54 protein-coding genes and 1 other RNA gene (2 of these 55 running past the window's edge) are annotated in these 57,671 nt (G+C 50.9%); 6 read left to right on the forward strand and 49 right to left on the reverse strand.

The features are described 5' to 3' along the window. The 8 genes from QU597_RS21265 to QU597_RS21300 form a co-directional block, all read right to left on the reverse strand. Positions 1–646, reverse strand: partial view of an ABC transporter ATP-binding protein gene (locus QU597_RS21265; RefSeq protein WP_206101484.1) — the 5' portion only. 275 nt of this gene lie to the left of the window's left edge; 646 of the gene's 921 nt are visible here — the first part of the coding sequence; its start codon is at positions 644–646; the stop codon falls past the left edge of the window. Beyond that, positions 643–1,638, reverse strand: coding sequence for an ABC transporter ATP-binding protein (locus tag QU597_RS21270; protein ID WP_206101485.1), 996 nt, complete (start codon positions 1,636–1,638; stop codon positions 643–645). Before QU597_RS21270 ends, QU597_RS21265 begins: the two co-directional genes overlap by 4 nt. Before the next feature lie 13 nt (positions 1,639–1,651). After that, a complete protein-coding gene (locus QU597_RS21275) occupies positions 1,652–2,599 on the reverse strand; it encodes an ABC transporter permease (RefSeq protein WP_310829726.1) in 948 nt (315 codons plus the stop codon). Positions 2,600–2,602: 3 nt separating this feature from the next. After that, on the reverse strand, positions 2,603–3,535 hold the full coding sequence (locus QU597_RS21280; protein ID WP_310833377.1) for an ABC transporter permease: 933 nt from the start codon (positions 3,533–3,535) through the stop codon (positions 2,603–2,605). 231 nt (positions 3,536–3,766) lie between these two features. After that, a complete protein-coding gene (locus QU597_RS21285; protein WP_310829727.1) occupies positions 3,767–5,491 on the reverse strand; it encodes a peptide ABC transporter substrate-binding protein in 1,725 nt (574 codons plus the stop codon). A gap of 150 nt (positions 5,492–5,641) precedes the next feature. Further along, the gene (locus QU597_RS21290) at positions 5,642–6,028 is read right to left on the reverse strand and encodes a DUF3397 domain-containing protein (RefSeq protein ID WP_310829728.1); all 387 of its coding nucleotides are present in this window, start codon (positions 6,026–6,028) and stop codon (positions 5,642–5,644) included. 6 nt (positions 6,029–6,034) lie between these two features. After that, a complete protein-coding gene (locus tag QU597_RS21295) occupies positions 6,035–7,012 on the reverse strand; it encodes a ketopantoate reductase family protein (protein WP_310829729.1) in 978 nt (325 codons plus the stop codon). A 135-nt stretch (positions 7,013–7,147) separates the two neighbouring features. Next, positions 7,148–7,798 carry an RsfA family transcriptional regulator gene (locus tag QU597_RS21300; protein ID WP_236332672.1) on the reverse strand — a complete coding sequence of 217 codons (651 nt, stop codon included), beginning with the start codon at positions 7,796–7,798 and terminating at the stop codon, positions 7,148–7,150. Positions 7,799–8,145: 347 nt separating this feature from the next. Here QU597_RS21300 and QU597_RS21305 point away from each other — a divergent pair, with 347 nt between their 5' ends. After that, positions 8,146–8,382: a DUF2626 domain-containing protein gene (locus QU597_RS21305; RefSeq protein WP_206101490.1), complete on the forward strand. Its 237-nt coding sequence runs from the start codon at positions 8,146–8,148 to the stop codon at positions 8,380–8,382. Positions 8,383–8,539: 157 nt separating this feature from the next. After that, positions 8,540–9,670 carry a coiled-coil domain-containing protein gene (locus QU597_RS21310; RefSeq protein ID WP_310829730.1) on the forward strand — a complete coding sequence of 377 codons (1,131 nt, stop codon included), beginning with the start codon at positions 8,540–8,542 and terminating at the stop codon, positions 9,668–9,670. On the opposite strand, the gene QU597_RS21315 is transcribed toward QU597_RS21310, so the two are convergent. Beyond that, positions 9,662–10,903, reverse strand: a complete 1,242-nt coding sequence (locus QU597_RS21315; protein WP_310829731.1) for an ABC transporter substrate-binding protein — start codon at positions 10,901–10,903, stop codon at positions 9,662–9,664. The genes QU597_RS21310 and QU597_RS21315 overlap by 9 nt on opposite strands. Before the next feature lie 639 nt (positions 10,904–11,542). Then, positions 11,543–12,874, reverse strand: coding sequence for a PhoH family protein (locus tag QU597_RS21320; protein ID WP_054941766.1), 1,332 nt, complete (start codon positions 12,872–12,874; stop codon positions 11,543–11,545). A gap of 105 nt (positions 12,875–12,979) precedes the next feature. Here QU597_RS21320 and QU597_RS21325 point away from each other — a divergent pair, with 105 nt between their 5' ends. Then, positions 12,980–13,555: a YhcN/YlaJ family sporulation lipoprotein gene (locus QU597_RS21325; RefSeq protein WP_206101494.1), complete on the forward strand. Its 576-nt coding sequence runs from the start codon at positions 12,980–12,982 to the stop codon at positions 13,553–13,555. 64 nt (positions 13,556–13,619) lie between these two features. Here the strand turns inward: QU597_RS21325 and QU597_RS21330 are convergent, their stop codons facing one another. The 6 genes from QU597_RS21330 to QU597_RS21355 all read right to left on the reverse strand — a co-directional run bounded on the left by QU597_RS21330 (position 13,620) and on the right by QU597_RS21355 (position 19,169). Further along, positions 13,620–14,075 (reverse strand): PNPOx family protein, encoded by a 456-nt coding sequence (locus QU597_RS21330; protein WP_054941768.1) that lies wholly within the window; start codon positions 14,073–14,075, stop codon positions 13,620–13,622. 98 nt (positions 14,076–14,173) lie between these two features. Continuing rightward, positions 14,174–15,262, reverse strand: a complete 1,089-nt coding sequence (locus QU597_RS21335; RefSeq protein WP_310829732.1) for an LCP family protein — start codon at positions 15,260–15,262, stop codon at positions 14,174–14,176. An 83-nt stretch (positions 15,263–15,345) separates the two neighbouring features. Beyond that, entirely contained in the window at positions 15,346–15,642 is a 297-nt protein-coding gene (locus QU597_RS21340; protein WP_310829733.1) for a YlaH-like family protein, read from the reverse strand. 113 nt (positions 15,643–15,755) lie between these two features. Continuing rightward, positions 15,756–17,600: a translational GTPase TypA gene (typA, locus tag QU597_RS21345; protein ID WP_054941770.1), complete on the reverse strand. Its 1,845-nt coding sequence runs from the start codon at positions 17,598–17,600 to the stop codon at positions 15,756–15,758. A 206-nt stretch (positions 17,601–17,806) separates the two neighbouring features. Then, entirely contained in the window at positions 17,807–18,319 is a 513-nt protein-coding gene (locus tag QU597_RS21350; RefSeq protein ID WP_310829734.1) for a hypothetical protein, read from the reverse strand. Positions 18,320–18,506: 187 nt separating this feature from the next. Then, positions 18,507–19,169: a TerC family protein gene (locus tag QU597_RS21355; protein ID WP_310829735.1), complete on the reverse strand. Its 663-nt coding sequence runs from the start codon at positions 19,167–19,169 to the stop codon at positions 18,507–18,509. A 202-nt stretch (positions 19,170–19,371) separates the two neighbouring features. On the opposite strand from QU597_RS21355, the gene QU597_RS21360 reads away from it, so the two are divergent. Further along, a complete protein-coding gene (locus QU597_RS21360; RefSeq protein ID WP_310829736.1) occupies positions 19,372–20,073 on the forward strand; it encodes a TerC family protein in 702 nt (233 codons plus the stop codon). An 8-nt stretch (positions 20,074–20,081) separates the two neighbouring features. On the opposite strand, the gene thiI is transcribed toward QU597_RS21360, so the two are convergent. The 6 genes from thiI to QU597_RS21390 form a co-directional block, all read right to left on the reverse strand. Next, complete coding sequence (gene thiI / locus QU597_RS21365; protein ID WP_370656205.1) at positions 20,082–21,371, reverse strand: tRNA uracil 4-sulfurtransferase ThiI; 1,290 nt, start codon at positions 21,369–21,371, stop codon at positions 20,082–20,084. Next, positions 21,368–22,519: a cysteine desulfurase family protein gene (locus QU597_RS21370; protein ID WP_310829737.1), complete on the reverse strand. Its 1,152-nt coding sequence runs from the start codon at positions 22,517–22,519 to the stop codon at positions 21,368–21,370. The genes thiI and QU597_RS21370 overlap by 4 nt, the downstream gene beginning before the upstream one ends. Positions 22,520–22,678: 159 nt before the next feature. After that, positions 22,679–23,389 carry a lytic transglycosylase domain-containing protein gene (locus tag QU597_RS21375; protein WP_310829738.1) on the reverse strand — a complete coding sequence of 237 codons (711 nt, stop codon included), beginning with the start codon at positions 23,387–23,389 and terminating at the stop codon, positions 22,679–22,681. A 200-nt stretch (positions 23,390–23,589) separates the two neighbouring features. Then, on the reverse strand, positions 23,590–23,991 hold the full coding sequence (locus QU597_RS21380) for a hypothetical protein (protein ID WP_310829739.1): 402 nt from the start codon (positions 23,989–23,991) through the stop codon (positions 23,590–23,592). Positions 23,992–24,002: 11 nt separating this feature from the next. After that, the gene (locus QU597_RS21385; RefSeq protein ID WP_310829740.1) at positions 24,003–24,224 is read right to left on the reverse strand and encodes a DUF1540 domain-containing protein; all 222 of its coding nucleotides are present in this window, start codon (positions 24,222–24,224) and stop codon (positions 24,003–24,005) included. 171 nt (positions 24,225–24,395) lie between these two features. Further along, a complete protein-coding gene (locus QU597_RS21390; RefSeq protein WP_054941776.1) occupies positions 24,396–24,893 on the reverse strand; it encodes a YpuI family protein in 498 nt (165 codons plus the stop codon). 222 nt (positions 24,894–25,115) lie between these two features. On the opposite strand from QU597_RS21390, the gene QU597_RS21395 reads away from it, so the two are divergent. After that, on the forward strand, positions 25,116–27,014 hold the full coding sequence (locus QU597_RS21395) for a S8 family peptidase (protein WP_310829741.1): 1,899 nt from the start codon (positions 25,116–25,118) through the stop codon (positions 27,012–27,014). A 4-nt stretch (positions 27,015–27,018) separates the two neighbouring features. On the opposite strand, the gene pdxR is transcribed toward QU597_RS21395, so the two are convergent. Next, on the reverse strand, positions 27,019–28,449 hold the full coding sequence (pdxR, locus tag QU597_RS21400) for a MocR-like pyridoxine biosynthesis transcription factor PdxR (RefSeq protein WP_310829742.1): 1,431 nt from the start codon (positions 28,447–28,449) through the stop codon (positions 27,019–27,021). A gap of 93 nt (positions 28,450–28,542) precedes the next feature. Between pdxR and QU597_RS21405 the strand changes: the two genes are divergently transcribed. After that, positions 28,543–29,772 (forward strand): aminotransferase-like domain-containing protein, encoded by a 1,230-nt coding sequence (locus QU597_RS21405; protein ID WP_310829743.1) that lies wholly within the window; start codon positions 28,543–28,545, stop codon positions 29,770–29,772. A gap of 303 nt (positions 29,773–30,075) precedes the next feature. Here QU597_RS21405 and rnpB read toward each other — a convergent pair. From rnpB to QU597_RS21535, 26 genes are all read right to left on the reverse strand, one after another. Then, positions 30,076–30,484, reverse strand: an RNA gene (gene rnpB, locus QU597_RS21410) — RNase P RNA component class A. A 63-nt stretch (positions 30,485–30,547) separates the two neighbouring features. After that, the gene (locus QU597_RS21415; protein WP_310829744.1) at positions 30,548–31,663 is read right to left on the reverse strand and encodes a Nif3-like dinuclear metal center hexameric protein; all 1,116 of its coding nucleotides are present in this window, start codon (positions 31,661–31,663) and stop codon (positions 30,548–30,550) included. Further along, complete coding sequence (locus QU597_RS21420) at positions 31,639–32,415, reverse strand: tRNA (adenine(22)-N(1))-methyltransferase (RefSeq protein WP_310829745.1); 777 nt, start codon at positions 32,413–32,415, stop codon at positions 31,639–31,641. Before QU597_RS21420 ends, QU597_RS21415 begins: the two co-directional genes overlap by 25 nt. Continuing rightward, positions 32,412–33,236 (reverse strand): hypothetical protein, encoded by an 825-nt coding sequence (locus tag QU597_RS21425; protein ID WP_310829746.1) that lies wholly within the window; start codon positions 33,234–33,236, stop codon positions 32,412–32,414. The genes QU597_RS21420 and QU597_RS21425 overlap by 4 nt, the downstream gene beginning before the upstream one ends. Positions 33,237–33,328: 92 nt before the next feature. Next, entirely contained in the window at positions 33,329–34,465 is a 1,137-nt protein-coding gene (gene rpoD / locus QU597_RS21430; RefSeq protein WP_054941783.1) for an RNA polymerase sigma factor RpoD, read from the reverse strand. A 40-nt stretch (positions 34,466–34,505) separates the two neighbouring features. Further along, complete coding sequence (dnaG, locus tag QU597_RS21435) at positions 34,506–36,326, reverse strand: DNA primase (protein ID WP_054941784.1); 1,821 nt, start codon at positions 36,324–36,326, stop codon at positions 34,506–34,508. 40 nt (positions 36,327–36,366) lie between these two features. Next, positions 36,367–36,846 (reverse strand): YaiI/YqxD family protein, encoded by a 480-nt coding sequence (locus tag QU597_RS21440; protein WP_370656206.1) that lies wholly within the window; start codon positions 36,844–36,846, stop codon positions 36,367–36,369. 196 nt (positions 36,847–37,042) lie between these two features. Beyond that, a complete protein-coding gene (glyS, locus tag QU597_RS21445) occupies positions 37,043–39,124 on the reverse strand; it encodes a glycine--tRNA ligase subunit beta (RefSeq protein ID WP_310829747.1) in 2,082 nt (693 codons plus the stop codon). Continuing rightward, a complete protein-coding gene (gene glyQ, locus QU597_RS21450) occupies positions 39,117–40,004 on the reverse strand; it encodes a glycine--tRNA ligase subunit alpha (protein WP_054941785.1) in 888 nt (295 codons plus the stop codon). The genes glyS and glyQ overlap by 8 nt, the downstream gene beginning before the upstream one ends. Before the next feature lie 465 nt (positions 40,005–40,469). Beyond that, a complete protein-coding gene (gene recO, locus QU597_RS21455; RefSeq protein ID WP_310829748.1) occupies positions 40,470–41,225 on the reverse strand; it encodes a DNA repair protein RecO in 756 nt (251 codons plus the stop codon). 36 nt (positions 41,226–41,261) lie between these two features. Then, complete coding sequence (locus QU597_RS21460) at positions 41,262–41,405, reverse strand: YqzL family protein (protein ID WP_082451906.1); 144 nt, start codon at positions 41,403–41,405, stop codon at positions 41,262–41,264. Positions 41,406–41,558: 153 nt separating this feature from the next. Beyond that, positions 41,559–42,452, reverse strand: coding sequence for a GTPase Era (era, locus tag QU597_RS21465; RefSeq protein ID WP_054941788.1), 894 nt, complete (start codon positions 42,450–42,452; stop codon positions 41,559–41,561). Between the two features lie 597 nt (positions 42,453–43,049). Beyond that, the gene (locus tag QU597_RS21470; protein ID WP_310829749.1) at positions 43,050–43,469 is read right to left on the reverse strand and encodes a cytidine deaminase; all 420 of its coding nucleotides are present in this window, start codon (positions 43,467–43,469) and stop codon (positions 43,050–43,052) included. Between the two features lie 342 nt (positions 43,470–43,811). Then, positions 43,812–44,207, reverse strand: coding sequence for a diacylglycerol kinase family protein (locus QU597_RS21475; RefSeq protein ID WP_310829750.1), 396 nt, complete (start codon positions 44,205–44,207; stop codon positions 43,812–43,814). Beyond that, positions 44,207–44,704 (reverse strand): rRNA maturation RNase YbeY, encoded by a 498-nt coding sequence (ybeY, locus tag QU597_RS21480; protein ID WP_310829751.1) that lies wholly within the window; start codon positions 44,702–44,704, stop codon positions 44,207–44,209. The genes QU597_RS21475 and ybeY overlap by 1 nt, the downstream gene beginning before the upstream one ends. Next, positions 44,701–46,956 carry an HD family phosphohydrolase gene (locus tag QU597_RS21485; protein WP_310829752.1) on the reverse strand — a complete coding sequence of 752 codons (2,256 nt, stop codon included), beginning with the start codon at positions 46,954–46,956 and terminating at the stop codon, positions 44,701–44,703. Before QU597_RS21485 ends, ybeY begins: the two co-directional genes overlap by 4 nt. Before the next feature lie 17 nt (positions 46,957–46,973). After that, positions 46,974–47,945, reverse strand: a complete 972-nt coding sequence (locus tag QU597_RS21490; protein ID WP_236332726.1) for a PhoH family protein — start codon at positions 47,943–47,945, stop codon at positions 46,974–46,976. A 15-nt stretch (positions 47,946–47,960) separates the two neighbouring features. Next, positions 47,961–49,142 carry a sporulation protein YqfD gene (gene yqfD / locus QU597_RS21495; protein ID WP_310829753.1) on the reverse strand — a complete coding sequence of 394 codons (1,182 nt, stop codon included), beginning with the start codon at positions 49,140–49,142 and terminating at the stop codon, positions 47,961–47,963. Then, positions 49,139–49,432 carry a sporulation protein YqfC gene (yqfC, locus tag QU597_RS21500; protein WP_206101523.1) on the reverse strand — a complete coding sequence of 98 codons (294 nt, stop codon included), beginning with the start codon at positions 49,430–49,432 and terminating at the stop codon, positions 49,139–49,141. The genes yqfD and yqfC overlap by 4 nt, the downstream gene beginning before the upstream one ends. Positions 49,433–49,650: 218 nt before the next feature. Then, the gene (locus QU597_RS21505; RefSeq protein WP_310829754.1) at positions 49,651–50,271 is read right to left on the reverse strand and encodes a YqfB family membrane protein; all 621 of its coding nucleotides are present in this window, start codon (positions 50,269–50,271) and stop codon (positions 49,651–49,653) included. A 16-nt stretch (positions 50,272–50,287) separates the two neighbouring features. Next, positions 50,288–51,289: a flotillin-like protein FloA gene (gene floA / locus QU597_RS21510; protein ID WP_310829755.1), complete on the reverse strand. Its 1,002-nt coding sequence runs from the start codon at positions 51,287–51,289 to the stop codon at positions 50,288–50,290. A 59-nt stretch (positions 51,290–51,348) separates the two neighbouring features. Continuing rightward, the gene (locus tag QU597_RS21515; RefSeq protein ID WP_310829756.1) at positions 51,349–52,731 is read right to left on the reverse strand and encodes an NfeD family protein; all 1,383 of its coding nucleotides are present in this window, start codon (positions 52,729–52,731) and stop codon (positions 51,349–51,351) included. A 192-nt stretch (positions 52,732–52,923) separates the two neighbouring features. Continuing rightward, positions 52,924–53,367, reverse strand: a complete 444-nt coding sequence (locus tag QU597_RS21520; protein WP_054941798.1) for a GatB/YqeY domain-containing protein — start codon at positions 53,365–53,367, stop codon at positions 52,924–52,926. Positions 53,368–53,382: 15 nt separating this feature from the next. Continuing rightward, on the reverse strand, positions 53,383–53,556 hold the full coding sequence (gene rpsU / locus QU597_RS21525) for a 30S ribosomal protein S21 (RefSeq protein ID WP_005547957.1): 174 nt from the start codon (positions 53,554–53,556) through the stop codon (positions 53,383–53,385). 138 nt (positions 53,557–53,694) lie between these two features. After that, a complete protein-coding gene (locus tag QU597_RS21530) occupies positions 53,695–54,054 on the reverse strand; it encodes a histidine triad nucleotide-binding protein (RefSeq protein WP_054941799.1) in 360 nt (119 codons plus the stop codon). An 811-nt stretch (positions 54,055–54,865) separates the two neighbouring features. Then, on the reverse strand, positions 54,866–57,671 hold the 3' portion of the coding sequence (locus tag QU597_RS21535; RefSeq protein WP_310829757.1) for an AAA family ATPase. 623 nt of this gene lie beyond the right edge of the window; 2,806 of the gene's 3,429 nt are visible here — the last part of the coding sequence; its start codon lies beyond the right edge, outside the window; its stop codon occupies positions 54,866–54,868.

Below are 57,671 nucleotides of genomic sequence, written 5' to 3' on the forward strand. Positions count from 1 at the left end.
GCTTAACCATGGACAGGTCATGCGCGATAAAGAGATAAGTCAGGCCAAGACGGTCCTGCAATTCCTTCAGCAGGTTGACAACCTGTGCCTGAATCGACACGTCAAGCGCAGAAATCGGCTCATCGCAGACGATGAATTTAGGATTAACTGCAAGCGAACGGGCAATTCCGATACGCTGGCGTTGTCCGCCGGAGAACTCATGCGGATAGCGGGTAGCATGATCATGGTTAAGACCAACCATATCCAGCAGCTCTTCAATCCGTTTCTTGCGTTCAGCGCGGCTTCCGGCCATACCGTGAATATCCAGCGCTTCGCCGATGATATCAGAAACCGTGAACCGCGGGTTAAGCGATGCGTACGGATCCTGGAAAATCATTTGCATATCGCGGCGCATAGCTTTCATTTTACCGGATGACAATTTGTAAATATCAGTACCATTATATTTCACGCTTCCGGCAGTCGGTTCGTATAGACGAAGAACCGTACGGCCAGCAGTAGTTTTACCGCAACCGGATTCGCCTACCATCCCGAGGGTTTCGCCTTCACGGATTGTGAAATTAATATTATCCACAGCCTTAAGAACTTTACCTTTGCCTACATTGAAATATTTCTTAAGCCCTTCAACTTCAATCAGGTTCTTACTCAAACGTACTGCACCTCCTTGGCCATCGAATGCAGATTCCAGCAGCGCGCCATATGGGTTTCGCTGAATTCTGTGGCGCCGGGATCGATTTGTTCGCACACATGCATTGCTTCGCCGCAACGCGCAGAGAACGGACAGCCGATCGGCGGCTTAATCAGATCCGGGGGAGTACCGATGATCGGAATCAGCGGCTCGCCCTTCTTTTGGTCCAGACGCGGCATTGACCGCAGAAGACCTTTAGTGTAAGGATGCTGCGGATTTTTGAAGATTTCCCACCGCGTACCAGTTTCCACTACTTCACCGGCATACATAACGATGACCCGGTCACACATGCCGGCAACCACTCCGAGATCATGTGTGATCAGGATAATGGAGGTCCCAAGCTTTTGCTGCATCTCTTTCATAACATCCATGATTTGCGCCTGAATGGTTACATCAAGCGCCGTTGTCGGCTCGTCCGCAATGAGCAGAGCCGGGCGGCAGGCTAGTGCAATAGCGATCATCACACGCTGACGCATACCGCCGGAGAATTCGTGGGGATATTGGTAAAAGCGAGCCTCCGCATTTTTGATACCTACTAATTTAAGCATCTCAATACCTTGCTTGGTCGCTTCGGCCGCTGACATTTTCTGATGTTTGATCAAAACTTCGGTTATCTGTTTGCCCACTTTGATAGTTGGGTTTAAAGAAGTCATCGGGTCTTGAAATATCATGCCAATATCTTTGCCGCGAATATGTTCCATTTGTTTCATGCTTTTGTCCAGCAGATTCTGTCCTTGAAAAATAATTTCACCCTTTTTCACTTTCGAGGGCGGGGTAGGGATCAGGCGCATAATCGATTGTGCGGTAACACTCTTGCCACTGCCGGATTCACCGACAATAGCAACCGTTTCGCCTTTGCCTACTTCAAAATTCATACCGCGGACAGCCTGTACTTCTCCGCCTTTCACAAAAAAGGAGACATGCAAATCCTTGACTTGCAGAATGGGTTCCATCAACGTTCATCCCCTATTTTTTCAATTTAGGATCCAGCGCATCACGAAGGCCGTCACCAAAAATGTTAAAGGAAAGCATGATCAAACTTACCAGGATAGCCGGGAACAGGAAGCGCCACGGATAGTACAGCCAGCCGGTCAGTGAGTCATTGATCATCGATCCCAGGGAAGCGACAGGAGCCTGTACACCAAGTCCAAGGAAGCTTAGGAATGCTTCAGCAAAAATTGCATTTGGTACGGATAAAGTAATCGTTACGATAATAGGTCCGACCGCATTAGGCAGCAGGTGACGGAACAACAGTCTTTTGGAGCCTGCACCCATTGAGCGTGAAGCAAGAACGAACTCGCGGTTCTTGAGCTGCATAATCTCACCGCGTACAATCCAGGACATATTGATCCAGCCCGTAATGGTCAAGGCCAGGATAATGGTACCAAGACTTGGCTCCATTACAACCAGCAGCAGGATAACAACCAAAAGGTAAGGAATGGCGTATAAAATTTCCGAGAACTTATTCATGATGTTGTCGACACGGCCACCGAAGTAACCCATAATACCGCCGTAAATAACACCGATCAAAAGGTCGATTGCCGCAGCAGCCAAACCTACGATAAGCGAGATACGCGCTCCATACCAGGTACGTACGAAGATGTCACGGCCAAGATCATCAGTACCGAAGAAATGATCACCTGAAGGAGGCTTGTTGGTATTGAGCAAATCATTTGAATAATAATTATATTTTGAGAAAAGCGGTGCGAAAATCGCAGCCAGTACGATCAAGCCCAGAATACCTAGAGCAGTCATTGCCATTTTATTCTGGCGTAGCCGCTGCCAGGAATCCTGCCAAGCGGAAAGACTTTCACGCTGAATAACCTCTGCCTGCTTCTCGTCAATCCCGATTTTACGGAAATCTTCCGGTTTCAGGTTCGCCTCAAGCGATACCAGGTTTTTGTCAGATGCCAATCTTTAGCCCTCCTTTCCTCCAGTTAGTTTGATCCGCGGATCTACGAATACGTAGGCAATATCTGTGATAAAACGGGCGAGCATGAGCAATACGCCGTAGAAAATCGTAATCCCCATAATAACCGTATAGTCGCGGACACCAATGGCTTCCACAAACTGCTTACCGATACCGCCAATCCCGAAGATTTGCTCGATAACTACCGAACCGGTTACAACGTTAGCAGTCATTGGTCCGAGGTAAGTTACAACCGGCAGAATCCCGTTGCGCAATACGTGACGGCTCAAAATTGCAGCCCAGCTGAGTCCCTTAGCTTTTGCCGTCTTAATATAATCGGCATGGAGCACCTCCAGCATGCTGGAACGGGTCAAACGGGCTATAAAGGCTATCGGCTGCGCCGAGAGCGCTGCTACAGGAAGAATATAATAGAGCGGACCCTTGAAACCGGAGACAGGTAACCAGGAAAGTTTTGCGGCAAAAACATATTGAAGCAAGGATGCAACAACAAAGCTCGGGACCGCAATCCCTAATACCGCAAGCACCATTGCAGCACTGTCTATAAACTTCCGGTGATAAAGTGCAGCAATCATACCTAGAAGTACTCCGACAATAACCGACACAATAATTGCGACGACTCCCAGCTTTAAGGACGATGAAAAGGTTTGACCGATCAAGTGTGTAACGTCCTGGTTCAAACGTTTCATAGATACACCAAGGTCACCCTGGGCAATGTCACCCAAATACTTAAAATACTGATGATAGAGCGGCTTGTCCAGACCATACTGCTCATATAAACGCGCTTTTATTTCCGGCGGAACTTTCTTCTCAGAAGTAAACGGGTCCCCCGGAATAGCTTTCATCAGAAAAAAGGTCGCTGAAATTAACACAAACAACGATACAAGCATGTAAAACAACTTATTAGCAACATAACGAACCATCCCCATCAACACCTCCTTCGACAATTTTTTTAGGCACACAAACTGATTTTATGAAAAAAACGGCAGTTTGTCTATTTTCTATTTTTGTAAACAAGAGTAAACATTAACAAATTGCCTGAAATGCAAAAAAAAGGGATATATATGGAATTCCACATATATATCCCGAAGTGTAAAGCTACCTTCAGACAACCACTATTTAGTTAAGATTACTGAAGGATCTAAAATTTATTCTTAGTGCTCGAGCAGGTAAGCACGAGTGAAGTCGATTGCACCGCTGAAGTCAAGAGTTACACCTTTGAGGTAATCTTTAGTCAAGGAGTTGTTGGTGTAGTAGTAGAACGGAATCACGATCATATCATCTTGAATGATCATTTTCTCAGCTTTAGCAAACATTTCCTGACGTGCTGCCAAGTCGGAGCTTGCTTTAGCGTCAGCGATCAGCTTGTCATACTCAGGGTTAGCATAACCAGTATCATTGTTACCGCCGTCTGTTACGAACATATCCAGGAAGGTCATTGGATCATTGTAATCCGCAGTCCAGCCGGCACGTGCAACTTGGAAGTTCTGATTTTGACGGTTGTCAATGAATACTGCCCATTCCTGGTTAACAGTATTTACAGTGATGCCCAGAGCATTTTTCCACATATCAGCTACAGCCAAAGCGATTTTCTTGTGGCCTTCACTAGTGTTGTAAGTCAATTCAACTGGTGGCAGTTCAGTCAGACCTTCTTCAGCCAGACCTTCAGCAAGCAATTTCTTAGCTGCTTCTGTATCTTCTGTGAAGTAGTTGTCTTTAATAGCATTGCGGTATTCGCCGTCAGCGCCAGCGATACCCGGAGGTACGAAGCCATATGCTGGAAGCTGTCCACCCAGTGTTACATTGTCGATCAGCGCTTGGCGGTTAACAGTCATCGCCAGAGCTTTACGGATTTTAGCGTTATCGAAAGGTTTTTCTGTGATGTTAAATTCATAATAGTATACAGCTGCAATACCTTTTCTATTGAACTCATTAGGAAGCTCTTTTTGTACAATTGGTAGCTGTTCTTGCGGGATTTCACCGTGTGGTGCACCAGCGCGGTCAAGTTCGCCGTTCTTGTAGCTCAGCAGTTCAGTTGCGCCGCTGTTTACAAGGGAGAAGTCGATTTTGCTAAGTTTAATGGATGCAGCATCCCAATATTTTTCATTCTTAGTTACTTGCAGGGATTGACCAGTAGTCCACTCGGTCAATGTGAAAGCACCATTAGTGATCATAGTGTCTTTGTTAGTTGCCCATTTAGGATTACCCTCAACGGATTTGTGTACAGGGTAATAAGTATAGAAGGACAGAAGACCAAGGAAGTATGGAGTTGGTGCTTTCAGCGTAACTTCAAGAGTTTTCGCATCAACAGCTTTTACGCCAACTTCGTTGAAATCTGTAACTTTCTTAGTGTAGTACTCTTCAGCATTTTTCAGGTAGTACAATTGATAAGCGTAAGGTGCAGTCGGATCAGTGTTAGGATCCAGCACGATTTTCCATGCGCGAACGAAGTCAGCAGCTTCTACTGGGTCGCCGTTGCTCCATACTGCATCACGCAGGTGGAAGGTATATACCAGACCGTCAGCGGAAACATCCCATTTCTCAGCGATACCTGGCTCAGCTTGGCCAGTTTCGTCATTCATGCGAGTCAAGCCTTCGTACATAGTTTTCAGGACAGTGTTTGCTTGGCTGTCTTGAGCTTGTGCAGGGTCAAATGTAGGTGGCTCTGCGCTCAGGTTTACTCTAAGCGTTTGGTCAGCAGCCAATTTCTCGTCACCAGTGTTGCCTGTGTTTGTACCTGCATTGTCTGTAGCCGTGGCGTTGTTAGTCGCGGCAGCGTTGTTGCCATTGTTTGCATTGTTCGATCCGCAACCAGCAAGCACTGTGCCGATTACCAGAACAATTGCAATCATGAGCAAAAGACTTTTACTCTTCTTCATCTAGCAGTTCCCCCTAAATAGAATGTGGTATATGGTTTATGATTATACAACCAGTGGTCAAAAAAATCTAGAGCAATATTTTCTGAAAACACATTTTTTTTAAAACTTAAAAATTTTGTGACATTGACGCTTCACCGGAGCAGTGGAACATTACATCGCTTGTGATATGTATTGAATGAGGACGACAACCATAAAAAGTACATACATGGAACTTAAAAAAAAGAAGGATAGCCTCCAAACCGCCCGGAATAACCGCTTCCCGTCCACCTTTCCTTTAATCCGGTTTTGGGCTCCGCCAATCAGTCCAGCGGATATTAATACAATAAGTAGTATAAAGTAAAAACCGAACTTCGCATGAAAGAGGATGTTGAATAAAGCTGAAACCGATAATAATAAAAATAATGTGGTTATGTCCATTGCCAGTAAAAAGTTCTTTCTTTTATCCTGTTTGAGGCCCATTCCAATCAAATAAACGATAAAAAAGGGAACAACCGGAATTACACCTAATGTAATAAATGAATTTTGCAATAACTCCAAACAGCCTCACCTCTCTCTCGCACTCATGCCTTCAACAAGCTGGCAAATCCAGCGATGCAGTGGAACCTGAATCCCCCGGCGCTCTGCCAGATCCACAATGCTTCCGTTAATCCAGCGGATTTCTGTTGCTCTTGAGGAGAGCACATCGGCAAGCATCGAGGAGATATTGCCTGAGGTTGCCTGGCATACTTCTATAATGCTGTCCCAGGCATTCTCCTCATGAGCAATTCCGCAGGCATCAAATACAGTAATCGCTTCCGCATACAGTTCCTTCATGACCAGCAGCCGCTGTTCAGAAGCCAGCAGTTCACCGTTCTGTATACGCCACACCGCCGTAAGCGGATTGATCACAGCATTGATTAAGAGCTTCCGGTAAATCATGGTATTCACTTCTTTCGACACAGAGGCGGAGAATCCTGCTGTTAGGAGTGTGTCCACCAAACTTATTGCTGCCGGAGCATGTACCGTTATGTCCGGTTCAGGACTAGTCCCGCCGAATCCCCCTTTCCCTATCCATGTTTCCCCACTGCCAGCATGAATAACCTTTGTTAATGTCTTCCTCTTAGCCGCTTCTGTAGTCACTGCTGCCCAGATAGACGCATAAGGCATTAGCTCCTGCAGCCGTTCCAGGTGTCCGCATCCATTTTGAAAACAAACCATTTGCAGGCTTTTGTTCTTTAAAGGAAACAGCATTTCAGGCAACTTCTCATGAAAAGCCTGCTGCTTGAGTGTGATGACCAGCCAATCCCCAGGCTCTCGCAGGATAGTATCCGCAAATGCACTTGCCGGAGCAGCAAAGATCTCCTTCCCCGGGATGAAGACCGGTGCTGTTCCGTCCTCATAGCTGACTGTTAATCCCTCCTTTTTCAGCGCTTCTGACTGTTCTGAACTTCTGCACCATATTCTGATCCGGGCTCCGGCATGGATAAGCTTACCCGCCAGCAGCAGCCCCAATGATCCTGCACCGATAATATCAATTATCATGCTTACTAACGCATCCTTCCAATAATTTCCCTCATTATAGCCCGCTGCTGCTTACGAAAGCAAAAATAAAAGCCGCAATACGTTTGCCGGGCGGCATTCGTTTGCGGCTTATAACCGGGACAGACTGTTATTCCATTATTCAATCCGTTCCAGATTTCCGTTCGCATCCATTTTGAATCTTGTTTTCATTTCTTCTTCCTCTTCATTAAGGAACGCAAGTCTGCGGGCCCGGTCCATAATTTGAATTAAAGCCTTATAATCATCGTTCACAACACGATAATCACTCTGAGCCAGATTCACTTCTTTGGATAAGCGCTCATTTTCTGCCCGAAGCTCCGTTAATTCGTCTTCCTTCTCGCGCAAATCACGCTCGAGCATTTTCAGCTGGCGGCCTGCTTCCTGAAAGGTTCCCTTCCACTGTCTCAGGAACCGGATCACCGCGTCGATGGATAAGGTGCTTTCGTTCAGCCCTTCGCTTCGCCCATATTCCTCATCAATGTCTCCAAGAATCAGTCCGGCAACTTGTGCTCCTCTGTTCACTGGCTGCTTTTTCAGGTAGCTCCGCTTCTGGCGCTGGCCTTTAGCAATACTAATAGCATCCTCATAGCTTTTACGGACACAGCTGTTCCAGCGAAATCCGCATGCCGCCGAGGTTCGGCCAATCTTTTCTCCCACCTCTTCAAAAGCAGCAAGCTGTGTGCTGCCTTCCCGGATATGACGCAGCGTTATTTCTGCCAATATCAAATCATCTTCCGCGCTCCAAGCGTCCTGTCTAACGGCTGTCATAAAGCCTAACCCTCCTAACAACATCTTGAAATAACCATCTTCATAACCGGCAGCTCCGCCGGATAGTGAATAGGATAAAAGCTGCTTACTCCATTTCTATGCCTCTGCTAGAGTTCATAGAATCTATTTGATACTAAATTGTATTTCCATTTTGTTTAAACCTCATACGCACAGAGCTATAAATTCTCGTTTCGGGACTAATCCGAATTAGTCAATTGCAAAAATCATATTTATTATATAAATGCTAATTTTTTTCAATGAATTCGTTTACAGCTTTTTGTCCAGCAGTTATAATAGATCCAAAGAAGTACTTTTCGGGAACCATTTCTAAGAAGGGGGCTACTCTCTTGGACCGTATGTTTCGCGTATTGGGTTTTTTCACGCTCGCTATCGGGCTTATGGCTTTCGCCGGCGATTTAACCGAAATGGCATTGCTCTTCTTTTTGCAAACGGCCTTTTTTGTTGTGCTGGGTTATATGAAATTTACGGAAAAGACTTATATTCTGCTCTTCTGGGGCTATATGATTCTGACGTTCACCGGCTTCAGCTACTGGACTGTCTTTAAGATGGGACTGCCGCTGTAACCCACTATTTCAACAAGTAAAAACGGAGGTGCTCCTTGATACAAGGAACAGCCTCCGTTTTTTGTGTGCTCTTTTGACAGAACGGGGTATGATATTTTAACAGGACAAAACATATTATTAGTACATACCTATCTATTATGCAAAAGGTGGTGGTGTGGTGCTCTCCCGCAATAAGGCAATCCGAAGGTTCAGCGTTTTGCTCATTCTAATGATTCTCACTATACTGCCGCTGTCGTCTACAGCTTATCTTTCGGCCGGCCCCGGCTCCATCACCTCATCTCCGCCTATCATCCCGGATAATGATGAAACCCGGAGGCTGCTGGAGCAGACCCTGTCATCTACCGAAATCGAAAAGGAAATTGCCAGAATTACCGCAGAGCAAGCCGTTCTCGAGCGAAAAGTGGAAATGTTAAAAAAACAGGCCACCGCTAAGCAAACCGCGATACTCGATCAGCAGCAGCGCGCTGGTGCTATTGTACGTTCTTATTATATGGGAGAGAGAGACGGGCTGCTTGCTGCAGTGCTCTCGGCAAAAAGCATCGGGCGGATGCTTGCCCTATATGATTATTATGAGATCATTATCGGGCGGGACCATGATATCCTGAGGCAGTATGAAGGGGAATATAAAGACTTGAAGTCGACTCTGGCTGCTGCAGAACGCAGTTCCAAAGAGCTTGCAGAGCTTAAAACAGCTTTGGAGGATCAGAAAACGCGGGTTGCCGCGCTGAATGAAGAGATCGAGGGGGGTATCTCAGCCAGCAGTGACCCTGAAAGCATGAGCGCTCTGCTGGACGAGTTTACAAAGTACTGGGAAAATATCGGCCTTCATGAAGTAAAAACTTATTTCAAAGCCCTTTCCTCGGCCATGAATCATCTTCCGCAATTTGTCCAGAGCCGGGATGGCATTCTGACCCGTAAAGGAATGACTTACAATCTGGCGCTAAAGGAAGAGGATCTGAACGAATTTCTGGTGTCGCAAAATAAGCTGTTCCAGGATTTCGGCTTTCATTTCAATAACGGTAACGTGACTGCTTCCGGATCAAGCGGCGGTTTAACACTCACCCTGACAGGCCATTACTCGATAGAATCCGAGCCGGTTAACGCACTGATGTTCCATATCGATAATGTCGTGTTTAACGGTTTGGAGCTGCCTGAGTCCACCCGCCAGGATCTGGAGGATGAATTCGATCTCGGCTTCTATCCGGAGAAGATTGTTTCCTTCCTGCATGCGACAACTGTGGAGAGTAAAGATGGTGTGCTATATGTGAAGCTCTCCATCTCATTCTGATTTCTGGCTGAGTGCAGCTTTATATCCAGCAGCATCAAGCTTTCCGGTCAGCAGTAAGGTGGTCGCTGCGGAAAATGCATTCCACCTGCCCGGGGCCTCCTCAGTAACAGCTTCTTCAGATAACAGCAGCTTGCTATCAAATGGGAGACCGGTAATCTCCGGCAATGATGATTGGTACAGTTCGTCCAGTGCCGGCAGCCGTTTGGTATTCTCCAGCCATTCCAGCTGTGCGGTGGATGAAGTAATGTAAGCCAGCCAATTGACCGCTGCTTCCGGGTTGCTTGAACCGGCCGGAAGTGCAAAGAACCGGCTGTGCATGGCCTCGTATCCTTTATTGCCGGCCATATCCATGGGAGCCTCAGCTGTAAGCGATGCGTTACCGTACTGCTGCCATTCGGAGAGCGGAAGCGCAGCAATGGCAAGCTTGCCGCTTTGAAGCATGTCCCAGAGATCTGGATTATAGCGGCTGCTCAGATAAAAATAGCTGCGGGCATATTGCGTCCACTCCAGCGCGGCTGTATTGTCAGAAGCCAGGCTGAATCCCATACTTTCCAGCAGCGTCATATAACCATAGGGGTTGCGGCTGTCCAATCCGAGGAGATACTGTTCTTTCCCGGGAGTCTTCTCCTGCTGTTCACGCAGCTGATTAAGCAGTAAGCCCCACTGCTCCAGACTTTTCGGAGCTTCCGCGAGGCCCAGTTCGGCAAGCCGCTGTGGCGAATATACCAGTACATATGGATCGATATCCAGCGGAACTCCCCAGTCATATCCGTTCCACTGCATTTGCGGAATCAGCATCGTGAGCGGCGCACTGCCCGGCACACTTTGATAAACGTCTACGGGCAGCAAAAATCCGCGGGTGGCCAGATCAGCGATATTCCGGCCGTCGGTCATGATAATATCCGGACTCTCGCCTGTCGTCAGCTCCTGTTTAAGCATATCGGCATTTTCTTCATTGCCTACATTACTAATTATTACTTCTATTCCGCTTGATAAGGTATAATTGCTGCTGATCCGTTCCAGCTCTTTAAGCTCCTCGCTGCTCAAGGAGACCCTGATACTCAGACTTTTCACTCTGCCCTGATCTCCTGAATCGGGCTGTTCGGACAGACTTTGCGGCTGCCTCAGCGGATAGGAACCTTCGGTGGTATCCAGCTCCATGCTGGGCGACAAGCTTGTCAGCGCCAGCAGCAATATTGCAAACAGCAGCCAATAGTTTTTGCGTCTCAGCACGTTTCTTTCCCCTCCCGACTACGATGTTCTTCCCTATTTTACCAGATGGCGCCGATGTTGTCTTTGACAGTTGAAACCGTTCTCTTTCTATTATATAGGAGATGTGGGGCAGGGAGTCATAAATCTTGAAGAGAGTGAGGCCGCTCCGCGTGCGGATTGTTCTTCCGATCGCTGTTGTCCTCAGATTTCCTGATTTAACTACTATATAGCTTTAACTTTAGTTCCTCTGTTTGGGGATTGTCCGTGACTCCAGAGAATATTTGGACTTCCAGCCGCTGTTGTCTGCAGATTTCTTGATTTTTCTGCTCGTAGCGGTAGAAATCCGCAGACAAAGGCGGACGCTACCGCTCCTCCAGTTCCAAAATTCTCCTCCGCCACTTTTCCCTAAATGTATATTTTCTAGTTCAATCTAGTGGTTGCAATCCGGAGACAAAGGCGAATGCTGCAGCTACTCCAGAACAATTCCGCTCACTCCGCTATACTACTCTCGTAGAACAGAAAATAACTCCCGCCCCACCAGGGCGGGCAGGCAAAAAGCCGGGAGGTGATCTCCCGGCTTTTGCTATGCGGGCGCGGCTTGGGGGGAACGCTCTTGCCGCACTTAATATATACAGCAGCCTGGTTAGGTGCCTGTTAAATCTACAACAGATCCGCGGCCAGCTGGGCCAGGCGGGAACGCTCGCCTTTTTCCAGAGTAATATGTCCGCTGATGCCTTCCTGCTTGAACTTTTCAACGATATAGCTGAGTCCGTTGCTTGCGGCATCAAGGTAAGGATGGTCAATTTGCTCCGGGTCACCCATCAGGATGACTTTACTGCCTTCCCCGGCTCTGGAGACAATCGTCTTCACCTCATGACGGGAGAGATTCTGCGCCTCATCGATGATGATAAACTGCGATGGAATGGAACGTCCGCGGATATAGGTGAGCGCCTCGACTTGAATGCTGCCCAGCCCCATTAGTATTTTATCAATATCCCCGGCTTTTTTGGTATCGAACAGAAACTCCAGATTATCATAAATCGGCTGCATCCACGGACGCAGCTTCTCGTCCTTCTCCCCGGGCAGGTAACCGATATCCTTACCCATCGGTACGACGGGACGGGCGATGAGCAGTTTTTTGTAGCGGTGCTCATCCTCTACCTTGAACAATCCGGCAGCTAGTGCCAGCAGTGTTTTACCTGTTCCGGCTTTACCGGTAATGGTCACCAGCGGAATATCCTCATTCAGCAGCAGCTCAAGCGCCATACGCTGCTGTGCGTTACGTGCACTGATGCCCCAAACTGCATCATTGCCGAGATACAGCGGCTCCAGCCGCGATGCATCACTGTTCACTTTGAGCAGAGCCGACTTGCCGCTGCCGATTTCGTCCTTCAGAATGACGAATTCATGCGGATACAACGGGTAGGACAAGGACAGCTGCTTAACGGACAAAGAACGGTGACTGTAATATTCATCTATCAGTGAAGGATGGACCAGCAGAGACTGGCAGCCGCTATACAGCTCGTTCAGATCTCCCGTACGGTCGGATAAATAATCCTCCGGTGTAATCCCCAGCACATCCGCTTTGATGCGGACGAGTACATCTTTACTTACGAGTACCACAGGACGCGGTTCAGCTTTCTCGTTCTCCTCATGGAGGTAATTAAGCGCTACAGCCAATATCCGGTTGTCATTGGACACTTCTCCGAACATTTCCTGTACCTTTACGAAGCTGCGGTGGTTAAGCTCCACCTTCAGCGTGCCTCCATGCTCCAGTACCACTCCGCTGTGCAGGTGGCCGAGTTCACGGAGTCCGTCTAACAAGCGTGACACGGTGCGGGCGTTGCGGCCGATTTCGTCGGCGTTGCGCTTCTTGGAGTCGATTTCTTCCAGAACTACAGCCGGAATCACTACCTCATGCTCCTTGAACGCAAAGATCGAATTGGGGTCGTGCAAAAGCACGTTAGTGTCTAGTACAAATATCTTTTTCATGATATCCCCTCCACAGCGCCTGGTTTGATTGATCATACATAACTCTTTTCAGTAAGGGCAACATAAAGTAAAGTACTGATCTTTGACTGAAAGGAGTATTCACATATGAGAAAATCAATGTGTCTGTTGCTGGTACTGCTGCTGCTGACAAGCTGCGGTATCGCTAATAAAGAGTCATCACCCTCTCCTCAGAGTCAACAATCGCCTGAAACATTGAGCAGCCAGGGGAACCAGGAGGTACGGAATTTGCCTGATGACAATGCCGCCACTCAAGGTGATGCGACCAAAGCCGGACAAGCTTCTGACGTTCAAGGCGAAAGCGATGTTGCACTTAAAGACCATTTTGAACAGCTGGCTATAAGAGTTCCCGGTGTAAACGGCGCCCACTGTGTCGTGATGAACAACCTTGCAGTAGTCGGCATTGATGTCGACGGGTCACTTGGACGCTCACGGGTCGGAAGTATCAAATACTCCGTAGCCGAAGCGATCCGCAAGGACCCACGGGGGATAAAAGCTCTAGTTACCGCCGACATGGATCTTTCTAACCGGCTGGATGAAATGGGGCGCCATATTTCCAAAGGCAATCCGGTATCCGGATTCGCTGCAGAAATGGCCGATATCATCGGGCGTATAATCCCTCAGCTTCCTGAAGATACTAAACCGCAGGGCAACGGCCAATAACCGGTGATACCCTTTAGTTCCCCGATTGAATTTCCTAATGGACAAAAAAAGCCTAGTGAGAGAATCACTGGGCTTTTTGCATGGCGGCAAACACTTGTCCGTCCAGCTTCTCAGCCGCACGCGCATCGTATACCTTCGCATATTTCGGGGCGGATTCAAGCTGTGCGCCGTAAAAAAGCGCATTGCGGACCGCATCAATTTCAACATCAAAACAGCACATCTTAAAGGGCACATCCAGCAGCGGATCCTGCTTGACGGAAGCACGCCCGTTAATGGCATGAACGGTACCCTCGCCAAAAACCGTAATCGTTACCAGCGGATTGACCTTCATGTTGTTCACCAGTCTGGACCGGTGGTCCACCGCAAGACGCACGATAGAAGGGCTCACTGCGTAGATCCAGGAAATGGCAGTGGACGTAGGTCCTCCGGATTCCGCATCCACCGTGTTTAGAAGAACAAAAGTTTCCGATTGCAGCATCGTTAGCAGGGTTTCATTGAGCTGAGCAATGGCTTCGGACATAAGTACAGGCCCCCTATGACGCAAATGTGCATTCAATTTATTATATTATAGCACATGCCCAAACTTGCATTCAATTTCAGGATGTTTGCAGTTGCGGCTCAAGGGGTCTCTGCAGCAGCGGCTCCATCCGCAGCAACTCCGGTAATCCGGTCGTGCAGGCTTTTCTTGGCGTTCTCCAATTCTTCATCGTTAATATACACATACGGACTGCGCCAGGTTCCGGTGACAGGCACAAATTCAATGTTTTCTTTGGAGATTTTCCAATAGGTAGCAATCATGCTTTTGATCTGTGCGTTTTCGATATCCGTCTCCAGATTATTATCGACGGCATCAAGCACCTTGCCTATTTTGAGCACACCGCCCAGCGACTGCATTTGTCCAACCAGTGCGTTCAGCACCTCATTCTGGCGCTTGTTGCGGTCAAAATCATCTGAAGCCTCTGTCTTGGGGCTGCAATTCGATTTGCGGTAACGTACATAATCAAGTGCATCATCACCGTTCAGCTCTGCAGGGCCTTTTTTCAGATTGATATCTGTCCCATCCACACTGTCGGTATAGCACATATCCGCACTGATGTTAACATCCACTCCGCCAAGCTCGTCCACAATATCGCGGAAGCCCTGGAAATCAAGCACAGTGACATAATCAACATCGATGTCCAGATATTTGCTCATCATCGTCTTCATTTCATCCTCGGCGAGTATGCCGGAGGATTCCTCCTTTGCCTTGAAGCGGGCGTAGAAAGCGTTGATCTTGGTCTTCTTATAACCGCTAAGCTCCACATAGGTATCACGGGGCAGCGAAACAACTGTCGCAGATTTCGTCTCCGGGTTCAGCGCAGCCACCATAATGACATCCGTCAGATTGGAGGGATGCTTCGGACGGTTATCGGTACCCAGCAGCAGGAGGGTCAGCGGCTTCGCCGAGGCGAGCTGTCCGCTCTCTACTGACTGGTCTACACCGAAACCGCCCTTTTCGAACTTAAAGTACAGGAATCCGGCATACCCGAGTGCGGCAAGTACCGCAATTAATATCAGGACGAGCAGCAATCTGACCAATCTGGCAAAAAATCCGCGTTTTTTTACTTTTTTCTTCGGCTTTCCTTGCGGAGCGGTTCTGTTCTGAGATCCCCTGCCCCCTTGTTGTCCGTTTGATCGTGGAGGTAAACTTCCCTTGCTTGTATTCATAATGGAATAAAGTCCTTTTCAATTCACTTAGATTTTAGTACATCAACATATAAATAGACGAATCGGGGCGGCAAAAGTTGCGGTTACTGCCGTTTGGCGGCTGCCGCTGCCTTCCGCCTCTGCCGGGCCTCCACCAGATAACGGACCCGCACAAGCAGCATAAGCCCTACAGCGACCAGCAGGCACTGTATAATCGGCAGCTTATCGTGCTGGAAGATGAGCAGCATTCCTGAGCCCAGCGCCATCATCAGGTAGAGCACAATTTCCTTGCCGATGGGCAGCTTCTGATTCACGCGGAAGACACGGTTATACACATAAGTCAGCAATATAAAAATGACGATATAAGCGACAATCGGATGATCTGCAAACCAGCTCTGCACAGCCGTCACTCCTCCCGGAAATAAGTATCGCTTACATTATAGCATTCCTGCCGGCGTTAAGCCTAGACACAGAAAAACCGCCGGACTACTCATCCGGCGGCTTGGGTGTCAGCTTAGGCTTGGCTGGCTTGCGCCTGCTTACGCTGTTTCTCTACACGTTCGCGCTCGCCCTTATTCAGGATTTTTTTACGCAGGCGAACAGATTTAGGAGTGATTTCGCAATATTCATCATCATTCAGGTACTCAAGTGCACCTTCGAGCGAGAACATACGCGGAGTTTTCATTTTTACCGTTTCATCCTTTGTTGCTGAACGCACGTTAGTCAGTGCTTTTTCCTTACAGATGTTAACGATAATATCGTTGTCACGGGTATGCTCGCCGACGATCATACCTTCGTAAATATCAGTACCCGGTTCCAGGAAGAGGATACCGCGGTCTTCAACACCCATCATGCCGTAGAACGTAGTTGTTCCAGTTTCACTGGATACAAGTACACCCTGGTGACGTCCGCCAACTTGACCGCCAATCAGTGGAGCATAGCTGTCAAACGCATGGTTCATTACGCCATAACCGCGGGTCAGGGTCAGGAAGTGTGTATTGTAACCGATCAGGCCGCGTGCAGGAATCAGGAATTCCAGACGGACTTGGCCGGTGCCGTTGTTGATCATGTTGACCATTTCTGCTTTGCGGCTGCCCAGGCTCTCCATAACGGCGCCCATGCTTTCTTCCGGAACATCGATAAGCAGACGCTCAAGCGGCTCCATTTTGGTACCGTCTACTTCCTTCACGATAACCTCAGGCTTGGAAACCTGCAGCTCATAACCTTCACGGCGCATATTCTCGATCAGAATCCCGAGGTGAAGCTCACCGCGTCCGGATACGATAAAAGCGTCAGGGCTGTCTGTTTCATCTACACGCAAGCTGACATCTGTTTCCAGTTCTTTAAACAGACGCTCACGCAGTTTACGTGAAGTAACCCACTTGCCTTCTTTACCGGCAAACGGACTGTTGTTCACGAGAAATGTCATTTGCATCGTAGGCTCATCGATCTTCAGAACCGGCAGTGCTTCAGGGTTCGCAGGATCAGCGATCGTTTCACCGATGTTGATGTCTTTGATACCGGCAATAGCCACGATGTCACCCGCGCCGGCTTCTTCTGTTTCTACACGTTTGAGGCCTTGGAAACCGAACAGCTTCTCAATACGCGCAGTCTTGCTCTTACCGTCACGCATAATAACTGTTACGGACTGGCCTTGCTTGATCACACCGCGGTTTACGCGACCGATAGCGATACGTCCGAGGTACTCGTTGTAATCCATCAGGGTTACAAGGAACTGCAGAGGCTCGTCAACTTTTTCAGTTGGAGACGGGATATGCTCAATAATGGTGTCATAGAGCGCCTGCATGTTGTCGTCCTGCTGTTCCGGATCCAGGCTCGATGTACCGTTCAGCGCAGAAGCATAGACAACCGGGAATTCAAGCTGATCGTCACTGGCTTCCAGCTCAATGAACAGATCCAGCACTTCATCAATAACTTCCTTCGGACGGGCAGCCGGACGGTCAATCTTGTTCACGACAACGATTGGAGTCAGGTGCTGTTCCAAGGCTTTGCGCAGTACGAACTTCGTCTGCGGCATGCAGCCTTCATAAGCATCAACAACCAGAAGGACACCGTCAACCATTTTCATGATACGTTCTACTTCGCCGCCAAAGTCGGCATGTCCAGGTGTATCTACAATGTTGATCAGGAACTCTTTATAGGTAATTGCTGTATTTTTGGCTAGGATGGTGATACCGCGTTCCCGCTCCAGATCGTTCGAGTCCATGGCACGTTCCTGCAGGGTTTCGTGGGCGCTAAAAATACCCGACTGCTGCAGAAGCTGATCGACGAGTGTTGTTTTACCATGGTCAACGTGGGCAATGATCGCAATATTGCGAATTTCTGTTCTTGAATGCATGATTTGTATCCAAATCCTCTCATTTATCAAATTAAAAATGTTTAAATTCATGGCATGTCACGGCAATCTCACAAAAGAAGCGCCAGGCAGAAAGCCGACGCTCCAACATTCCTTAATATTATAGTGAAAGCACTATGAAAAGCAAGTCTTTTTATGAAAAAACGATTTCCAACTTCGTTTAAATTTTCTATTTCCGAACAGCGGGGTTACCAGCCGCCGTTCCATTTTTTGCGGCTTCCCTGTTTTCTGCGGCCAAACATCAGCCAGACTCCGCCTGCAAACAGTACAATCCCGAGCAGATAAAGGGCTCCGGTACCCAGCAGAGTGAAAATAAAGAGCACAAGACTCAATACACCCAGTATCACTGAAGTGGCTGTCAGACTCCCCGTCCGCGCCGGTGAAAAAAATGCATATTCGTACAGGCCGACAGCGATACCAAACAACAGCAACGGCCACAGATGACTCATAAATCCCCAGCCCCAGGTATTGCAGAATCCCAGCAGCAAACCGTAAACAGTCAAAATCCCGGCGGGAATCAGCACGGCGGCAGAGGCGCGGCGGCTAAAGAAGAGTACATGCAGAAACAGGCCTGGAACCAGAATTACGAGCGGCCACAAGGCTCGTCCGAGAAATCCGAATACCCCCAGCTTTCCTAATAAAATCACGAGGCCGGCGGCGGCAATAAATACCCCCAGTTTCATGTCGTTTTTAGATGACATTGTCCACCCATCCCTTCAGAGTTCACTTCTAGTCCCTGGATTTCTCTTATATTTTATCTGAAAATGAGTTAAAACGCCATCATTCTTCATCTTTCGGATGTCTAAAAAAGTCATGGCGCAGTTCATGCTAAAAAGGCTGCACCAGAGCTTAAACAGCTTCTGGCACAGCCATAAGTATTGCCGGTTCTTACCGGGCGGATACAAGCCGGCGTCTGAATGCACCGGTCAGCACTACAATAATGCCAAGAGCTAACGGCAGTAAGGAGTGTGAAGAAGGCATAAAGAACGAAAGGACTGGCCCAAACTTGGCATCCTGAAGCAGCATCTCCCCTGCTGTATGGGCAAGAATAAAAGCCCCGATATAGACCAGGACAGGAAAACGGTGCAGCCAGCCGACAATGATCCCGCTGCCCCATACGACAATCGGAATGCTTAGAGCAATTCCGATTACAATCAGAGCCAGATCCCCTTTGGCCACTCCGGCTATCGCCAGAACATTATCAAGACTCATAATGAAGTCGGCCAGAAGGATGGTGCGGATCGACTTCCACACGCTGGAGCCTTCCTCCCGGACATTAATTTCGTCCTCTTCCTCCAGCAGCAGCTTGAACGCAATCCACAGCAGCAGAATCCCACCACCGGCTTGGATGTATGGGATTTTAAGCAGCAGTACTGCTACGAAGGTCAATAGGCACCTCAGTGCCACAGCCCCAGCCGCTCCCCACCATACCGCCGTTTTACGGTGTTTCTCCGGCAGATTTTTGCTGGCCATTGCTATGACCATTGCGTTATCCCCGCTCAGCACAAGATTGATCATCAGTATTTCACCAAGCAGCACTACGGAATCCATTTGTTATTACCTCCCCGGGCTACATGTATTACATGTATGTCCACAGCAGGCAAGCTATGCTTCCTGTCCGTTTTTTTTGCGGGAGGATGAATGTCACAGGTCATTTTAGCGTATACAAAACTATACCGTAGCAATTTTGAACAACGCGATCTCTCTATGGATTCTAAGGTTTAGACAAACAAACATTAGGAGTGACCTTGGCTTGAACACAACCTTTACGGATTTTATATTGCCGCTGCTGAACATTATTTTTCTTGATCTGATTCTGGCGGGAGACAATGCCATAGTCATCGGACTTGCAGCCCGCAATCTGCGCGGAGACACTCAGAAAAAGGCTATTCTGCTTGGCACAGGCGGAGCCATTATCCTGCGGATCATTGCCACCATTCTGGTAGTCTGGCTGCTGAAAGTACCCTGGCTGCTCCTGTTCGGCGGACTGCTGCTGATCCTGATTGCCTACAAGCTGCTAACCGGCGAGAGCAATGAAGAAGCCGGTGACATTCAGGCCGGAGGAACCCTGTGGGCTGCCGTGCGGACGATTATTGTGGCCGATGCAGCCATGGGTCTGGACAACGTCATTGCGATTGCAGGAGCTGCCAATCACAATATCACACTTGTAATTGTGGGACTGCTGATCAGTGTACCGATCGTTGTCTGGGGCAGCACCCTTTTTATTAAGCTGATTAACAGATATCCCTGGATCATCTATATCGGTTCCGCTGTCCTAGGCTATACGGCATCCACTATGATTACCGGAGAAAAGAGGCTCGAGCCTTTTTTCGGCCAGCATCCGGTGCTCCATGTTCTCTTCATCGTTCTGGTCATTGCGGGTATTCTGGCTGCCGGACACTGGAAGCGGCACCTTGATCACAAGAAGGTTCCCCATAGCGGAACCTCCGGCTGAACCTTGTTCTAGAACCATTCTTCCTGAAGTCCGGCTTGAGCCGCAACGACATCGCTTGGTTTCTCATCACCGTAAGGCGTAATGGAGAGCGTCTCCGTACCTGCAACCGCTGCATCCAGCCGTGCTGAATATCCGGGCAATGTTGCCTCAATCTTCTCCACAATCCGCAGATTGGGGTTGGTTGTAGGTGATTTCGGGACAAACAGTGTGCAGCAATCCTCATAAGGCAGAATCGACAGATCATAAGTACCGATGGTTTTGGAAAGCTCCACGATTTCACTCTTGTCCATCATGACCAGCGGACGAAGCAGCGGAAGCACTGTAGCACGGCCGATAGCGTTCATGCTGGACAAAGTCTGGCTGGCAACCTGCCCGAGGCTGTCCCCTGTAACTACGGCTAAAGCACCTTCACGCTCAGCCAGCTGGGTCGTAATTCTCAGCATCGCCCGGCGCATCAGCGTAATAATCAGATTATCCTGGCCAATCCCGGTAAAAGAGGTCTGCACCTCCGTAAACGGAACCAGGTGAAGCTTGATCACGCCCGCATAACGCGACAGCACACGTGCAAGATCCACCACCTTCTGCCGGGCTAGCTCACTTGTGTAAGGATAGCTGTAAAAGTGGACGCATTCTACTTCCAGCCCGCGGCGCATCGATGACCACCCTGCTACCGGACTGTCTATGCCGCCAGAGAGAAGAAGCATGGCCTTCCCGTTAGTCCCCAAAGGAAACCCTCCGACACCGGCAATTTGCTCACAGAAAATAAAAGTATGACCCTCACGGATTTCAAGCTTCAGCTCAAGCTCCGGCGATTTCACATCCACCAGCAGCCCCGGGTATCCCTGAAGCAGCGGTGTAGCGATCAGCTTGTTCATCTCAATCGAGCCGTGCGGGAAGTCCTTCCACACACGCCGCGCACTTACCTTGAACGTAGTGCCTTGTGCCGGGGCAATAATTTCAAGAAATGTCCGGCTGACTGCCAGAATATCCTCAAACTTAGAGCGTGATACCTTGACCGGACTTATCGAAGCGATGCCAAAAACATTCTTCAGCGCCTCTGCAAGCTCGCGGGCCGGTTCACCGTTCAGCGTCACATAAATCCGCCCGAATTCTTTGCTCAGCACAGCCTTCGGATAGGGCTTAACCATCTCCTTCACATGCCGTAGCACCGTCTTTTCAAAACGGGTACGGTTTTTCCCCTTTAAAGTAAACTCTCCGAACCGCAAAAGCAGCATATCGGCATATTCTATACTGCTTCCACCGCTTGCTGCGGCTGCAGTTTCAAGATCTCTCATCATTTTATGCCCCTCTCAACAATCTTCAAAGCTTGTACAGCATTAAGCAGCGCCTGCTCCAGAGTAGCCACATCTGCTTCCGTATGACTGTCACCTAAGCTGATACGGACTCCGCCGAGTGCTTCAGCTGCATTTCTGCCCATGGACAGTAAAACCCGGCTCGGCTCCGCCAGCCTTGAAGAACAGGCGGAGCGGGTGGAGACGGTCATTCCCAGCTCCTCCAGCTTGCGGGCCATGACCTCGCCATTCACCGCCGGATAAGAAAAATGCACAATATGCGGCGCTCCGTCCCTGCCGCTGTTTACTGTGAATTCCGGAATGCCGGAGACAAACTCCAGCAGCCGGTTCCGCAGCGGAAGGATCTGCTGATTAAAGGCTTCTCTCCGCTCCCCGCTCATGCGTATTGCTTTCGCAGAAGCCACAACTGCGGCTACGTTCTCCGTGCCTGCACGAACTCCCTGCTCCTGCGATCCGCCAGTGAGCAAGGGAAAAAGCGCAACCCCTTCTCTTACATATAGAATCCCCACACCGCGCGGACCACGGACTTTATGAGGAGACAGGCTGTACAAGTCTGCCTGCCATTCCTTGATTTTCGTTTCCAGCTTCCCATAGCCCTGAACGCCATCCACATGAAATAATGTCCGGCGGTTGGCCGCTTTGATCCGGCTGCCGATTTCCCGTAGCGGCTGTATCGCTCCGGTCTCGTTGTTGACATGCATGACGCTCACGAGAACAGTGTCCCGGCGGACTGCTGCGGCAATCTGTGCCGGATCTACAACCCCTGTCCTGTCGGGCGCCACAAATGTAACCTCCCAGCCCAGTGATTTCAGCTGCAGGCAGCTCTCATATACTGAAGGATGCTCGATTTCTGTTGTTACAATATGGCGTCCCCTGCTCCGATACTGCAAGGCTGCTCCTTTTACCGCAAGATTATTGCTCTCCGTTGCTCCTGAAGTAAACAGAATTTCCTGAGGCTGTACGCCAAGTGCAGCAGCGCAGACTTCCCTTGAACGTGTAATAAGCCGGTCCGCTTCCGCTCCTGGACGGTGCAGTGAAGAAGGATTGGCATAATGCAGCTTCATAATCTGCTCCATCGTCTGCACCACCTCTTCATAGGGCGGGCTTGCTGCGGCATAATCCCAGTACAGCATATATTGGCGCTCCTTTGCATCTTTGCTGATAAGTCCTAACACGTGAAATATAGAATACCTTATCGTGAAGTCCTTATAAAGACTTAGACTTCAAAAAAAAGGACCAAACGGTTCCTGCACCACCACAAAGGTGCAAGTCGATACCGTCTGATCCTTCTATTATACCGCGTACTCTGCGCGGGCGCGTTCTATTTTGGTAATGTAGGCCTGGGTTTCCTTGGGAAGCAGACTCAGCTTCTCCATCAGCTCCTGGTCATTGCTTACGCCAAGCCTGTTCACCCGTCCGGGTCCGGCGTTGTAAGCAGCCAGTGCCATCTTCTCCTGCCCGTCATAGCGCTTCAGCTGGTAAGACAAGTAGCGGACCCCGCCATCGATGCTTTGAGCCGGATCGAACGGATCTGAGACGCCCAGCCCGTTAGCGGTACCGTCCATCAGCTGCATCAGTCCCTTAGCTCCAGCCGATGATACGACATTCGGATTAAAGGAGGATTCCGTATCAATCACTGCCTTGATCAAATCGACCGGCACACCGTATTTCGCACTGGCAGCCTGAATCAGATCCTCATAGTCGGTTGGAACCGTCTCTGTTATTTCCCCGGAAATTTCGCTGTAGCCGCCGGCAGTCCCGCCAAGCTGCTGCCATATCAGATTACTTAGTGATGAGCTGTCCGGAAGGGAGGTCAGCCCGCTGGCGCTGTCTCCGTTCGCAGACTGCAAGGCAAGCTGTTGAAGCAAGGCGGCAAACTCGGATTTGGAGGAACCCGAGGTTTCTCCGCTATGTTTTCCGGTTAACTCCTTGATGCCTGAACCCCGCAGATTCACCCATTTCAGCTGCCCAAGCCCGCTGGCCGTAGCCGGATCTATACCCATACCTGAAAACCCTTCTTTCTGGTTCATTCTATATATAAATTCTCTGGTCCGAAGAGGCTCTATTTAAATTTGAGATACGCCTTTATTTTACAATTCATTTACTATAAATGCTATAACCCGACATGAAAAAACAGACTTCAGACCCGTATAGTTAGGTCTTAAAGCCTGTTTCGATGCCGCATTTCATGTTTTCCAAAGTCTTATCGGGCAAACGGAATCATCACAAAATAACTCAGCGTAGACACAATTCCCAGTCCCATCGCCCACGCTCCGGTTGTTTTCTGTCCCCGGGTATAAGCATAGTAACCAAGCACTGCAGCCACAGGCCCTGTAATAATCGACCAAATAAATAAGGAAGCTATCCCGAATGCAAGTCCGACGTAGCCCATTCTTTTACTGTCGCTGTTCTCCCCTGCGGTTTCTTTCTTCTCTGTAACCCTGTCTGTTCTTTGCAGCTGTGTTAAGGGCGGACTTACTTCAGCAGCGTACTCTTCATTATGCGAAGGGTCCCGCCTTGGGTAATCCACCCTGCTGCGCGGACGCAGAATTATTTTCCTGCGTTTTCCCGGGTCATGTTTCGTTCCCTCTTGGTTCGAATCCATCTGCAGTCCTCCTAGACACCAGGCTTGAAGGTTAGGCAACAGGTTGCGGACGAAGTGCTGGCATGATCATGGTGGTTGTGATTGGTCATCTCTTCGGCATATTCTTCCTTAAAGCCGCTGCCGGTGTGCTTGTCGATCTCAATAATGATTTCTTCAGCCCGGCATAAATTTTGTTCACCCCAATAATGGCAATTGCTCACACTGCATTTTACAAGCGGTTTAGCGTTTGACATATGATCACCTCGGATTCATTATGTCCGTGGCATTTCATCTCTATTCGGGTTGAGGACTGCCAGCTGTTGCCGGCATGGATCGGATCATAAAAAAAGACCGGACCTGTCATATACACATGACAAGTGCGGTCTCTTGGGAATTTAAGTTATGGGTAGCTGTTGCAATAAAGCTTAGACCTGGTTTTGCATCCGCTTTTCGGTCAAATAGTCATTCTCATAATAACTGAGATCATCACGCAGCTCTTCATAAACCTTGGTAATCTCCATAATGATGTCACGCGCAGGGCGGACAGGTTTCTTGCGGAAGCGGATGGCATCCTGGCCTGTGTAGGCATAGCGGCCATCTTCGGAGTAGCTTTCATTCTTCGGATAGAAGAAGTTGTTGACTCCAAAATGGTATACGTTATAAAGCGCCTTTTGGGCGAAATCTTCATCAAATGTGGCACGGCGAAGTGCAACCCCAAGCTTCTCATAGGACATTTCCGAGAATACCAGCAGATGGCGGAGATCGGACAAGAAACCTTGATAGAATGTCACCGTTTCCTCATCTTCTTCGGTTACCAGCTGCGGCAGCGCATGCCCATTCAGGAATAACTCCATTTTTCCGATTACCGATTTAAGTTTTTCTCTCGTCGTTTCACATAATTTCTGCACATTAGCTGCTGACATGGCGATTGCTCCCCCTTATTAGTCCTTGCTCTTATTGTTGTTTACGAAAGGTATTGCCAAAACGGATGGTTACTGTAGCAATATCAAGAAGCTGTACTAGCCGGTTATTCCTTTTGATATTATCACAAAACCAAGGGACGCGGTATCCTTTTCTCTGATGCATAAAACTTGTTCGCTCTTCTAAACCTACAGCTTATACGATACCTTGAAGGAGCGGAAAATATGTCACGTAAAAATCTAACGGTCGCCGGTCTTGTCACCGCTGCGTTCACGGTTGTCCTGCTTACCTTTGTTCTGCGCCCAGCTGAAGAACCGGGGTTGAAACAAACTGCGCAAGCAACCGTTCCCAATCCCTCACAGGAAAAAACGGTCAAAAAAACAAATCTTGTTCAGGATGTCAGCGCTACCGATCGTTTGAACCGGACTGATGTAAGCAAACATTTGCGGACCATGCTCGCAGAGACTCACGGTGTGCCACCCCAGGATATTTCAGCATATGCTCAGCGCCTTCAGCAGGGACACGGGCATATCACCATGCTGATGTGGATCGATTACCGGACCCATAAGACAAGCACCTTCAAATCCTTACTCCCGGAAGGCACCGATCAGGAGAACAAACAGCTGCGCAAATACCTGAATTCAGCAAAGGCTGCGATTAAGGGGCATCAGTCGTATGAATCTCCTTCCTTTATTATCGGCGATAAAAAATATTACTTTATGGCCCAGCGTGATCAGGAAGGTAATATCGCTGTAATCGCCCTGATCAATCAAAAGATCCTTGACCGTGTAGCCGATCACCAGCTCAAAAATCTGCGGCTCATCCCTTACCCGAAGGAAGGCAACTACCGGGTGGAATCCGTCCATACCGACACGCTGAAGGATATTACCGTTAAGACAGGCCATGATAACGAAAATGCCAGCCATTTTTACGAGAACGAAATCGTCGTCCGCTTCAAGAACGGCCATCCTACTGCCGGACAGCTTCAGACCATCGCAGCGGATATCCGCTGCAAGGAGCCGCGTAAACTGGGCTATGCTTATATTTTCCGATCAGACAAAATGACTTATTCCCAGCTCAAAACCTATTTTACTAGGAAATGGAGTCCGGAATATACGGAGCCTCACTATATGTATTTAACCAATGACGCTGTAGACGAAAATACTGGAGCTAAAGTTATTACACCCAATGATCTCCTGTTCTCTACGTACCAGTGGAATCTTCCGGCTATCGAGACTGAGCAGGGCTGGAATCTGTCCAAAGGCAGCAAAGAGGTTATTGTCGCCGTGGTTGATACCGGTGTGCAGGCAAGCCATCCGGACTTAAAAGGCCAGCTGCTCACCGGATATAATGCGATCACTAACGGATCTACACCGGATGACGATGTGGGACATGGAACTCATGTGGCGGGTATTATCGGCGCGTTGACCAATAACGAGGAAGGTGTCGCCGGCATCAGCTGGTACAACAAAATACTGCCGATTAAAGCGCTCGACAACTCGGGAGCAGGCACAACCTACTCCGTTGCTGAAGGCATTATCTGGGCTGCCGACAACGGTGCTAAGGTCATCAATCTCAGCCTCGGTAACTATGCCGATTCGCAGTTTTTGCATGATGCCATTAAATATGCCTATGACCGCGATATTGTGATCGTCTCCGCATCGGGGAACGACAACACTGAACGCCCGGGTTATCCGGCTGCTTACGAAGAAGTGCTCGCCGTTGCCGCCACCAATTCCACCGGAGAACGGGCTTCCTTCTCAAACTACGGGGAATACATTGACGTTGCAGCACCGGGAGAGAGCATCGCCAGCACCTATCCCGATAATCAATATGCGGCTTTATCAGGAACTTCAATGGCGAGTCCGCATGTCGCTGCGCTTGCCGGGCTGGTTCGCTCACTGAATCCGGCCTTAACCAACAAGGAGGTCATGCAGCTGATGACCGCTAATGCCGTCGATCTTGGTGATGCGGGACATGACAAATATTACGGGTGGGGCCAGGTTGATATTTACAAAACACTCCGGGCTGCAGGCGGAAGCGATGTACCGCTACAGCTGTTCCCCCAGCATGTCGGGCAGCAGCTGAAAAGCCTGCAGCAAAGTCTGGAAAATAACCATTAAAGCATTACCTTAGATGCTCTCTCAGCAGCAGCAGGAATTGCCTCAGGCCCCGCTCCATCTCAGCTTCCGTCATTTGTGAATAACAGAGCCGGATATGCCGGGAAGGCTTCTCGCCGGAATAACATACATCGCCCGGAAGAAAGGATATCCCCTCCTGCTCAGCCCGCGCATGCAGTCCTGCGATCCCTTCTGCTGCGGGCAGCTGCAGCCACAGGTTCAATCCTCCTTCCGGAAGATTCCAGGTGACTCCCGGCGGGGCATGCTGCTTCAGCAGCTTTGCCGCTATCTCCATCCGTCCCCGCAAGGCAGCCCGCAGCTGCTCTGCGTAAGCCTCATATTTCCGGGCGATGAACGGAAGTACCGCCCGCTGATTCAGCAGCGGACTGCCGAGGTCACTCGCTGACTTGGCGGCAATCAGCCTGGATAGGATATTGCCTCCGGCGGCAACACAAGCAATCCGGCAGCCCGGCGCAATGACTTTGCTGAAGCTTTTCATATAGACTACATGCCCCTCCTCATCTAAGGATTTGATAGGCGACGGCGGGGGCTTGTGGAAATAAAGATCACTGAACGGATCATCCTCGACAATGAGACAGCGGTAGCTTCTGGCCAGTTCCAGCAGCCGCTGTCTTCTTGTTATGCTCATAGTGACTCCGCTCGGATTCTGAAATGTAGGGTTGGTATAGATCAGCTTCGGCGGCCGCCGGTCACACAGCTTGGTCAGTACATCAATTCTCATTCCCTCATCGTCCATGGGTACAAAGATCATCTCCGCTCCCCGTCCGGCAAAAACATCGATTGCTCCTGTGTAACTGGGCGCTTCCAGATATACAGTATCTCCCGGACCCACAAAAGTCCGGGCAACCAAATCAATCCCCTGCTGTGACCCGCTCGTAATCATTATGCCGGAGGCCTGTACAGAAACCCCGTGTTTTCTCAAATGCCGGGACATCACTTCACGAAGCTCCGAATCCCCCTGGAAATTCCCGTAGGAGGCCATCAGCTCAGGCTGCTCAAGTACAAGCCGGGACATCGTCGATCCAATCTCATCCAGAGGAAGCAGATCACTGTGAATGGCTGCTATATGAAAGGGGTATTGCACATTAGAGTAATCAAAATTCCGCCAAAGCTGGGCCCGGGGCAAAAAATCATCATACCCGTCCTGCCATCCGGACCCGGCTTCCTGTGCTTTTTGCGGCTTCTTTGCCACAAAACAGCCCTTCCCCTGGCTGCACAGAATATGGCCATGGCTCTCCAAATCGTCATAGGCTTTGCTCACCGTGACCTGGCTGACCTTCAAAGAGGAGGCCAGACTGCGTACAGAGGGCAGGCGCATGCCCGGCTGAAGCAGGCCGGACGTGATTCGCTGAGCCAGCGTCCCGCTGATTTGCTGCGGCAGGGACTTAGTGCTGCTGCGAACTAACTCAATATGCATTTGGCCATCCTCCCACTGTTATATTCAGCGCTTTACTGTTATACCGCTATGCCGTTATGATACAACAAAATTCAATTGCGGGGAGCTTTTTTTATGAAGATCAATTACGCTGAAATGACAGGTCATCTCGGATCGTCAGCCGTTCGTGATATTCTCAAGGTTACACAGGGCAAGGATATCATCTCCCTGGCAGGCGGATTGCCCGGAGAGGATCTGTTTCCGGTGGAGGCTGTCCGTGAAGCCTATAACCGTGTGCTATCCGGAAGCGCCTCTTCGCTGCAATACGGGCTTACCGAAGGATATGCACCGCTGCGCGAGGCTGTAGCCGCCAGATTAACACTTCAGGGTATTCCCGTTCAAGCTGCCGATCTGCTCCTGACCACAGGCTCCCAGCAAGCCATCGATCTCTTCTGTAAAGTCCTGCTTGACCCGGGCGACACAGTGCTAATTGAAGCGCCCACTTATCTGGCCGCCCTGCAGGTATTGGGCTCTTACCGCGCTGATCTTCAGACCGTACAAAGCGATGAATTCGGTATGCTGCCGGATCATCTGGAGGAACAGCTCCGGCTGCACCGTCCCAAGCTGCTCTACACCGTGCCCACCTTCAATAATCCCTCGGGCGCAAGCTGGAGCAGGGAACGCCGTGAACGAACGGTTGAACTATGCCGGCGCTACAACGTGCTGATTCTGGAAGACAACCCCTATGGTGAAATAACATTCGATGAAACCCCGGGAGCCTATCCGCCAACCATGGCTTCCATTGACAGAAGCTCCGGCGATGACAACTGTGTCGTGTACACCGGTACCTTCTCCAAAATCGTTGCCCCCGCCCTGCGCACCGGCTGGATTACCGGACCCTCTGAGCTGATCCAAATGATCGCAAAAGCGAAGCAGGCTGCTGACCTGCACTCCAGTGCAATTGACCAGCGCGCCTTGCATGAATTACTTCAGGGATTTGATATTGATGCGCATATCCGTGTCATTTCACGGGAATATCATTCACGGATGAAGCGGCTCTCCGGCGAACTGTCCGGACGGGGCTGGGAGGGAGCCAGCTTCAGCGAGCCGCGGGGCGGAATGTTTCTGTGGCTGAAGCTTGCGCCGGATATTAACACTACCGAGCTTCTTCCACTGGCCGTAGAGCAGGGTGTAGCGTTTGTCCCCGGTGCAGTGTTCTATGCAGCCGATCCGCTTACGAACGCGATGCGCCTAAACTTCACGCATACCCCTCCAGCACTGGTACCGCTTGCTGTACAGCGGCTTGAGACGGCACTGGAGAACTATACGCGGAAATCTGTAAAGGCAATGGGAACAATCGTCTAGGCAGCCTGAATGTTTCTTGTTTCACCCACTTTGCCTCTTGGGCCAAATTCAAAGGGATTTATCCCGTTCATTTCACCCAGTTTGCCACTTGAGCTAATATCAAAGGGATTTTTCCCGCTCATTTTGCCCAGTTTGCCCTATAGCCTGAATTCAAAGGGATTTATCCCGTTCATTTCACCCAGTTTGCCCTATGAGTCGAAATCAAAGGGATTTTTCCTCGAAATCTAAAAAAAGCGGTCTTCCAAAAGGAAGGCCGCTGTCTTGTCGTATATAAGCTTCGTACTATCACTATGAGTTGTCAGTTAGGAAAGTTTGCCGTAAGCCGGGTTCTGTGCTCGTTGTGGTTCAACCGGGAACTACCCTCCCACCATAAGCGACAATCATCTATCTAGGCCGTACATTACTGCACAGCTCCAGCGACCAACCTAGACACGCCTCAGGCGAAGGCTGCTCTTCCGGTAAAGGAAGCGCTGTGTCTCATTAGGTCTTGCTCCAGATGGGGTTTACCAGGAACGAAGTCACCAGCGTTCCTCGGGGTCTCTTACACCTCGGTTCCATCCTTGCCTGTGCCGCCCGAAAGCGGCCATCGGCGGTCCATTTCTGTGGCACTATCCTTCGGCTCGCGCCGACTGGACGTTATCCAGCACCCTGCCTTGTGGAGCCCGGACTTTCCTCCCGCGGCTAAGCCGCCGGCGATTGTCTGTCAAACTTCCCGAACAACATTGTATATTATACAGACTTGCACCAGTCTGCACAAGTGTAAAATAAAGGAACTTTACAGAAACTTGAAAGGCTCTGTGTCAATTTGCGAAGCATAAACTGCGGTACCATACTTATGTTCCGCCAGTTTACTGCTCATCCACTCCGCCACATGCTCCTTCATAATCTTCTCCGCATTATGTCCCGGATCGATTAGGGCAATCCCGGCCAGAAAGGCATCCTGCGCCGTATGGTAATCCACATCACCGGTTACCAGCACATCAGCTCCCTTAAAGATGGCACTGTTATAGTATTTGGCACCGGATCCGCCCATCACCGCGGCTTTGCGGACCGGACGGTTTAGGTTACCTACGACACGTACATGATCCACCTTCAACCCGCGCTTAACCGTTTCGATGAATTCACCTAATGTCGTCGGCTCTTTAAGCTTGCCTACTCTGCCCAGTCCAAGGCTCCGGCCTTTGAGATCCATCGAATAGAGATCGTACGCAACCTCTTCATATGGATGTGCCTTCAGCATGGCCTGGACCACCTTATTGCGGATGGAGAGCGGAACAATCGTTTCGATGCGGATTTCCTCGGCACGCTCCATTTTGCCTGCTTCCCCAATATAAGGGTCGGAGCCTTCACGCGGAACAAAAGTACCATAGCCCTCAATATTGAAGCTGCAATGGCTGTAATTCCCGATCCACCCCGCACCGGCATTCAGGATCGCATCGAGTACCTTCTGATGATGGTCTTTCGGCACGAATACGACCAGCTTGGACAGCTGTTCCGTATGAATATCCTTGATCGGCGCCCCGTTCTCAATACCAAGCGCTTCCGCCATCCAATCGTTCATTCCGCCTTCGGCTACATCAAGATTGGTGTGGCTGATATAGACCGCGATGTCATTTTTGATCAGCTTTTCATAGAGCTTCCCCATAGGAGTATCGGTCTGAATCCCCTTAATCGGCCGGAAAATAATCGCATGATGGGCAATAATCAGATTGCAGCCCTTAGCAATGGCTTCGTCCACAATGGCGTCGTTGACATCGAGGGCAACCAGCACGCCGCTGATTTCCTTCTGCAGGCTGCCAAGCTGAAGGCCTACATTATCCCATTCTTCCGCCAGATGCTTCGGGGCAAGCTGCTCCATATAGCCAATTACAGTTTGTCCTTTGGCAAACATTCCAGCACCTCCGAAATTTTCTTGATCTGCGCCCGGATTTTACTCCGTTTCTCTTCCGCCGAATCAAGCTCCGAGCGGGACAACGAGCCAAGAATGCCTTCCAGCTTGGCAATTTCGCCCTGCCATTTAGCGGTAAATACGGCATTCGGCCTCTCCAGCAGCCAAGGTCCCATTTGCAGCAGCATGTCCGGGCTGCAGATAACTCCTCCTGGCAGCACCCGCTCTAGATACAGCTGCTCATTGGTCAGTCCGAAAGCATCCCCTTCAGGATAGGCTGTCAGCACTTCGTAGATTTTGCCGTCCTCTTCAAGAATATGCTCGGCCGTCACTACCCAGCCGTTATTCAGCAGCCAGCGGCGCAAAATATCCTCGCCCACATTCGGCTGCAACGCCAGCGTCTTCACACCCTCCAGCTTGCCGAGGGCCTGGCCGCGGCCCAAAATGGCAGCGATCAGCGATCCGCCCATTCCGGCAATCGTGATGCAGTCTGCTTCGCCCGGTTCAAGCACTTCAAGCCCGTCACCGCGCCGTACAACGATTTGTTTGCCGAGTCCGGCCTCTGCAACGCCTTTAAGCGCCGCCTCATACGGACCCTGATTTACTTCACCTGCAATTGCCGAAACAGCTTTTCCGCTCTCAACAGCAGCTACAGGAAGCAGCGCGTGATCGGAGCCGATATCGGCGAGCCTGCTTCCTTCCGGCACCTGATCCAGCAGAAGCTGCAGCCGGTCTGATAATTTTACTTTGTTCATGAGGCCACCCACGTTATCCATTTTTTTCGGAAAATAAACAGCAGAGCCAATCCGGCAGCAACCTTCACTATCAATAACAGTGACACCCAGCCCGGATAGCCCTGTCTTAGCCACAATGCATCGACCTCCGGCATTAGCCACAGCGACACGCCGACTCCCAGATAGACACCTGACACTCCGCTGACCTTATGATAAAGCAGCCAGCTTAACCAGACCATCAACACACATAGCGGCAGCCAGATCAGCTCCAGCTCCAGCATTGAGGCATCCGGACGCATTTGCCCGGAGAATCCGGCATACAGGAGTGCCCAAAAGGCAAAGCCGCAGTAGTGCAGCAGACCAATCCGCAGGGTGAACCCCAGCACGCACCACAGCAGCCCGCAGCCCGCAATCAGCAGAGGTCTCCAAAAGTCAGGATCAAGGTCATGCAGTGCGATCAGCCATAGGCCAAAACCCAGTGTCAGCACACTGCCGACTCCAGCCAGGAGGAGGCTGATCATATTATTACGGTCCCGGTAAATGGCCGAATAACCGTAACAGACCACTAAAACACAGAGTGCTGTTGCAAGTTGCAAAGGCCAGGGAAAAACGCTAAAATAAAGACTAATCAAGAAAATCAAGGAAATAATTCCAAAACCAAACAACCAAACTTTGATGCTTCCCTGCTGTAGATTTTGCAGCGATACCGGATTGCTGTCCTTGATCTCCGCCTCATCATTGTAAAGGTTGGTCAGGAAGTCACAATATTGTTCCGGCAGCAGCTTGCTTCTTCTCCAGTACTGAATTTCTCTTATAATAATTTCACGTTTTTCCAGATTCAACGGCTTATCCCTCATTTCACCCTTGCGCTAGATGCTTTCTCAAGCTAAAAGAACCTCCTGCCACTATGCAGCAGAAGGTCCGGTTATCGAATCTATTCGAGGAAATCCTTAAGCCGTTTGCTGCGGCTCGGGTGACGCAGCTTGCGCAGCGCCTTGGCTTCGATCTGACGAATCCGCTCACGCGTAACACCGAATACTTTGCCGACTTCCTCAAGCGTTCTTGTCCGTCCGTCATCCAGACCGAAACGGAGTCTAAGCACGTTCTCTTCACGCTCAGTGAGCGTGTCCAGCACATCCTCCAGCTGTTCCTTCAGCAGTTCATAAGCAGCGGCGTCCGCAGGCGCCAGCGCCTCCTGATCCTCGATGAAATCGCCGAGATGCGAATCATCCTCTTCCCCGATAGGGGTTTCCAGCGATACCGGTTCCTGAGCAATCTTCATGATTTCTCTAACCTTCTCAACTGTCAGCTCCATTTCTGCAGCAATTTCCTCCGGCGAAGGCTCACGTCCCAGTTCCTGCAGCAGCTGGCGGGAGACACGGATCAATTTGTTGATCGTTTCCACCATATGCACAGGAATACGGATCGTACGCGCCTGGTCAGCGATAGCCCGGGTGATCGCCTGGCGAATCCACCATGTAGCATAGGTACTGAATTTGAATCCTTTGTTGTGGTCAAACTTCTCCACTGCTTTGATCAGACCCATATTGCCTTCCTGAATCAAATCCAGGAACAGCATGCCGCGTCCGACATAACGTTTGGCGATACTTACTACGAGACGCAGGTTGGCTTCGGCCAGACGGCGTTTGGCTTCCTCGTCACCATTTTTGATCCGCATAGCCAGCTCAACTTCATCATCAGCCGAGAGCAGTGGCACACGTCCGATTTCCTTCAAATACATCCGGACTGGATCGTTAATTTTGATTCCCGGCGGCAAGGACAAATCGTCATCGAAGCTGAAATCATCACTATCGCTGTTCTCATTGTCCTCACTCTGCCGAAGCGGATTGGAGCCTTCTTCATCATTCTCATTGACAACCTCAATCCCGAGGTCGCTGAGCTGCTCGTAGAATTCCTCCATCTGCTCGGGGTCTTGATCAAACGGCGACAATTTCTCCATAATATCTTTGTAATTCAATGATGATCTTTTCTTGCCGTGTTCAATAAGCTGGTCCTTAACCTGATCCAGAGTAAATTCTGCTTCCAGTTCAGTATGCTGATCGTTCGCCATAATTCGACTCCCTCCTCCCTAGGTACATCCTGTCAAATTCTCACTGTCTCTCTAGGGTTATAATCTCACTTGCTATTTGTGCCGCACGTAAAAAGTCACCGGATTTCTCCGCTTGAATCATCTCTTCACGCTTTTGCTCCATCTTGCGCTGTGTAGGATATTTCTTCACTTCACGGATGCAGTCATCCAGAACCTGCGTATTCCAGTCTGGAGGTGTGTCCATCATGGATATTGCTGTAGCAGTCTTCTCCAGACGGTCATCCTGAAGCGATGATAGAAACCGGCTGATGCCGGGTGGTTTGCCTTGCGCGTAATAGGCATATAGATAAGCGGCAATTGCCGCATGATCATCGATGTTGAACTCTTCTCCGAGGCGTTCGCCTACATAAGCGGCAGCTTCCGGATCCTGAATCATAAAAGACAGCAGGCGCCGTTCTGCAGCATGATAAGCGGGCAGCAAAGTTGGTGTCTGCACTTGCCCTTTTTTATGCCTACCATTATTCCACCTTTTGTCGTTATTATCCCCTTCGGGCATGTTTTTTTGCATCGACGCGCGGAGTAAATTGCAGTCCTGTTTCAAGCTATCATATGACAGCTCGAGCTCGGAGGATATTTCCCGCAAATAAACTTCCCGCTCTGTGGAGGAGTGAAGCGTCGCAATAATCTGGAGCGCCTCCTTGACATAGGCTATTTTGCCGTCTTCCTCTAGGAGTATATGGTTTTTTTTCAGATATATAAGCTTAAATTTTATGGCTGAAACCGCCGAGTCAATCACCTGCTCCATGAACCTTTCCCCGCCGTGACGAGAGATAAACTCATCCGGGTCCAGTCCGCTTGGAAGCACGGCAACCTTAACCCTCAGTCCGCTATCCTCCAGCACCGGGATTGCCTTCAGCGCTGCAGCTTGTCCTGCCTTGTCACCGTCATAGGAGAGAATGATTTCATCTCCCAGACTTTTCAACAATGCCACATGGCTCTCCGTCAGCGACGTCCCCATTGTAGCTACACCGTTATGCACACCTGCTTCCCAGGCCGAAATGACATCGCCATATCCTTCGAAGAGGACGATTTGCCGCGTTTTGCGGATGGATGCTTTGGACTGGTGCAAATTGTACAGAATCCGGCTCTTGTTAAATATTCTGCTTTCCGGAGAGTTTAAATATTTTGGCTGACCGTCTCCGAGAATTCTTCCGGCAAAAGCAACTACCTTGCCCGTCCGGTTCGCAATCGGGAAAATGACCCGCCCGCGAAAACGGTCGATATAGCCCTTGCCTTCTCCTCTGGCAGACAGCAGCCCGCCTTTCTCCATCTCGGCGAGATCAAAATTCCGCTTCTCCAGGAATTGCAGCAGTGTATCCCAGCGGTCAGGAGCAAACCCAATCTGGAACTGGTCGATCATTTTGTCGCTGAAGTTTCGGGATCTTAAATAATTCATTGCGGCTGTGCCGTATTCCGTGTTCTTCAGCAGAAAATGATAAAACTTTGCTGACAATTCATAAGCCTGAATCAGCCGGTCCCGCTCGGGATCGGGTGGAGACAACGGCCCACCTTTGCCCTCGGGAATGGCAATGTCGCTTTCTTCCGCCATTATTCTGACTGCTTCCGGGAAGGATAATCCTTCGATTTCCATCCTGAACTTAATGGCATTACCGCCCATTCCGCAGCCAAAGCAATGAAATACACCCCGGTCAGGGGTCACGGTGAAGGAAGGGGATTTCTCCGAGTGGAACGGGCAGAGGCCCCATAAATATTTCCCCTGCTTAGTTAGATGGACGACCTTGCCGACGGTTTCGGCAATATCATGCCGAGCCAGCACGCTCTCGATAACTTCTTCCGGAATATTACCGTGTCCGCTTGCCACTTTTAGCCACCTTCATCTCTTAACAAATAAATATAATTCGCTATAGCTGCACATTCTCCTGCAAAAGTGTTAAAAGTTTTGTCAGTTTATGTTGAAAAAGATTTTTTTCTTCGGCCGTGATCGCTTTTGGTCCTTTGGAATAGTGCCCGCGCCGGCGTTCCACAGCCCTGGCATGCCTGCCTTCCAGCATAAAATCCATCTTGGAATCCTCATATTCCTGTCCGCGGTTCGAAAGCACCCTGCAGCGTTTGCCCAGCGCCAGCGCAGCTAGTCCATAATCCTGCGTGATGACGATATCTCCGGCAGAAATATGATTGGCGATGTACAGATCAGCACTGTCAGCTCCGCGGTCAACCTGCACCACTGCGACACCCTCTTCCGCCTGAAGCACATGGTCAAAAGACGAAACCATCAGGACAGGTACGCCGAAGGAACGGGCAACAGCAGCAATTTCTTTTTTGACCGGACAAGCATCCCCGTCGACCACGATTTTTCTTCCGCTGGGCTTTTCCATGATCATCACCAAATTCCCGTGTAATATATATACGCTTTACCCAAACCGAAATCCTTCTTTGATAAAGCATAAATACGGAACGAATGTCAACTTACGCATTGGCACCGTTCCGTATATTTATACCCCAAACCATCGATCTATACCATAAGTTACACAAAATCACAAATTTGCTGCGGCAGCAAAGCTCGAATTCAGCCGGAAACTACCAAACCAGCTTGCCGAAATCGGCAAACACTCTGGAGTCTGCATCTACAGCGGACAGGAGAGCAAGGCGGTTCGTGCGGATCTGTTCGTCTTCCGCCATAACCATTACGGAATCGAAGAATCCGGTAACGGCATCCTTCAAGCCGGAAAGAATACTCAGCGCTTCTGCGGCATTTCTGGATGCAAGTGCGTCCTGGTAAGGCGCGTGGATTCCCTGCCATGTCTCATATAGCTTCACTTCAGCTGCTTCTTTCAGCAGGGAAGGCTGGATAACGGAACCCTCTGCCGCTTTGGCCGCCAGATTGCTGACACGGGTCAGCGAGTCGACGGTGATTTTGAAATCGGCCTGAGTGTTTACAGCCTCTGTGAGTGCACGGCTTCGGTTAACAACATCAACGATGTCATCAAATCCCGCTGCAGTGACAGCCTCCACAACGTCGTAGCGGATATTATCATCGGATAAAAGGCGCTTCACGCGAAGGCCAAAGAACTCGTAAAGGGTTATACGCAGTTCAGGGGCAAAATGTTTCTCTGTGCGTAAATTTTCATGAACTTCCACGGCTGCAGCGAAAATTTCCTGCAAACTGACCGGCAGCTTATGCTCCAGTACGATCTGCACAATACCTGCCGCCTGGCGGCGCAGCGCGTAAGGGTCCTGAGAACCCGTCGGGATAATCCCGAGCGAGAAGCTTCCGACGATCGTATCGATTTTATCAGCGAGGCTGACGACTATACCCGCCTCAGTCGACGGCACACTGTCTCCGGCAAAACGCGGCTGATAGTGCTCGAAAATACCTTTGGCAACATTCTCCGCTTCTCCAGCTTTGCGGGCGTAGTCTTCACCCATCGTGCCTTGAAGTTCCGGGAATTCACCGACCATTTGAGTTACAAGGTCGAATTTGCAAATATCCGCGGTACGGCTGACTTCAGCTGCCGCACTTTGAGAGAGCTCCAGCTTAGCTGCGAGTTTATCGGCAATAGCGCGGATTCTACGCACTTTGTCGCCGACACTGCCCAGTTCAACTTGATACACAATGGTTTCCAGCTTAGCCAGGGCATCGCTGATTTGCAGCTTCTGATCTTCTTCATAGAAGAATTTCGCATCCGATAAACGGGCGCGCAGCACCTTTTCATTTCCTTTGGCAATAACATCAAGCGACTCCGCATTACCATTCCGGACAGTAACGAAGAACGGCAGGAGCTTGCCCGCAGCATCAAATACCGGGAAATAACGCTGATGCTCACGCATCGAGGTAATCAGTACCTCCTGAGGAATGTTCAGGAAGGAAGGATCAAAGGTACCGAACAGTACCGTCGGAGTTTCCACCAGGAACAGCACTTCTTCCAGCAGATCTTCCTTGATTGCGATGGTCCATTCTTTTTCTGCTGCCAGCTTATTGATCTGATCCAGAATCAGCGTTTCGCGCTCCTTCACATCAACCAGCACATGCTGCGCCCGCATGGTTTCAACATAAGCTGCAGGTTCTGTAATGACTGTCTCTGCACCGAGAAAACGGTGGCCGCGGCTCACGTTGCCTGCTTGTACACCGGTAATCTCGAGATTGATAATGTCTTGGCCGAACAATGCAACGAGCCAGCGGATCGGACGGACGAATTTGAAATCATAAGCGCCCCAGCGCATATTTTTCGGGAAGCTCATCGAGCTGACGATACCTGTAAGTCCCTCGGCAAGCAAAGAGGAGGTCTCTACACCATCGCTGTTTTTGGTGGCATAGATATACTCCACGCCAGCCAGTTCCTTAAAGGTGAATTGGTCCGGTGATACCCCCTGGCTACGGGCAAAACCAAGTGCGGCCTTGCTCCATTCGCCGCTTGCATCCAGTGCAATTTTGCGTGACGGGCCCTTCACTTCTTCACTGATATCCGCCTGTTTCTCAGCTGCGTCTTTCACCAGTACAGCGAGTCTCCGCGGGGTGGCATAGGCTGTTACTCCGCTGTGCTCAATGCGCGAAGCTTCCAGCCATTTACCTGTTTTGTCCTGAAGCTGCTCCATCGCTGCCCGGATAAAGCGCGCAGGAATTTCCTCCAGACCAATTTCGAACAAGATATCTTTAGACATGCTCAGCACCTTCTTTCTTCAGCAGCGGGAAGCCCAGCTTCTCGCGTTCCTCCAGATATGTCGCCGCAACGGTACGGGCCAGATTCCGCACTCTTGTAATGAAGCCTGTACGTTCAGTGACACTAATGGCCCCGCGCGCATCCAAAAGGTTGAAGGTATGCGAGCATTTCAGCACATAGTCATAGGCCGGGAATACCAGATGGTTCTCCATGGCTCTGCGGGCTTCTTGTTCATAGGTGTTGAACAGGGTGAACAGCATCTGGACATCAGATACTTCAAAGGTATAGGTGGAATGCTCCACCTCCGGCTGATGGAATACGTCGCCGTAGGTCATTCCGTCTACCCACTCGAGATCGAATACATTTTCCTTCTCCTGAATATAAGAAGCCAGACGCTCCATACCGTAAGTGATTTCTACGGCCACCGGACTGGTCTCAATTCCGCCCACCTGCTGGAAATACGTAAACTGTGTAATTTCCATACCGTCCAGCCATACTTCCCAGCCTAGGCCTGCACAGCCCAGCGACGGGTTCTCCCAGTTATCTTCAACAAAGCGGATATCATGCAGCAATGGATCTACACCCAGCGCTTTCAGACTTTCCAGGTACAGCTCCTGGATGTTGTCTGGTGAAGGCTTGATGATTACCTGGAACTGGTGATGCTGGTACAACCGGTTCGGGTTCTCTCCATAACGTCCGTCCGACGGGCGTCGGGAAGGCTCAACATAAGCTACTTTCCACGGCTCGGGTCCAAGCGAACGCAAAAACGTCATAGGGTTCATCGTGCCCGCCCCTTTTTCCGTATCGTACGGCTGGACGAGGATACAGTTCTGTTCTGCCCAGAACTGCTGCAGCGTCAAAATCATCTGCTGAAAGTTCATACTACCGACTCCTTCGCTTTACAAGTTTGGTGGCAGTCTCTGCCATGAAGCTTCTTACTGTGCCGCGATGGAGGCGGCGCTATTATAGACCTGCAGCGTAGGCCCGAAGGTCCGCCACAAGACAAAAAAGCTCCCGCCCCCATGCCTGATTTCCAGACATAGGGACGAGAGCTTAACATATACTCCCGCGGTTCCACCCTACTTGATTACGCACCGCGTCCCCGGCCATTTCGGTCCAGTAATACGCAAGTTGACGAAATCCACTTTTCATACTGCCGTTTCCGTACTCCCGGGTGCCCTGTTCATGAACATTGTCCTGCCAGGCTTCCACTATCCCCGGCTCGCTTAAGCGACAACTGGCGTCCACTACTTTCCCGATCACTGCACGTCTCCAAGACTTCAGAGTGACATCGGCTGTAAATTAAAAAGAAACTGATCCTATAGTAACGGAATTTTAAGGATTCGTCAAATGTTGTATTTATCGAGCTGATCAAGGAAACCTTGCGACTTCAATTTCAGCCCGAGCTGCATATCCATAAACGCGCGCATTACATTTTTAAGTTCACTACGGGTTGCTTCCTTCACATCCACATTGCCGAGGCGTGTCAGATCAAGTGCTGCAAACAGGCGCAGCAGCTTAAGCGCACGGAGAGAAATCTCCATCGCCGGCGGGTCATTGTGTCTGCAGCTGCGGCATAATACCCCGCCGAGGCGGGGGCTAACGCGCAGTTCTTCATCCGGCTTATCCAGCCCGCAGGCAATACAATGATCGAGTTCCGGCCCGTATCCCGCAGCCTGCAGTATTTTCATCTCAAATACATTAAGAATGACACCGGGTTCCTTATCTTCTTCAAGCGCATTCAAACACGCCGACAGCTGCCGGAACCAGAAGCTGCCGGTTTCCTCCTCATGCAGCACACGGTCAAGCAGTTCGCATGCATATGAAGCATAGGCTGCTTTGATCAAATCTGTCCGCAGCGAATGATGGGACTGTGTTATTTCTCCTGCATTCAGGGTCCCTAACCCCCCATTGTTGCGGAAAAATACAAATTCCCCAACCGTGAACAGCTGGATTAGCGCAGCATGGCGGCTTTTGACCTTCTTGGCACCGCGTACGAGAACGCCTACTTTACCGGCGTTCTCGGTGCAAAGCGTAATAATGGCGTTCCCTTCACCGTAGTCCATGCTGCGGATGACGATCCCTTCCACCCTGTGTAGCATGCCTCTTCCCCCAACCATTCGGCAAGCAACCAGTCCTTATTGCGCTTCTTCATCAAGGGCCTTCTCTTCCTCCGCGAGCAGCGGTCCGCCTTCTTCAAGCGGATCTCCGGCTTCTCTATACAGCAGATAAGCATCGACATCTCCAGTCTTTGCAAAATACTTCCACGAAAAGTCTCGCATTCGTATTCATCCTTTCTTCGGAAACACGATGTCTCTTCAGAAATAGGATGTGCGCTGAGCTGAGGTTTATCCTTGCAATTCCTGCCAAGCAGAAACGGCCTGCCGTCCTGCTGGGCAGGCGGGGCCGTTTCAAGAAGCTGCGGAGCTTAAGTATTAAAGGTCTTTATGGAAGCCCAAATCGCGCAGTACGCGTTCCTGATTGCGCCAGTCTTTTTTCACTTTTACCCATAGCTCTAAGAAAATCTTCGAACCCAGCAGGTTCTCGATATCCGTGCGGGCCCGTCTGCCGACTTCCTTCAGCATCGCACCCTGCTTGCCGATAATAATTCCCTTCTGGGAGTCGCGCTCGACAAAAATAACCGCATTAATATGCACTACGCCATTAGGCTCTACGCGCATATCCTCGATGGCCACCGCAATAGAATGCGGGACCTCTTCACGGGTCATGTGGAGAATTTTCTCACGGATCAGCTCGGCACAGACGAACTGCTCCGGATGGTCGGTAATCTGGTCATCAGGATAATACTGAGGACCTTCCGGCAGATATTTGGCCACCTGATCCAGCAGCGTATTGACATTACTGCCGAGCTTGGCGGAAATCGGTACGATTTCAGCGAACTCATGCAGCTTGTTGTACTGTGCGATCAGCGGAAGCAGCGCCTCCGGTTCGATTTTGTCGATCTTATTAAGCACCAAAATAACAGGGGTCTTAACGCCGCTCAACTGCTCAGCGATAAAGCGGTCACCGCCGCCCAGACCCTCTGAAGCATCCACCAGGAACAGTACCGCTTCCACTTCATGCAGCGTGCTCATCGCCGTCTGGTTCATGTAATCGCCCAGCTTCGACTGTCTTTTATGGATACCCGGTGTGTCCAGGAATACGATCTGCGAATTGTTCGCCGTATACACCCCGTGAATTTTATTTCGTGTGGTCTGCGGCTTGTCCGACATGATGGCGATTTTTTGACCAATCACCTGGTTCATGAGTGTCGATTTGCCTACGTTCGGTCTGCCGATAATGGCGACAAACCCTGATTTGAATTTCATAAGATCTTCCCTTCTGCTGGTGAAAAATTCAAAAACTTTAATATTAAAGATTTTTCGATCCCCCTAAATCCCCCTTAGCCAAGGGGGACCCCAAGGGCCCCGCCCTCTGGACACCCGGAACTGGCGTGAGAGCAGGAATCGGTGCATGGATCGGCCTGGTGGAGCAATGAGCGCTTTCGTTCCCTGCGGGAACACGCTGGACGGCGGCGCCCAAAATGTTAGTAAAGACCATTATGAGCAGCTGAAGGGTTCTGTTAAAATGTAGCTCCAAACTCGCATCAACTATCTTCAGCATTCCCACTTCAAAGCTAACATACTTCCAAACCCCTACATGCAACAAATTGCTATCCGCGATTACTTTAATTGTATTTTGTTATTTCAGATTGAATCTACGACTTTCTCATTTAGCTGTATTTCGTGCAGTTATTTTTGGCAATTTGGGCGACTTCACTAGCAAAATTGCAAATATAACTGCAGAAACTGCAATTAAATTCAGATACTGGCGCAAATTAGGCTAACTTAACTGTACCTTGTGCAATTAAATCGAAAGTACACTCCATTGCGACTACTGAATTCCACCGACTATATAGAGTTGATTTACTCAGGAGCCTGTCCCTGCTCCAGATCAGCCGGGCCAAACGCGCCCGGAAGCAAGTCTCGCACCGTCGTTTCGACGATATCGCCCTTCAGGTTGCCCAGAATAACTTTCATATCGGGACCGCACAGCTCAACCATGACCTGGCGGCAGACGCCGCAGGGCGATACAGGTCCGTCCGTATCAGCAACGACGGCAATCGCTTGGAAGGTGCCGGGTTTGTGGCCGTCTGCAATGGCGCGGAACATTGCCGTACGTTCCCCGCAGTTCGTCGGGCCGTAGGCGGCATTCTCAATATTGCAGCCATGGTGGACATGGCCGTCCTGATCCAGCAGCGCCGCTCCGACACCGAAACGGGAATAAGGTATATATGCATTGGCTCTTGCCTTGATCGCTTCCTGAAGAAGTAGAGCAGATTCCATAGTGGCCCTCCTAAAAGTTTGTTCAGCATATTCTACTTGGATTACTTCGACAAACTGGCTTCGTAAGCATTCACATAGTTTGTTCAGCATATTCTACTTGGTTTACTTCGACAAACTGGCTTCGTAAGCCTTCGCTCAGTTTGTTTTGTTAGACTACTCATCATTTGTCATCAGCAGCAACTACGCTCTATAAGCCGTTCTGATATAGATCTGCCCCTATACACACCGTTGAAATTGAGCTTATCTCCAGGACATTTGCTTCGAAAGAGTATGGCCTAATTAAAGATGACGGAGGGCAAAAAAGCCGGTCCGCCTCTTAGGTCAGCTAAAGTTGTAAACTGATTATGACATAAGTCCGGTGATCCAGTCCATCACAGGATGATAAAAAACATAGATTCCGACGATAACGGCAAAGACCGCCGTAAGCAGCACAGCTCCTGCGGCGGTATCTTTGGCAGTCTTAGCCAGGGGATGAATATCCGGCGACACCAGATCAACCGTCGCTTCAATAGCCGTGTTCAACAGCTCTGTGCTCAGAACGAGCGTAATTGCCAGCAGCAGCAGCATCCAGCTTGAAGGAGGAAGCCGAAAAAAAGCGGCGGCGGCAAGCACAATAACAGCCAGGCCGCAATGCACCTTCATGTTCAGCTCGGATTTGAACGCTGAGGCTATGCCGTGCGCAGCAAATCGAAAAGAATGCCAGAATTTTTTGTGGCCGACCGCCGTATTTTTGACCATTAGCGGGTCAACCCCACCTGAGCCAGTACATGCTCCTGTTTGGACATCATTTCGGCCTCTGAGGCCGCATCCTGATGATCATAGCCCAGCAGATGCAAAAAACCGTGAACGAACAGGAATCCAAGCTCCCGTTCCAGAGAATGCCCATACTCCAGAGCCTGCTCCTGCGCCCGTGTAACAGAGATAATAATATCTCCCAGCGCATTTGGCACATCCCCAAGTTCTTCATTCTCCTCAAACGCATATATAATTTCCGGCTCATCTTCTCCGGTTTCGTTCATCGCAAAGGAAAGCACATCCGTCGGACGGTCAATTCCCCGGTACTCGCGGTTTAGTTCATGAATGCGCTCATTATCGACAAAAGTAAGGTCAACCTCACCTTTCTCAATCCCCTCGGCTTCCCCCGCTTTTTGCAGAATGCTCTCCAGCAATGCGATAAGACCGTCATTAATTTCGAATTCTTCCTGCTCATTGCTCCAATTGATGGCTAAACTCATGTAGTAGCCGCCCCTTCCTCTTTCTTCGGTTTCTTCACTTCCTCAGGATATTCGATCCGCGAGTGAAAAATCCCCATTACCGTTTCTTTGAGCGTCCGCGCGATAATGTCCAATTCCTTGATAGTCAGGTCACATTCGTCGAATTGGTGATCGTCCAGACGGCTCTTAATAATCTTCTCGATCATCGTCTCCACCTGCACAACGGTCGGCTTGCGGAGTGAACGGACAGCAGCCTCCACACTGTCGGCAATCCCGACCACGGCAGCTTCTTTCGACTGTGCCTTAGGTCCGGAATAGCGGAAATCCTCTTCGGTGAAATCAGGCTCAATGCCTTTTTCCTCCGCCAGTTTTAGTGCTTTATGGTAAAAATAATGCAGGAACGTCGTGCCGTGATGCTGTTCCGCAATATCGCGGATCGGTTTAGGCAGCTTATACTCTTTGAGCATTTCCACCCCGTCACGGGCATGAGCGACAATGATCGATTTGCTGAGCGCCGGTTCAATCGAATCATGCGGATTTTCCATATTGTTCTGGTTCTCGATAAAATAAAACGGCCGCTTCGTTTTGCCGATATCATGATAGTAGGAGCCGACGCGGCACAGCAGTCCATCCGCACCGATCGCCTCTGCCGCAGCTTCTGACAGGTTGCCGACCATTACGCTGTGATGATATGTTCCCGGTGTTTCGGTCAGCAGCTTACGGAGCAGCGGATGATTCGGGTTGGACAGCTCGACCAGCTTCAGCGCCGATAAAATGCCGAAGGTAGCCTCGAAGAACGGCATCAGCCCGATCACCAGCACCGCTGTCAGCAGACCGCTGGCAAAAGCAAAACCTACCTCATATAAGGTCTGTGTATCATTCCATTCCCCGCCTCCCAGCAGTTTCAGCATAAATACTGTTACACAGCCGAATAAGGAGACCATAATCCCGCCTTTCAGCAGGGTGGAGCGCTGTCCGGCACGGTGGGTTGCAAAAATGGCTACATACGACACTACCAGCGCAAAGAAGCCGAAGGTAAAGTCAAAAACCGTATTCTGCTGCACATTCAGAATAATGCTTGAGAGCACACTGAACAAAATGGAGCAGAAATACGCCAGTGTCATATCCAGCAGCATGGCAATCAGCATCGCCCCGATGGCAACCGGTGCCAGGAAGCCGACATAGGACCGGACATCGGTCTGCAGGAATGCAGCAAGCCGCATGGTGAAGATGGTTATGATAAAGACGAGCACCAGCATCAGCAGCTGGGAATTATTGTACTTAAAGCCGGCAGTGCCTCCGGAATAGCGGATAAACACCATTAAGCCTGCCGAGAGCATTATCGACAGCAGCAGCAGCCCGAATTGCGGCCAATAGTTAACTTCATTGCTGAGCAGTCCGTTTTCATCCAGCAGCGCGTACAGATCAGGTGTAATCGTATCCCCTTTGGCTACCAGCACATCACCTTGCTCGATAAACACATCCGGCGTGTTCTCACGTGCCTGCACCTTTGCTTCCTTGGTGGCTTCCTCGTCAAAGAACTTGTTAGGCATAATAACCAGCCGTACCAGCTCCTGCGTAACCTCACGGGCTGTACGCTGGCTGAGTGAGCTGACGCTGACCTGCTCCGCCACCTTGGCGCGCACCGTCTGGGCGTCTACGATCTGATCATTCATCAGCTTAATCACAATCTCCCGGGCAACCTGCTTCATTTCGATGATATCCTGGGAGGTCAGACGCGGGATTTTGATATAAGTCTCTTCCGGTATGGTGTAGGCCTGCTCAGCGATGACCGACTGTATTTCATCCAGGAGCGTATCGGAATAAGTGCCTGAATTACGGCTTGAATTGATAAAATTCAGGATAAAATCATTAGCCCGCTGGGGGATCACATCTTTGTAGATACCGACCTTATCGCTTTGTGAAATAAGATCATCCTGATTAAGGCTGTCAATCCGGTCCAGAAGCGAGGTGACCAGACTGTCGGCTCTAATCGGAATAATCTCATACTTGTTGGGTACACTCTCGGCAGCCGCCTCCTGGGCTTTCAGCTTAGCCTTATTATCAAGGATTTGCTTGGGTGCCGTAATTTCTTTGGCGCTGGTAGTATTCACTTTTATATCATAACGTTTGGGCAGCAGATCAGAAGAGAGACTGAAATAGAAGACAATCCCCAATAACAGGAAAAGAGCATAGCGCGTTGCCGCGCTATACTTCCATCCGGTATTGCTATATACAAATCCGCTTAATTTCGATGGTTGCTTTGAAGCCATGAGGACAGTCCCCTTTGTTAGTCGAGGTTTTCGGCAGAGCGGTCATAGGCTACGATAATTTTCTGCACCAGGGAGTGCCTTACTACATCCTGTTCTGCAAAATAAACAAAACCCAATTCCTCAATACCGGACAAAATCGCCTTAGCTTCTATTAATCCCGATTTTTTGCCGCGCGGCAGGTCAATCTGGGTCACGTCACCCGTGATGACCATCTTTGAACCAAACCCTAGCCGGGTCAGAAACATTTTCATTTGCTCAGGGGTCGTATTCTGGGCTTCATCCAGGATGATAAAAGAATCATCCAGCGTACGTCCCCGCATATAGGCAAGCGGTGCAATTTCAATCAATCCCCGCTCAAGTGCCTTGGCCACCTGATCAGGTCCCATAACGTCATACAAGGCGTCGTAAAGCGGACGAAGATATGGGTCTACCTTTTCCTGCAAATCGCCAGGAAGAAAGCCCAGACTCTCCCCTGCCTCAACAGCTGGGCGGGTAAGCACAATACGCTTCACAGAACCCTCTTTGAGCGCTGTAACGGCAAGCACAACGGCAAGATAGGTCTTGCCTGTTCCTGCCGGGCCGATACCAAAGACGATATCGCGTTTCTTAATGGTAGTAACATAGTGCTTCTGGCCAATGGTTTTGACACGGATCGGCTTGCCGCGGAAAGTGGTTGTGATTTCACCCTTGAACAGGTCAAGCAGCTGATCGGCGCGAAAATCCTTAGCCAGCTCTACCGCATATTGAATGTCCCGTTCACTAAGTATGTAACCGCTGCGAACCAGAGACAGCAGAACATTGAACAATTGCCCCAGCATGTCCACTTCGCGCTCCGCCCCGCGTATCGTAACCTCCGCCTCACGCGAGTCAATCACTGCCGGAATTTCACTTTCGATTATTTTAAGGAATCCATCCTGCGGGCCGAACAGGGATTGCGCTTCTCCCGCATTTTGCAAAGATATACGAATGCTTGCAGTCTGTTCTGACAAGTAGCCTCATTCTCCTCAGTTGTTTACTATCGGAAGTTCTTCCGCAATTTTCTCTTCCACTTCAAACAGCACTTTCATATAAACTTTACCATTGTCTTTCTTCTCATGCAAAATTTTTTGACTTTTTATGGTGCTGTCAGCGCCGTAACGGGCCAAAATATCATTTTTTGCCCGTGCAATCCCGTCTGCCCTGGCCTCTTCCGCCGTTTTTACCGAAGAGGTGTATTGGATCTGCAGCTCCTTCTCTGTCATCACCCCGAGCGGCAGCCGCAGGGACCGCCAGGTGAGCATATTATTCTCTGTAAGCGTGCGTGATTTATCAAAACCGGATTTCCCGTAGCCCCACAACTGGACCGCCCATTTACCCAGCACCAGGTAAGTGCGGTCTTTCCGTTCCCCGGTGTAGGAGCTGCTTGTCGTTTTCAGGGGAACCTCGATATTGTATTCATGCCAGACAAGGCCCTTTACCTCTCCTTTAGCCACTACATACTCTGTATTCTCCTCATCGCCCAAAGCTCCGGAGATCAATATCTGCCCTTTTTTGACCCGGGAATGGATGCCCACCACCGGTCTGCCCTGCTCGGCATAAATTCCGGTAACCACAGCATCAGTTCTGCTGACCAAATGGCGCTGGCTTAACAGAGGCTTATTCTCCGGCCGGTCAGCCTCGACTACCTGAATCGTAATGCTCGTCCCCGTCCGCTCCACACCGACCCATGAAATACCCGGGACACGGGAAGCCAGCTTTTTGGAGAGCTTGTCCGGATCTTCCATACGCCAAATCCACTGGTACGGATATACGCCCTCCTGGCGGGCAGCAGCTAATATGTCATCGGAGGCAATCAGCTTATTTCCTTCAACCCGGATGGTCCAGACCATCGAACAAAACAGCAGAAGTGTAACCCCAAACAGGAGTATACCTGCGGCAAAAAGCTTGCGTCTCCACAGCCGTGCCGCCCTGAAGGGAAGTCCGTTCCTGGCGGTGACATGCATGCGGCAGCCTGTCTTTTTCAGGAGCGGCCGGAGAGCAAAAAAGTCATCCAGCAAGAGATTCAGGGAAGCGCCGTCTCCGGCAGGCTTCACCTCCCAGATGACGATGCCGGCTTCGGCTACGGCATTGATAAACTTTTCCACCTGCGGTCCCGTCACATGCAGTGTAACGAACCCCCGCAATGTTGACAGAGGCGGCTCTTTCATGGTTTCTCCTCGCTTCCCTTATATCTGATTTCACCGATAATGCCTTCAACAGCCAGCTCCTGGCCGAGTATGTTCCGGATCATAAGCCCTTCCCCGGAAATTTCCAGTGAACCATTCACTAACGCGATCGTAAGCTGTCCAGAGGAAAAGTTCAGCACGCCGCGGTGATTCTCAATATATAGCTCCTTATTGCCGATCAGGGTGATCCGGGGCAACTCCTGCAGCACATCCTGCGGAAGATCCAGTACCCCGTTTGTCCATCCCCGCAGCCTGCGGCCGATACGGGTCATATGTAGACTTCTCCCCCTTCCTGCCTTCTGTACACCATATGCGGAGATACCGTTTTTTATGAGCAGAAGTCACATGGGAAGCGAGATTCGTGGGGCCTTCGGAGCCCGGGAAATACAAAAAAAGCCTTCGGGACCTTTAAAGGCCCTGAAGGCTTACCTGTGCATGATAGAACAGCTGCCGCCCTAACCTGCAGCATAGCTGACGCTCGGCAAAATTGCTACCTGCGGGTAGAATGCGGCCGCCGGGAACGCGGGGGGCTGAGAATTTCCGACCAGACCAGCCCGTTCTGCAGGGCTTGACGGTTGGTCGCCAGACTGCTCCGGAGAGGGGCTTGCGCCGTGCCGCCCTGCTCACGGGCCGCCACAGCGCCTCCTAAGCCCTCTTCCTTCACCTGACCAGCCATCCCGTCAAATGAGGCCTGCAGCCGCTCCAGCTCGCGCTGCATACGCTCTGTACGCGCCTGTACGCTGTCTTCTCTGTCCCCGGACTGCTCCAGAGACATTCCTTCTCCTGTCTCATAATCGGGTGTAGGAATCTGCGGAGATTCTCTCCATGCCGGAGAGAGCTCATGCTCATGCTCCTCAGAGGACGCCGTTGACCGTCCAGGATACGAGGAGGAACCTCCAGGCGCCGGGAACCCGCTGCCTGAGCCTGCCGGGCGCGCTGTCTCCCGGTCAGGCTCAGGGCGCCGTGCCCGGCGCAGCGGATTATCCCCGCCTCCGCCAAACGTTGGCATGCCGCCCCGTGCATTAGGCTTTTTCTTGTTCTTAGCCGCTTTATTCACATTGGAAATGATCGCGATAAGAATAATCGCGGCGATATAAATCAAACTGCCCATGGGAACTCACATCCCCTTATTTATTGGTCGGACGGTTCGAATCGTCCCCATCATTTAATTTACCGAGCGAGCCGCGCATCTGGGTGTCGGCCTCGATATTCTTGAGATTCATATAGTCCATAACGCCAAGCTGTCCGGCCCGCAGCGCTTCCGCCATAGCCAGCGGTACCTGGGATTCGGCTTCTACGACCAGCGCCTTCATCTCAACGACCCGCGCCTTCATTTCCTGTTCATGGGCCACGGCCATTGCTCTGCGTTCTTCGGCTTTGGCCTGCGCGATGCGTTTGTCTGCTTCTGCCTGCTCGGTCTGCAGATAAGCGCCGATATTCTTGCCGACATCGACATCCGCAATATCAATCGAGAGAATCTCAAAGGCGGTACCGGAGTCCAGGCCCTTGGACAGAACGGTCCGCGAAATCGAATCCGGATTCTCCAGAACGTCCTTATGGGAATTACTTGAACCTACGGTAGTAACAATCCCTTCACCGACACGCGCAATAATCGTTTCCTCACCCGCACCGCCGACCAGCCGGTCGATATTGGCCCGGACGGTTACGCGTGCTTTAACCTTCACTTCGATCCCGTTCTTGGCAACCGCAGCGACAATCGGTGTCTCAATAACACGCGGATTAACACTCATCTGTACGGCCAGCAGGACGTCACGTCCCGCCAGATCAATCGCAGCAGCGCGCGTGAACTCAAGCGGAATATCGGCCCGCTGGGCAGCGATAAGCGCATTGACAACCCGGTCAACGTTACCGCCGGCCAGGTAATGGCTCTCCAGCTGATTGATATTAAGGCCTAGTCCGGCCTTCGTTGCCTTAATCAGAGGATTGACAATCCGGCTCGGAGTTACCCGGCGCAGCCTCATTGCCACCAGCGTAATAATACTGATTCTTACACCGGATGCCCAAGCAGAAACCCACAGCATAACCGGGAAGAAGCTGAAGAACACACTTAAAACAATGATCACGACAACCGCGATCAGCAAAATAGGAATCAAAGATGCTTCACCCATACTCTTTCTCAACCTCCGCTACTTTTTTTAAATCCACTTCTGCCTTTCAAAAGCTCGGCTTATTCCGCCGATTCCTTTACCACCACGCGCCCGCCCTCTACCTTGACGACCGAAATGGGCCTGCCCGAATTGATAAAGCTGCCTTCAGTAACCACATCTACACGTTCTCCGCCGACCATGGCAGTTCCTGCCGGACGAAGCGGAGTGATACTCACGCCTGCTGCTCCAAGAAGGTTCAGCTTTTCGGGTACTGGCACAAATCCCTCTTCCTTGGTCAGACTATCCCGCAAAATAAACCGGTTCCAGATTCCCCGCTCTTTAAAGATAACTGCGACAATCACAATTACCACCGCTGCTGCCGCAAAGGCAATCCCAAGGTTGAGCAGGGCATGCGTATAGCTGAAGGCTGCCCGCACTACGCCTGCGACAAGGCAGACTGAACCCAGCAGACCCAGTATCCCAAAGCTAGGGACAAACAGCTCCAGAACGAGCATCACAAGCCCCAGAATGAACAGCAGCCAGGTCTCGGCCCCGGCGAAGCCGGCAACATAGTTGCCAAAGAAATAAAGGGCAAAGGCGAGCGTTCCGATGATACCCGGAACACCGAAGCCGGGTACCAGCATTTCAATGACAACTCCGGCAATCCCGATAAAGAGCAGAATCGTCATCACAACCGGATTTGTGAGAAACTGCGACATTTTCTCAGCTCCGGTATGCTTTACATAAAAAATATCTTCCGTAGAATACCCAAGCCAGCTCACAGCATCCTCCGGTGTACCTGCCAAATGTTCAGCATATCCGGCTTTCAGCGCTTCATCACTGGTCAAAGCAATGATCTGCCCTGCGGTTTTGTTCACACCAAGCTCAGGTTTGTTCACCACCAGATTAACATCCATCATCCCTGCGGCGATGTCGGGATCACGCCCGTTCAACATGGCTGCCCCTACCATTTTGGATTTCCAGTAGGAGACCATTTTGGCATCATCCACGTGGTTTCCGTTCATATCTACCAGCGATGCCGCTCCGATCATGCTCCCGGGCTTCATGATGATGGTATCCGCATTCAGCGCTATGTAACTGCCCGCAGATGCGGCGTCGCCCTTAATGTAAGCAGCAGTCGGAATATCGCTGTCTCTGACCAGCGTACCTATCTGCTCGGCAGTGTCAACGAGTCCCCCCGGTGTATCAATCTCCAGCACAATCAAAACAGCTCCGTAGCTTGCCGCCTCGGCAAAACCTCGTTCCAGAAAGCTCTGCAGCCCGCGTTCAATCTCCTGGTCTACCGGAATGATAAACACAGGTCCGCTCTTAATCTGGGCACCTGAATCCGCTGCACCTGACGAAGCAGCCGCTCCGCTTGCCCCGGCCAGAACCGGCATACCCAGCATCAGCAGCAGAATTGCGGCGGTAAAGGATAGCAGCATTTTTCGAAATCTGCTCATGTTTTAACCTCCCTTCTCCATGATAACCCAGTTCATACTCCCTAGTACGCCATTCCCGGAAATCCGTTTCAAACAAACCCAAGTTTCATTAGTCTCCCGGCAAAATGCAAATAAAGGACAAGCTAAGCTGCTGCTTATACCTGTCCTTTAATTACGAAAAACACCCCTTATAAAAGGGGTGCTAGCGTTATATTATTGCAGAAATTGCAGAACCGCCTGGTTCACAAGTTTACCATCGGCGCGACCTTTGACTTTAGGCATCAGCGCGCTCATGACCTTACCCATATCACTTTTCGAAGAAGCACCGGTTTCCTGGATGGTCTGCTGTACAATTACTTTAATTTCTTCTTCGGAAAGCTGCGTAGGAAGATACTTAATGATAATCTCGATTTCTGCCTTCGTACTCGCGGCAAGCTCGTCGCGACCCGCTGATTCAAATTCTTGGAGGGCATCTTTGCGCTGTTTGATTTCACGACTAAGGATATCAAGCACTTCGTTGTCGTCTAATGTTCTCTTCAAATCTATTTCAAGATACTTTATCGTAGAACGAACCATTCGAATGGTGGAGAGTGTGAACTTGTCCTTACTCTTCATCGCTTGCTTCATATCTTCGTTCAATCGTTCGCTAAGATTCATGACTCGGTAATCCTCCTAAAACTTTCTCTTACGAGCAGCCTCAGACTTCTTCTTGCGCTTTACGCTTGGCTTCTCATAATGCTTGCGTTTCTTCACCTCAGCCAAGACACCATCTTTAGCGATGGAACGTTTAAAGCGACGAAGTGCAGCATCAATTGTCTCGTTTTTACGAACTTTCGTTTCAGACACCAGTTTTCCCTCCCTCCGACCAGACCGTCCAAGAGCATAACACGGTTCATCAAATTTCATTATAGGTCAAACCGAAATAAGGTGTCAACCTTCGTGTTATTCTTTTTTCTGGCTGGTTATCTTATTTTGAAAAATATGCTAAGCGTGTGAAGCTGAAGTGCCGACAAGAGCGCCCAGTTTGGCACCGCCCAGCAGGTGATAATGAAGGTGAGGCACGGCTTGTCCGCTATCCGGTCCGCAGTTGTTGATCAGCCGGTAGCCGGTTTCCGCAATGCCAAGCTCTATGGCAATTTGCTGTGCCACAGCATGAATCTCGCCGATCAGCGGCAAATCCTCCGCCGTGACATCATTCATCGAGGCGATGAATTTCTTCGGGATAATGAGCACATGCACTGGCGCAGCAGGCTCAATGTCATAGAACGCCAGAATCCGCTCGTTCTCGAAAACCTTTTTGGAAGGGATTGTGCCCTCAATAATTTTGCTAAAGACGGTTTCCATACAATGCTTCCTCCTAAAAGTTTTGTGGAGCATGCCTGCCTGAATTTTCTTCGCAACAAAACTCGCTTTGTAAGCAGACGCTTTGTTTTGTGGAGCGCCTGCTTCGGTCTTACAGCCCGGCTGTCTTCGCCACAATAAATTTATGTCTCTAATCATACAGGATTATAAAGGAATACGAAAGCGGAAGAAGCAGAATACAGCTCATCTGGAAGATAGATATTTAAAATATGGTACGGTCGGGGAGTTGGAGGGCTGCGAAACATCTCATACAAAATCTCAGAGCAAAGAAAAGAGCATGAGACAATGTTTAACATAATGGCCGTAGTTTAAACAGCGAAGATTACGCTAAAAACAGTAATTACAAGTACGGGCTTGGCCAAGTTGCTGGAACAGGCCTGTTATTACTAGCGAAAACTGTATCAGTAACAGAAAACAAGAATTTCAGTGCGATCTAGCCATCCTTTTTTTTAAAAACCGGCTTTTCAAAGTAATCTGTGTAAATAACTAAGGAATTACTTCCTCAGAGGCAACAGAGCTCTATTGAAGTGCACCCTTTATTCTGCAAATAGATTCGAAAATCCATAAAAAGGCGGCTGTAAGCGGTTTGTCCCCTGCCTGAAGCACCAAAAAAGCCAAAAAAAAAGAAACACCCTTAGCAGCTTAAAAAGCTGATTCGGCGGCGGACGTATGAAAAGGAGATCTTCCCGGTCATACGTCCGCCGAGGTGTTTCTAAAATGATGTCGGCTTAGCTGTATTATAACAGGGGTTTGAAGGTGTCTCTGTGATCGACATCACATCAAACCCCAAGTCTCACATTTTTTCCAAAAGAATGTGCGAACCCCCGCCTCCCTGCTCGGCAGGAACAACAATCAGCTTGCGCGGCAGCCGTGCCCGAAGCTCGGGAACATGGCTGATGATGCCGACGGCCAGCTGATCATTATGCAATCTCTCCAGAGAAGTAATGACGGTATCCAGCAGGTCCGGATCAAGTGTGCCGAAGCCTTCATCCAGGAAGAAGAATTGCAGCGGATACTGCCCCCGCAGCTGGATCTGTGCCGATAAGGCAAGCGCCAGCGAGAGAGAGGTCAGGAACGTCTCGCCGCCTGACAACGTGGAGACCGGACGTCTCACGCCTCCGTTCCCGTCATCGCGGATGACAAAGCCGCCTCCCGAGTCGACCTCCAGCGCGTACCGCTGCTTGCTCAGGAAGCGCAGCCGCTGTGACGCGGCCTGGCATACCTGCATCAGCTGCTCCTCAGCGATATATTCAACGAAGGCATTTCCGCGCAGCACTGCCTGCAGCTTGGACAAGCTGTCCTGAAGCGCGGCATGCTCCACCCGCTGGCCCTCAAGTTCCATCCAGCGCACATGGCGGTGCTGCAAATCTTCCAGATCGCGCTCGGCGCGCGCCCGGTGCTGCAGCGACTCCTCATCGTCCTCTTTGCACCGCTGAAGGGCAGTCTGACTCTCCAGCCATTCCTCGCTGCTGAGCACAGCACCCTGCAGCTTGTCTTCAATGCTGCGCAGCTGCAGGTTCACCTCAGCCTCAGCCTCGCGATGACTCCGCACCTGTACAGCAGCGGCACTCCGTTCTTCCGGCGGCAAAGCTGCCGCTTCCACTTCGGAGGCCGAGCCAAACGGAGAAGACTGCAGGCTCTCCTCCCAGCGGGAAGCTGCCTCGGTGTAGTGCTCGTGAGCTGATTCTGCCGCCTGCCGGGCAATAGCAGCTTCCTTCAGCTCATGCTGTGCTTTCTCCGCAGCCTGGCGGTGACTCTGTCTGCTGTTCTCCAGTGCAGACTGCAGCTTATGCAGCTGCTGCTCACATTCTGCAAGCAGACCAGCCGCGGGACGGCCGCCTGTCCACTGGTGCAGGCGCTGCTCTTTCTCACGCTCCAGGGCTTCTTTGCCTTCAAGCTGTGCGTGTAAGTGCGTCAGCTCCTTGTCCAGACCTGCGATTTCTTCCTGAAGCCCCTGCACAGCGGAGCTCTTCTCCTCCAGGAATTTCACGCTGATCTCAAGCCGTCCTCTGATCTCTTCGGACTGCTCATCCTTGGCCAGCATCGCGCGGTAGGCATCCTCCGCTTCATGCAGTGCCAGCTCGGGGAATAGTGAGGCCCATTCCTGACGCAAGACGCCTAGCCGGGCATTCAGTTCCTCCGCCTTGGCTGCAAGCCCCTGTACCCATGCGGATTCAGCCTGCACAGCTGCGGCCTCCTTATGGCATAGCTGCTGCTGCTCCTGTATGACCCGCTGCCACTCGAGCGCACCGCTGCGCAGCCCGCCGGAACGGGCTTTGCCTGCAGTCAGCCTAGACTCCAGCTCATCCAGCAGATTCTCATCCGGAACCTCTCCTAGGGATTGCGCAGACCCGGCACCAGCAGCGCCGCTCTGATCCAGAGCCACGGCCGCCGGAGATTCCGCCGGACTGCCTTGCATGCCTTCGCCGTAGACCTGCTCCAGCCATGCCGCATCCTGCTCCAGCAGGCTGTGAAACCGGTGGCGCGTCTCCAGCGCCCGTCTTGCCAGCAGGCGGACCTGCTGGAGCCTGCCCTCCAGCTCTTCCCGTTCGCCGCCGTCCTGTGAGGACGCAGGCGAAGGATGATCGGGGCTGCCGCAGACCGGGCAAGGCAGCCCTTCCTGGAGCTCACCGGCAAGCGCAAGCGAGAGCCGGTGAAGCTCCAGGTTCTTCAGCGCGGCTTCCAGCGCGCCGCCGTGCTGCTCCAGGCGCACGGCGGCCTCTCCTGCGGCGGCTTCCGCAGCCCGCAGGTCCTCCAGGTGCAGCGCGGCTGCGGCGACCAGCCCGCCGCGCTGCGCAGCCAGCTCCTGCCGCCGGGCCTCGGCGGCGGCAGCACGCGTTTCGGCCGCCGCGAGCACCGCCGCGCGGCCCTGGCGCTCACGCTCCGCCGAGTCCCACTGGGTCTCGGCGGAGCGCAGCCCCTGCAGTCTCTGCATCGCTTCCTGCAGAGACTGCCGCTCCTGGGAGCGGACGGCAAGCGGCTGCAGGCTCTGCTGCAGCTCCTGCTGCTTCTTTTGGCCGCGGGCCAAAAGCTCCCGCTCCCGGGCCATGCGCTCCTGCGAGGCGGCCAGCCCGCTGGAGGCCGTATCCCGGCGCGCCAGCACCTCGGCGCGCTCCTGCCGCAGCCCGCCGAGCTCGGCTTCGAGCTCGAGCGCACGGCGGTAGGTATCGGCCCCCTGCCGGAGGGCCGGCTCCTCCGCCAGCAGCGCAGCCTGCGCCGCAGCTTCAGCCGCGGCAAGCCCCGCCGCTTCCCGCTCAGCGGAAGCGGCTAGTATTTCCTGGCCCTCCGCCCGGGCCAGCCGGCTCTTCCAGGCGGCCTCCGCGCTGCGCCACGCATTCAGCGCGGGCAGCCGCTGCTCGGCTTCATCAGCCTTGCCGAGCTTCTGCTCCAGGAGGAGGATACTCTCCTCCTGGGCCAGCAGTGCCTGCCGTTTCGCCTCGCGGCGGGAACGCTCCTCCTGTAGCTCGCGGATCTTCGCGAAGCGCTCGGAGCGCTGCTGGGCAGCCTCCAGCAGCTTACGGCATTCCGCCGCGCGCCGGACCGCTTCCTGCAGCCGTGCTGCCGCTGCCTCGACATCCGCCTTACCGGCGCTGCCCAGC

The organism is Paenibacillus pedocola (genome assembly GCF_031599675.1).
GTDB classification, from domain to species: domain Bacteria; phylum Bacillota; class Bacilli; order Paenibacillales; family Paenibacillaceae; genus Paenibacillus_AQ; species Paenibacillus_AQ pedocola.

Bases quoted from the DNA above. Each gene is read 5' to 3' on its own strand.
- QU597_RS21270 (WP_206101485.1), bottom strand. From the start codon at position 1,638: ATGGAACCCATTCTGCAAGTCAAGGATTTGCATGTCTCCTTTTTTGTG.
- QU597_RS21280 (WP_310833377.1), bottom strand. From the start codon at position 3,535: ATGGTTCGTTATGTTGCTAATAAGTTGTTTTACATGCTTGTATCGTTG.
- QU597_RS21285 (WP_310829727.1), bottom strand. From the start codon at position 5,491: ATGAAGAAGAGTAAAAGTCTTTTGCTCATGATTGCAATTGTTCTGGTA.
- QU597_RS21295 (WP_310829729.1), bottom strand. From the start codon at position 7,012: ATGATAATTGATATTATCGGTGCAGGATCATTGGGGCTGCTGCTGGCG.
- QU597_RS21300 (WP_236332672.1), bottom strand. From the start codon at position 7,798: ATGACAGCCGTTAGACAGGACGCTTGGAGCGCGGAAGATGATTTGATA.
- QU597_RS21320 (WP_054941766.1), bottom strand. From the start codon at position 12,874: ATGAAAAAGATATTTGTACTAGACACTAACGTGCTTTTGCACGACCCC.
- QU597_RS21325 (WP_206101494.1), top strand. From the start codon at position 12,980: ATGAGAAAATCAATGTGTCTGTTGCTGGTACTGCTGCTGCTGACAAGC.
- QU597_RS21330 (WP_054941768.1), bottom strand. From the start codon at position 14,075: ATGTCCGAAGCCATTGCTCAGCTCAATGAAACCCTGCTAACGATGCTG.
- QU597_RS21335 (WP_310829732.1), bottom strand. From the start codon at position 15,262: ATGAATACAAGCAAGGGAAGTTTACCTCCACGATCAAACGGACAACAA.
- typA (WP_054941770.1), bottom strand. From the start codon at position 17,600: ATGCATTCAAGAACAGAAATTCGCAATATTGCGATCATTGCCCACGTT.
- QU597_RS21350 (WP_310829734.1), bottom strand. From the start codon at position 18,319: ATGTCATCTAAAAACGACATGAAACTGGGGGTATTTATTGCCGCCGCC.
- QU597_RS21355 (WP_310829735.1), bottom strand. From the start codon at position 19,169: ATGGATTCCGTAGTGCTGCTTGGTGAAATACTGATGATCAATCTTGTG.
- thiI (WP_370656205.1), bottom strand. From the start codon at position 21,371: ATGATGAGAGATCTTGAAACTGCAGCCGCAGCAAGCGGTGGAAGCAGT.
- QU597_RS21370 (WP_310829737.1), bottom strand. From the start codon at position 22,519: ATGCTGTACTGGGATTATGCCGCAGCAAGCCCGCCCTATGAAGAGGTG.
- QU597_RS21375 (WP_310829738.1), bottom strand. From the start codon at position 23,389: ATGGGTATAGATCCGGCTACGGCCAGCGGGCTTGGGCAGCTGAAATGG.
- QU597_RS21380 (WP_310829739.1), bottom strand. From the start codon at position 23,991: ATGGATTCGAACCAAGAGGGAACGAAACATGACCCGGGAAAACGCAGG.
- QU597_RS21385 (WP_310829740.1), bottom strand. From the start codon at position 24,224: ATGTCAAACGCTAAACCGCTTGTAAAATGCAGTGTGAGCAATTGCCAT.
- QU597_RS21390 (WP_054941776.1), bottom strand. From the start codon at position 24,893: ATGTCAGCAGCTAATGTGCAGAAATTATGTGAAACGACGAGAGAAAAA.
- QU597_RS21395 (WP_310829741.1), top strand. From the start codon at position 25,116: ATGTCACGTAAAAATCTAACGGTCGCCGGTCTTGTCACCGCTGCGTTC.
- pdxR (WP_310829742.1), bottom strand. From the start codon at position 28,449: ATGCATATTGAGTTAGTTCGCAGCAGCACTAAGTCCCTGCCGCAGCAA.
- QU597_RS21405 (WP_310829743.1), top strand. From the start codon at position 28,543: ATGAAGATCAATTACGCTGAAATGACAGGTCATCTCGGATCGTCAGCC.
- QU597_RS21415 (WP_310829744.1), bottom strand. From the start codon at position 31,663: ATGTTTGCCAAAGGACAAACTGTAATTGGCTATATGGAGCAGCTTGCC.
- QU597_RS21420 (WP_310829745.1), bottom strand. From the start codon at position 32,415: ATGAACAAAGTAAAATTATCAGACCGGCTGCAGCTTCTGCTGGATCAG.
- rpoD (WP_054941783.1), bottom strand. From the start codon at position 34,465: ATGGCGAACGATCAGCATACTGAACTGGAAGCAGAATTTACTCTGGAT.
- QU597_RS21440 (WP_370656206.1), bottom strand. From the start codon at position 36,846: ATGATCATGGAAAAGCCCAGCGGAAGAAAAATCGTGGTCGACGGGGAT.
- glyS (WP_310829747.1), bottom strand. From the start codon at position 39,124: ATGTCTAAAGATATCTTGTTCGAAATTGGTCTGGAGGAAATTCCTGCG.
- glyQ (WP_054941785.1), bottom strand. From the start codon at position 40,004: ATGAACTTTCAGCAGATGATTTTGACGCTGCAGCAGTTCTGGGCAGAA.
- recO (WP_310829748.1), bottom strand. From the start codon at position 41,225: ATGCTACACAGGGTGGAAGGGATCGTCATCCGCAGCATGGACTACGGT.
- QU597_RS21460 (WP_082451906.1), bottom strand. From the start codon at position 41,405: ATGCGAGACTTTTCGTGGAAGTATTTTGCAAAGACTGGAGATGTCGAT.
- era (WP_054941788.1), bottom strand. From the start codon at position 42,452: ATGAAATTCAAATCAGGGTTTGTCGCCATTATCGGCAGACCGAACGTA.
- QU597_RS21470 (WP_310829749.1), bottom strand. From the start codon at position 43,469: ATGGAATCTGCTCTACTTCTTCAGGAAGCGATCAAGGCAAGAGCCAAT.
- QU597_RS21475 (WP_310829750.1), bottom strand. From the start codon at position 44,207: ATGGTCAAAAATACGGCGGTCGGCCACAAAAAATTCTGGCATTCTTTT.
- ybeY (WP_310829751.1), bottom strand. From the start codon at position 44,704: ATGAGTTTAGCCATCAATTGGAGCAATGAGCAGGAAGAATTCGAAATT.
- QU597_RS21485 (WP_310829752.1), bottom strand. From the start codon at position 46,956: ATGGCTTCAAAGCAACCATCGAAATTAAGCGGATTTGTATATAGCAAT.
- yqfD (WP_310829753.1), bottom strand. From the start codon at position 49,142: ATGAAAGAGCCGCCTCTGTCAACATTGCGGGGGTTCGTTACACTGCAT.
- yqfC (WP_206101523.1), bottom strand. From the start codon at position 49,432: ATGACCCGTATCGGCCGCAGGCTGCGGGGATGGACAAACGGGGTACTG.
- QU597_RS21505 (WP_310829754.1), bottom strand. From the start codon at position 50,271: ATGGGCAGTTTGATTTATATCGCCGCGATTATTCTTATCGCGATCATT.
- floA (WP_310829755.1), bottom strand. From the start codon at position 51,289: ATGGGTGAAGCATCTTTGATTCCTATTTTGCTGATCGCGGTTGTCGTG.
- QU597_RS21515 (WP_310829756.1), bottom strand. From the start codon at position 52,731: ATGAGCAGATTTCGAAAAATGCTGCTATCCTTTACCGCCGCAATTCTG.
- QU597_RS21520 (WP_054941798.1), bottom strand. From the start codon at position 53,367: ATGAATCTTAGCGAACGATTGAACGAAGATATGAAGCAAGCGATGAAG.
- QU597_RS21530 (WP_054941799.1), bottom strand. From the start codon at position 54,054: ATGGAAACCGTCTTTAGCAAAATTATTGAGGGCACAATCCCTTCCAAA.